Origin of the sequence: Chryseobacterium sp. BIGb0232 (assembly GCF_024810195.1) — a bacterium.
GTDB classification, from domain to species: Bacteria; Bacteroidota; Bacteroidia; order Flavobacteriales; family Weeksellaceae; genus Chryseobacterium; species Chryseobacterium pennae.
In genome coordinates, this window is sequence record NZ_JANUEH010000001.1 from 1,038,085 (window position 1) to 1,095,755 (window position 57,671).

Below are 57,671 nucleotides of genomic sequence, written 5' to 3' on the forward strand. Positions count from 1 at the left end.
AAGGTTTCCATTTCTCCATTAAACATTTCAAAAATGACATGATCTAAGGTATACCCCGGAATTTGTATTTCCGGCTTCCATGAATACTTTTCACGATAGCTATCCCATAAGCCGTACTGAATCCCTTTTTTATTCATATTCTCATAAGCTGCGGGTACGGAACTGCTGATATCAAAGAACTCATTGGGTGTAATGTCGGGATTACCCGGTACATATTCAGCCATACTGATATTCGTTTCTTTTGCCTGAAAACGTCCTATCTCAACCTGCTGATCGTCTCCATATATCCATACCACAACAACTCCTCCAGGAGCACAGCCTACTACAATGTAGGAATAGTTGTCTTTAGCTCCTGTACGCCAATTGACAACTCCTTTACTGAACAACTCCTTTATCTTATCTACCGGCAGATCCCAGCTTCCTTTATAAAACTTCTTTTCCATGAATGAAGCCCAGGTAAGTTCCAATTTTACCGGCACTGCCTTAAGATCATTCCCCTGTACATGAGTAGAACCTACATGTCCCCATATTTCATTGGAAATTCCGGAGGATGGGATATAAACACTGCTTCCGTCTTCTAAAATCAAAGTTCCCTTATGTATATTCATAGGGTACATTTTAGGAGAACTTTCCGTTGGCGTCCATGCGTATTTATTCATATTTTTTTGACATGAGATTAAGAAATATTGAAATATCAGTATATAAATCAAGAGTCTATTCATATCTCAATCACTAAGTGTTATGGTCATTTGCAATCATATTACCCATTCTACTATTATCTTTTCTTTTTCAATTGATTGGTGGATTCTGACATTTAATTTTTCTCTTGAAATAATACATTGTAATGTATCATTTACTGTTCAGAAGTTTTGGCAATAACATTTTTGAAAGGAAAATTCTGGTCTCCCTGTTTTAATGAAACATTGACAGACTGATCATCATCTACATTAATACTAAGCTTTGCAGATTCATTCGGTTTCAACAGATGAAAGTTTTTATACACTTCTTCCTGTCTGAAATCAGAGGGTCTTGCATCTTTGGCAGAAGCTTTTGTAGCTTTATAAATTGCATTGTAATAATTCATATTCTCACCAAAAACAATCCTGGAATTATAGTATTTTCCATTAAGTGACCAAAAGAATTCTATATTGTAAGGTACGGCTCTCTTTTTATCTCCTTGAGCAGAGTTGTATAACGTTTCTGTCTCAGCATTGATTGTTTTCATCGAAATATTCTCCAGCTTCCCTCCTGATGGCAGGTTTACCAGAGGTCCCCAACTGAACTGCTCTTCATAGGTTTTCCAAAGACCTAAAGGAAGTGTTTTGGTAAGGATTTCATTTTTAACTTTCGGAGTGTATACATCATTGTTTAGTCCGTATTCAACTTTTTCCTTACGGCTCGAGTCTTCAAAAACAGAACTCCATTCAGGGAAGGCTTCTTTGGCAGTGAATGTGGCAAGTACTTTCTGAGCATCTTCCCCTTTCATCCATAGAACAACCATTCCTCCTAATGTAAATCCTACTTCTATGCGGTCATATTTATGAAAAAAACCGTCTTTGCTGTTTTCATTTTTCTTATTGGCATATTCCGGATCGTCTGCTTTTTCGTTAAGGTATTCCTTGATCTTCTCAGCAGGCAGATTGAATTCTCCTTCATAAAATTTATCTTCTGCATAGGAATAATACCCTACTTTCATTGTAGCAGGAAGTTCTTTATCCTGTTTTTCATTTTTCACATAGGTTACTCCTCCATTTCCCCATGGTCCTCTCTGAAATCCAAGTCCGTCTATTTGAATCATTTTATTATCCTTAGAATAAAATACCTGGCGATAAGTATCTATAGGATAGTTTTCATCACATCCCGAACCGGTTTCATAAACATACGTATCATTCATTGCATTCCCTTTTTGACAATTATAGAGCAAACTACTCAGAATTGCAGATAATAGAAATATTTGTATTATTTTTTTCATGGATCAGCCGTTTATAATTCCTCTTCTTCCATCGCTTCTTGGACCATGCCCTGCTTTCTCTGTTGCAGACCAATGTACATAATTATTGATGAGCTTTTTTTCATTCTCAAAATCAAGATACTTTTTGATAAGAAATTTTGCCTCTTTCGAAGACTCTCAGATTTTTTGTTTCATCAATATATTTCTGCAGCCTGCTTTTTACATAACTGAGCAGGTGAGTCCCGTTTTGTCCTGCCTTTTGTGGAATCTGAAATTTGAACTCCACGGAGGAGGTATTAAATTCCAATTTTTATATAATATGCTTATTTTAATTTATTTTTTTTCAAATCCCAGATATTCTCAAAGTCTATTTTTTGTATTGGAAATTCTTTATCTCCTTGTTTTAAAAACAGCTTTCTGTTGGTAAGCCCTTCATTCATTTGAAGAACTACTTCAATCGGTTGATTAGCATCTATCTTTTTAAATAATGAAAAGATTTCTTCTTCATCAAAATATCGTACTTCAAAAACAGTCTCTTTTCCATTTTTATCTTCAAACAGGAAAGACAATAAACGTGGAACTGCTCTTTCTTTAAACGGATTTTTGTTAATAGTTTCGTTAAATAATGTTTCCATTTCTCCGTTGTACATCTCCATCGTCACATTTTTCAATGTATGGTTGGGAATTTCTATACTTGTTCTCCAATTGTACTTTTTTCGATAGGTATCCCAGATTCCAAATGGAATTCCGTTTTTCTTCATATTTTCATAAGCCTCGGGAGCTGACGCACTCATATCAAAATATTCTTTCTGACTGATTGTTGGATTTCCTGGAACATAATCTTTCATGGCCACTTGAGTTTCTTTTGCCTGATATCTTCCTATTTCTATCTGCTGATCATTACCATACATCCAGACTACAACAACTCCGCCCGGTGCCAATCCTACAACCATTGAAGAATAAGTTCCTTTCTCATTATTTCTCCAGTTAACTGTTCCCTCTTTAAATAGCTTTTTTATCTTATCTACAGGGAGTTCCCAACTTCCAGTATAAAATTTATTCTCTAAAAAAGATGCCCATGTCACTTCCAGTTTTACAGGAACAGCTTTTAGATCATCTCCCTGTGTATGGCTAGAACCACTATATCCCCAACCTGTATGGGAAATACCGGAACATGGAATATAAACACTGGTGCCATCTTCAAGATATAGATTCCCTTTATAGATATTCATAGGATATAAAAGAGGTGAGCTTTCTGTAGGAAGCCATTTGTATTTTTCCATTTTATTTTGACATGAGATTAGTGTACTTATGAAAAGTAAAAGGTAGATTATGTTGTTTTTAAAATTCATTTTAATTCTTAGATTTTAGGTAAAAAAGTCCCTGTGGGGAAGTATAAAATAAAGCAATATAAAAAATACTATCAAATCTACATTTTCTTTAAGCTTATTTTTATTCTTCATACATTTCCAAAGAAAAGTTTCTGCAAATACATAAACAAAAATAATAAAGAAGAGATATAGTGGTAGTTTATCCAATTCATACGTTTGTCCTTTGAAGTTACTTTCTGCAAACATAAAATAGAACCCTAGATAAGGAATCAATAATATAACAAGCCTAAAGAGTATATGTTTAAAAGGTATTTTCATGAATTAAATGCCATTACTCTGAATCTTTTTATCTCCAATGTTTTTTTATTAAAGGTGAAATGAGGTCTATATCCAATTTCTCCAAACATAGAGTTCCAGTGTAAATATCTGTTTCTTAAAAATATTAATAAATTATGATCCTGTACAATTCTATTAAATTTCTCGGTTGTTATTTTTTTTGTTGCTAATTGTTTTCTTAATTCTTCGATCTGCTTGTTTGTGTAATAGGTCATCTGAGGTGCTCCCTCTTTCACATATTCATCAAGTCTCTTTTTAACCTTTGTTAAATCTAAAGGGAAATACTCATCCTCAGTTCCATTAGGAATACGATAGGATTTATTTAAATTAATGAGATCAATTGCATTTGGATAGTATTCGTTTACCTGCTCACTCATAATATGCAAAGGAATAAAGCTATATCTATTGCTAATTCTTGCTCTATTAATATAAGTTTCATGCCAGGAATTTGGAGCGACTACCTCACTACGATGTACCCACCCCTGCTCAATTAGATTATTTAAATCATTATTTAAAGCAGTGTTGTACTGTTTATCACTCACTCCATCTCCCCATACGCTATCGAAATCCATTACCTGTTTATTTTCTGACATATTGTTAGTATAACATCCTCCCACATCAGAATGAACTCCTGGCAAAAAAAAGTCTTGTCCTCCCGCAAGCCTTACTCTTGTGAGCATAAAATTTTCTCTATGTTCATCAGAAGCACATAAATGAATAATCTTCTTTGCTTTTAAAGTATTTAAATTTAATTCCTCTACGTCATTATTGAAGTCTGGGTTTACCGTAATCTCGCTTGCATTAGGATCATAAGATGAAACCGTATCATAAACTCCAAGGAATCTAACCTGAATGGAATCATAATCTACATTATCATTATCTAATATAAACCCCAACAACCCATTTCTAGGCTTAGTTTGAGAGACTTCAAATACAAAGTTTCTTGCAGCAGCAGCCCCTCTACTAAAGCCAAAAACATCCAGTATAATCGTATTGATTTCAAACCTGCCCTTAAGCTCATTGATCTTCTCCGCAACTCTTTGACATCCCCTCTGTACTTTGGCTATTACTCCTGTACTTCCTGCACCATAAGCAACTCCTTTGTGATTTGTTTTTTTATCTATGTCTCCTTGCAAGTCTTCGGTACCAATTCCTTCAATATATACTTTTCCTATATATTTACCTTTATCTTCCTTGTACCAATATTCTTTCCTTGCAACATTTGATAAATCATTTGTATAGCTGTCATCCTTTTTATTTGATTGTTTTTTATAAACTTCCTTTTCATTAGCTGAAGGCTTATATCCTGGCTCATTGCCTGCAGCTCTGGTATTGCTTCTGTTGTTTTGTGTACCATCGAAAAAGACTCCAATTCTAATGTCTATTTCACCTTTTGGCGGTGCCGGCGGTGTATAATCTCCAAATTGATTATTATGCATCGTTCTTTTTTTAATTAATTAGCTGCTGTTTCCATTTTACGGGACAACCTCATCTTTGCTTTCGTAATAGAAACCTCTCCCTCATCCGTAATGAGAGATAATACAACCTGGGTGTTCTTTTCATTTACTTTAATCGTCAGATCAATCTCTTCTTCTTTTCCTATTTTTCTGAATAATTCGAAAATTTCTTTTTCGTTGAAAGAATCGATCCATACGGCATATCTGTTTTTATCTTTATCACGCCAGTAAAAACCAAAATTTCTTGGAACAGCTCTTTCTTTATAGGTGTTATCCTTCAGACTTTTTGCAAAAAGATTTTCCTCCTCACCATTATAAGTAATAAATCCAAAGTCCAGCCACACTCCTCCTTCCGGAAGAATCACTACAGGTCTCCAACTATATCTTTCCCTGTATGTTTCATAACTAACTTCAGCCGGATATCCATCTTCCTCAATTTTTTTACGAAGCTCTGGTTTGAACGCTTTATACAATGCTCCCTCCACAAAACCATCTTTGAACATATATTGAGCATCCTTAATTGCATTTTCCTTAGTGATAAGGGTATCATGAGCCTGAAAAAAACCTAATTCTTTTTGGTTTTTAGGACCTTTTGCCCATAGAACGACTTTTCCCTTAGGAGCCAGTCCGACAATAAAGGTATTATAAGTCATCCATTTGCGGGTATCCTGATCTATAAAACCTTCATCAAAAAGTTTTTTGATGTTACTCTTATTAAGATTCCATTTTCCGGTATAAAACTTTTTTTCAGTTAAAGAATACCAGGTAAACTCCAGCTGATGCGGAAGATCCATTTTTTCAGTCTTTACCTTTCTGATATTTCCTTCATTTCCCCATCCTGTGTTCTGTGTTCCCAAAGAAGCATCAAAATCATAGGTAAAATCGTTAGCAGCAATAGCTCCTCTGTAAATTTCCACAGGATATTCCTGAGGTGCGGAAACTGATCCCAGCCAGCTGTATTTTTTGTTCTGGCCATTCATCATAGAAAGACTGCATAAAACACCAAGCAAAAGGAACTTAAATTTATTTATTACCATGAGACACAATCTTCTTGTTACTCGCTAAAATAAGGTTTTCCCTCTGTGCCTCAACATTAATTTTCTTAGCCATCTTTTCCACTTTATTTCCAACATTCAGGTGATAAGAGTCTTTTACTTTTATATGAATATTGGTTGCCGTCTTGATAATTGCCATATCAGAAAAGTTTAGATTTCTCTGCACTGTTGAATTCCACTATTTTTCCGCTCTGCATAGTCATATTTTCTACCTCGCTAAACATGGAAATTTCACCTGCTATTTCGTGAGAAGTTTCGGATTCTCTTTTGAATTCCTTATCTACAAGTTCGGTTCTTGTATCTGAAGATTCTCTGATATCCCCGGATGCCGTCTGCATAATATCTTTTCCGGCTGTAGAATTGATATCTTCATTAGCTGTACTGGTAATGCTTGCCCCTGCATCAATGGAAATTTCTTTTCCTGCGGTAATATTAATATTCTCTCCTGCATTTAAAGTGAAATTTTTAGGAGCTTTCATATTGATATTCCCTTTTCCATCCATGAAATAGCTGTTTCCGCTTGGATCCAGGATGGTTACGCTCCCTTCATCATCATTCAGTAAAATTCTGATTCCGCTTCTGGTTTGTATAGATTTTAAATGATTATTGATACCACCTCCCAAAGCGACTCCACCATGAAACATTCCTCCCATCACGAAAGGTCTGTCCGGATGACTGTGAACAAAATTCACCATCACCTGATCACCTACTTCAGGAATTGCTACATATCCTCTATTTTGAGATATCTGGTCGGTTCCCCCTGCATCCGGGCTCATCATACGGATAAAATGAGTAGTATCATTGGTCTGCCAGTCGAACCTTACCTGTACCCTTCCCTGTCCTTCCGGATCAATATTGGAGATTACAGTTGCCGTCTGTGGTTCTGCCTTTGGCACCATATACTCCGGCCTTGGTAAAAATCCTGTATCGGCAGCAATTCCTACGAAGCTTCCCTGATAATGACCAATTGTGTCAATTTCATGCTCTGCTTCTGTAATCATGATTCTCGTAAAGTAGGAAGTCTCATTTGAATCCGGTTTACGCATCTGTACATCAGCGACACAACCAGGATACAGGAAAGGCACTGTTGTATTTCCTGAAATGGTAAAAACATTCACGGCCTCACTTCCGGAAGCACTTTTCTGTGAATATTCAACATCCAGATGCGTGGTTGCTTTGATCGGAGCCATTTGCAGCGCTGGTGTTTTATAAATTGAATCATTATGACTGTATGCTGTTTTAGCAAGGTCTCCAACATGTTTGATGGGAGTAGTACCTGAAATCAGTTTTTCATTTTTATTACTGTTATAACCGTAGAATTTCGGTTTGGTGTGAACCGCTTTTAATTCCACTTTTATATCGTGGGCACTGCTGCCATACGTCAGGGTAATAGCTTTATTCTGGGGCGGAAGTTTTCCGAAATGCAGTACTTCACCGTCATAATAGAACTGTTCGCCATAAGCTTCTGCCATTCTTGCCAGATAATTGTAATGGGTTTCATCATATTGGCTACTGTAGATAATCTGTGAAAAATTATTCGCATCTATCCTGATATCGAAACGGCTTTTATCCATTCCCTGTTTAATGACATCTTCTGCAATGATCCCCATATTGACAGGTTGGTTTCCGCCAAAACTCTGAATATGCGGGGCACCATCCAACAGAACCGTGGGGCTGCTACCCGTAAGTACAATATTTCCCAGACTCATTTTTTCCTGGCTGAATCCTACTCCTGTAATCACTCCTACGAATGTTCTTTCAGGACTGTTGTCTATATCTTTGTATGAAATAATAGCAGTAAGACGTTTCCCAAGGAATTTATTAGCATCTTCCAGTGAATGGGTTTGCTTTTCCCCCAGGGTATCATGGGCTAAGGTCAACGTAAACTCATGATGCCTTTTTGTACTTTGTTTAAGTTTGAAATGTTTATAGTATTTGATAATCTTTCCTTCTATAACGATGGAAAGCTTTACCAGACGATTAATTCCTGTATGATGATTTTCAGATATACCATCCGCATTCTGTGTAGGACGGAATGAGGCATTGGATATTCCAGGTGTGCTTGACATATTTTGCTGTGATTTGTTTTTAAATAGTGTTTAGTGAGACGGGAATTTAAGGTTCCTGTCAGAATATGGTTTTAATAAGGTAAAAAAGACCGTCTTATGAAGACAGTCTTTTTATTTTTTAAATAACAGAGACTTAGCTGTTTGGCCAAAGTCCTGCATATTCAGAATTACCATAAGTAATGGTTTCAGCACTTATCACAAAGCTGATCAGCATATTATTGCTGTCTATTGCATCAAAATCTACTTCGTGTTGGATTACGTATCCGTTCTCCCACTTCAGGTTGATTAATGTACCTTCTTCATGAGATTTGTTGAAATTAATTTCTCCTGTTGTAGGCTTATATTTACTGTTGAGTAAACTTTCCAAAACATCAGATTTTTCTGTTGCTTCAATAGTTACTTTAATCAGTGCATTAGACGGATCTGATGCTACACGTCCTGAAACATCTGTTGCTCTTGAAACGCTGTAATTAAGTTTTAATAACTTCTGACCTTCACCTCCATTGAATTTTAAGATTCCTCTTGAATTTCCTGCCATATTCTTAAATTTAAATCATTAACGATAGCCCTGTTTAAAGGATTTCTCATAACAAAGATAGACTTCACGTTCTAATCTCAAAAGTTTTCAGACAAGAGTTTCAAAAATTGTAGTAGTTCTACGACTTTAGACTTTTTAGAATTATATAAAACTCAAAAAACGGCTTTAATATTTAATATTTTAAAACATATAATTAAAAATGTTTATAAACATAAGAAACAACCATTATCACAAGATTGATCACAACTAGTGTCATAAGAACAGAAGAGTACTTTCTCTTTCTATCTATAAAGCTTAATCCAAGCATGAAAAAAAACAGCAATACTGTATATACGGCCGGATACATTTGAAACGCTTCTGAAAATCTGCCTTCAAAGACCAGAACAATGGCACGCTGAGCACCGCATCCCAGGCATTCCACTCCCAGAAACTTCTTACTCGGGCAGGCCAGCATGAAGTCTTCTATATTCATTTCCTTAAGAATTAAGATGTTCTGATATTATTATGATGAGATTTTGGCTCTGGTATATTGATGTGGGAAGAAACAGTCTTCTTTCATTTCAAAACTTCCCTGAACGGCAAGATATGGATTTCTTAATATTTCCCTGGCTACAAAAATCAAATCTGCTTCCCCATTCTGAAGAATTTCCTCGGCCTGTTCTGTTTTTGTAATTAAGCCTACAGCTCCAGTTTTCACACCAGCTTCACTTCTGATCTGAGAAGAAAAAGGAACCTGATAGCTATTGAAAACTGAAATTTTTGCTCCATGGATATTTCCACCACTTGAAACATCTACCAGATCAACAGAATGCTCTTTTAAAATTTTTGCCAGTGCAACACTATCCTGAATATCCCAACCATTCTCAGCATATTCTGTACCGGAAATTCTTACAAAAAGGGCTGTATTTTCGTTCAGCTCTTCATTGATAGCATCTACAATTTCAATAAGAAAACGGATTCTGTTTTCAAAGCTTCCCCCATATTCATCGGTCCTGACATTGGACAATGGTGACAGAAACTGATGGATAAGATATCCATGCGCTCCGTGAATTTCAATGACATCAAAACCAGCTTTTACAGCTCTTTGTGCAGCGTTTTTAAAATTCTGAACCTGCTCTTTTACCTCATCAGTACTCAAAGCATGCGGAATTCTCTCAGACGGATGATAAGGAATAGAACTTGGTGCTATAGTTTCCCAACCTTCTTCAATCGGGATCTGCAGATTATTCCAAGTGGAACCTTTTCGTCCTGCGTGAGCCAGTTGAATTCCGATCTTGCTGTCTGAGTTTTGATGAACAAATTCTACAATCCGTTGGAGTTTTTCAACCTGCTCATCATTCCAGATTCCCATGCAGTGATTGGTAATTCTGCCTCTCGGTTCTACTCCTGTAGCTTCCACTACAAGCAAACCGGTTCCTCCCTGTGCCCTGCTTCCGTAATGCACAAAATGGAAGTCATTGGCCATTCCGTTTTCACATGAGTACATACACATGGGAGACATTACCCAACGGTTTTTCAATTCTACATTCCTGAGTTGTATTGAAGTATATAACATTTTATGGTCTTAAAAAATTGAACTTTTCACCGGAAGAATAAAATATTGCCCACCTCATTAAAAAAAGCTAATTTTACCCCCCTTTTTTAGTCTACAATATATGAAAAAAGACATACAGATCAGTTACGAATATTTTAAAAATAGCAGCGAACTGAGCGATATAGAAAAACAATTATTTGAAAGAGCCAAGGAGGCCCGCGCAAAAGCTTATGCACCCTATTCACAATTTTTTGTAGGATGTGCTGTGTTGCTTGAAAACGGAGAAATATACTCCGGAAATAACCAGGAAAATGCAGCATTCCCATCAGGACTTTGTGCAGAGAGAACTACTCTTTTCTGGGTAGCGGCCAACTTTCCTGATGTGAAGGTAAAAAAGATCTTCGTTGTGGGTGGTCCTAAAGAGTTTCATGAGAAAAACCCACCAATCCCACCTTGTGGAGCTTGCCGTCAGAGTTTGATAGAATACGAAACCAAGCAAAATGAGAACATTGATCTTTACTTTTCAAGCATGAATGAGGAGGTTGTGAAAGTTCATGCAGTGAAGGATTTGTTGCCTTTCTATTTTGATGCGACGTTTCTATAAAACGAACTTGTAGAATTGCAATACATGATTTTAAATTAGATATTCAGCTTTTGCTGTAATATTAAAAATAATATGGACTTACATTTTATGGTAAGTCTTATATGATTAGACCAACAGAACTTCTGTTGGTTTTTTATTTGGATAGTCAAGTTGGAAATTTTCCTGATTAAGCAGATCTTTAAAAATTATTAGAAAATAAAAAGGTTGTCTTATTTCTAAAACAACCTTTATTTTTTACATTACCAATTAGTCTTCTGTTTCCTCTTCGTCTTCATCATCTTCATATTGCTCCAGGTAGTAGCTGAAAGTGAAATCTTCCACTTCTTCTTCCGCATCTTCTAATGTTGTTAAAAGATCTTCAAAGATTTCAAGCTGATCTACCGTCATATTCACGAATTCAAAGTGAAGCGGCATTTCAAGGCTGCCGGTAATGGTATCGAAAAGCGCATCAAGGTTATCTCCGAAATGCTCAGGAAGCTGAATTTTCTCTTTCAGCTGAGCATAAAAATCCTCGTAATCGCCTATGTCTGTAAAATCTATATATACTGTCTTCATATTGAACTAAATTTCCAATTTTTACTGATTAAAAAAGTTTTGCATTTTTTACAAAAATCTGTTTCTTCATTGGTAGGGTTTTTACCTTCCGCATCTCTCATAAAACACATTTTTTCCGGGCAATGCGGCAATCCCTGTGTATGTCCAAGTTCATGAATGGCAATCTTATAAAACTGTTCATCCGAATTGATCTTGTTCAACCTAAAGTTTGAAGCTACACAAGCTTTTCCAGGTCTATATCCCAAACCCATTACACCAAAATCCTTTACATTCCCTTTCGTTACACTGATGTCTTTTGAAGTAAGCCCAATGGTAACAAAACCTTCCTTTGTCTCAGCGCTTAAAAACTTAATGATTGAATCTGCTCTATAACGGTTTCGCTCCTTATAATAAGCATTTCCAGGAAAGTCTATAGCATCAAGAACTTTAATATTAGGATACACTTTTCTAATTCCCTCAGTTACTTTTCCTACTTTTTCAGAAGGTATATCTCTGAATGGCTGAATCAGTATGGTTATTGCAGCCTTTTGTTCCTGTTGTTTTACAGTCTTTTGTTTTTCTGAGCATGAGAATATCAGAAATAAAAACAGTAAATAAGCAAAACTATTATTTTTCAAAATTACTACTTATCCTGGTTTAAATACAAATTATAATTTTTACTTTAGATCTTGTCATTGCTTCGTCGCTACGCTCCTCGCGATGACAATTACTGCTTTTCAAAACTCTTATAATGGTTTTTGGTAAGATAAACGTCTCCATTTTTAGTATAAATAATCCGGTCTGCATTTCTTCCGCCACAATCGTAATTGACATCAGCTTCAAAATATTTATCTCCATCCGGTAACCTTCTTTCTCTGTTTCCAAATTTATCTCCACCAATAGCTTTTCCAGGAAGTACTTCACATAGATTTCCTTTTGAAGGATTCCAACCCTGTTTTCTGGCTTCGTTTTTTGTGATGTAGTAATCCGGAAGCTTATGGTTTTCTTTTACGTAACTGATCACCGTTTTTTCTTCAGTCAGTTTTTCAATAGAAACCTGTGTTGATGAATTTCCGGTAGTATACTGATCTTCTGTGGAAGCACTTCCATAGCTTACATTCTCAGTTTTAACCGAAGATGAATCATCTTTACTTTTAATGAAATTATTATAGATATACATCACCGACATTCCGAAAAGAAGGCCCAGACATATAAAAAATACGGCTCTTATTCTACTATTCATAATAACAAGGTTTAATGTAACAATATATAAGTCTAGCAATGTAACAATGATTGGCAATCTATTACATTACTAGACTGGGTATATCGTATTTATGATTCTCTCCAGTCTTCAGGAATATCACAAACCGGGATAGGGTCCATCTTATGTTTTGCAGCCTTATGCATTCTGTCAAAGATCAGGAATACTTCTTTGTCTCTGCCTTCATAATCTTCAGCTGTTTTGGTTCCATATTCTTTCTGGATTTTTTCCAACTCAGGATAAGTGGCACCAATCTGCTGCTCATCAGTACGGTCCACATCCCAAAGTCCATCTGTAGGGATGGCTTCCTGAATACTTTTAATAAGGTTTAAACCTTTTGCTAAAGCGTAAACTTCTGTTTTATAAAGGTCCCCGATCGGAGATACATCTACTCCACCATCACCATATTTGGTATAAAACCCAATTCCAAAATCTTCCACTTTATTTCCGGTTCCGCACACTAAAAGCCCGTTAAGCTGGCCATAATAATAGAGTGTAAGCATTCTCAAACGAGATCTTGTATTGGCAAATGCCAGTTTTTCATTTGGGTACAAATCATCATGTACATCAAAAGTTTTATAAAGCTCTTCAAAAGCTGGTGTTAGATCTACAGACATAATTTCCACATTGGGAAATCTGGATTTCAGGTCATTCATATGATCCTTAGCTCTGTCTACCTGATCAGCTTTCTGGCGGATCGGCATTTCGATCAGTAAGGTTTTCAGCCCGGTCATAGCTGCCAGTGTAGAAACCACTCCTGAATCTACTCCTCCGGAAACTCCTATTACATATCCGTTTACTCTGGCTTTTGTGGCATAATCTTTTAACCAGCCCACAATATGATCTATTGCTTTCTGTGTCTGCATCGTTTATATTTTTTTAGTCTATTCCAAATTCTTTGGGATATTTTACCCTCCCTTTTTTATTTTTTAATCCGTCTTCTACCAGCTCAATGGCCATTCCGTTTTCTTCAGGAATGTCAAACGGAAATGAAATCCCAAAATTACTTGTTTTTTCGTAACCAAACCTTGGATAATACTCTTCATGTCCAATTAAAATCACCGATTGGTATCCTAACTTTTGAGCTCTAAGATGACCTTCACGAATTAATTGTCCGCCAATTCCTTGGTTTTGAAAATCAGGTTTTACAGAAACAGGGGCCAGAGCCAATGATTCAAACGTTTCCGATCCATTTTCAATCATAAGCTTTGTAAACAAAATATGTCCGGCAACAATACCATGTTCATCCTCAGCCACCAAAGATAACTCAGGAATAAATGCCTCAGATTTTCTTAATTTTTCAACGAGAAAATGTTCCTGATGGTCACTATGTTCCATATCCCTGAAGGCTTCTTCTGTAAGTTTAAAAACCGCCTCATAATCTTTTACCTCTTCCTTTCTTATTGTTATCATTGTATATTAAAGATATTTTTCACGTTTCAGTTCATACCAGGAGTATTTAACTCCTGAGTCTTCAAATTCGCCTGTATTTTCAAATCCCATTTTGTTCAGGATATATTTAGAGCCTGTATTTCCAGAATCTGCAAAAGCATATATGGAATCTGCTTTCAATTCATTAAAACCATAATCAAGGGTAGCTTTTGCCGCTTCCCATGCATATCCTTTACCCCAGAATTCCGGAATAAAGCGATATCCAAGGTCCAGAGTTTCTACATATCCGTTTATAGGTTCTTTTAATAACTTTAAACCACACCATCCTATGAGTAAACCACTTGCTTTTTCAATAACAGCAAGCCGCCCGACTCCGTTTTCTTCGTATTGTTTTTGGATCATTTTGATGACTTCCTTCGATTCTTCTTTATTTTGCACTGGAGGTCCCAGGTATTTCATTACCTCAGGATCAGAATCCATAAGGAACATCCTTTCAAAATCAGTATCTTCAAGCTTTCTTAAAATCAGTCTTTGAGTTTCTATTTTCATACTATTAGTTTTATTCATTGGCTCCAAAAATTGTAACATCTGTCTTTACACCTTTCTTTATATCCGCATCCTTCATTTTATTTCCTTCTACATTAAGTGTTTGCAGAGCAGGATTTCCGGAGATATCAATTTTAGAGATCTTATTGTGTTCTACATTCAGTCTTCTTATACTTTTAAGCTGTGACAGATCTATTGCTTTTAATTGATTTAAAGATAATGTTAATTGGTCAATTTTTGGTGTTTCTTTCAATGAAATAGCCTCCAAAAGGTTATTATCTATATATAAAGAAGTCAGGTTTTTCAGGTTTTCGGCTTTAAATGACGTTACTTTACATCCTGTACATGAAAATAGGTTCAGCTTATCCATATCTTTCAGTATAATGGACGAAATAGTATTATCGTCCAGCATAATCATTTTAGCATTTTTAAAAAACTTCAGATCATCCGTGGAAGTAATTCCTTTCTGCACCAGAAACAGATTATTGACTGCTTCAGCTTCGGGCTGACTGATCGTTCCGTCTTTATTTAAGTCGAAATTTTCAACAACTGCCTTTTCCAGGTTTTTATCTTTAAAATCAAGCTTTTGAGACCTACATAAAATAAATACTGAAATAAACAGTAGGGTTGTAAATATTTTAATTTTCATCATGAATTTTCCATTTAATCCTTACTTTTGTAAACTTTAAATCCATGTAAAAATAATGAAGATTTTCAGATATATTGCCCTTTCGTCTATTTTAGTTGTAGGATTCAATTCATGTAAAAAAGAACCTGAAAACCAATGGAAAATAGAGGTAAAAGATACTACCGAAAAAATTGAAATGACGGATATTTCTAAAGAACTTTATAACCCCAATATTCCGTTGGATCAGTTTAAAGCTCGGTTTCCGTGGTTCCAGGGAACTGTTTCTGATGCTGATTTCTCCAAAAGAAGAGCTGATGCTGAAGAAATTAAAATCTATAAAGAAGCCATTGGAAAAATAGACCAGGCTAAATTGCAGAAAGAACTTCAGGATTTATTTTCACATATCAAACATTACTTTCCACAGTTTAAAAGCCCAAAAGTATATCTGTTTTCATCAGCCTTACAAATGGTTCAGGATCCTATCTTTTATGATGAAGCGAAAAATCTTTTATTTATAGATATCACTGGCTTTATGGGAGATGGAAATGTACATTACAAAGGATTGGAGCTTTATTTTCAAAAATCGATGAATCCACAGAATATTGTTCCTAAAGTTTCTCTGCTTTTTGCTGAAAATATTGTAACGGAATCTCCGGATCATCAAAAATTCATCGACCAGGTGATTCTTAACGGAAAAGTGATGATTCTACAGGATGCATTCCTTCCGGATTTTCCGGATTATCTGAAAATGAATTATACTAAAAAACAGTATGAATGGGCCACTTACAATGAAGCCAACATCTGGAATTATTTTGTAGAAAGCAATCTGTTATTTGGAGATGATCCAAGACTGGGAGAACGTTTTATTGCTCCGGGACCATTCTCAAAGTTTTATACTGAAATAGACAATGAATCTTCTCCACAAATCGGAATTTTCACAGGATGGCAGATCTGTAAAGCTTATCTTAAAGAAAAGCCTGAAACGAAACTAACTGACTTCCTGAAAAAGGATGCCACACAAATTTTTAACGAATCCGGTTATAAGCCGCGTGTAACAAAGTAACCTTTACTTCATACCTATATAAGACTTTTTGTAACTACAGAAAGTCTTTTTTATAACCAAAACTCACACAGATATCTATGGAAAATTTAATCAATATCCAGCATCTGAACTATGGATTTACTCAAAATAAGCTTATCCTTAAAAATGTAAGCCTTTCTGTTCCCAAGGGAAGTATTTTCGGCTTTTTAGGAGCCAACGGAGCCGGAAAATCTACAACAATGAAGGTGATGTTGGGTAACCTTCCGGATGAAAACAATTCCATCGAAATCTTTAATAAAAGTCTTACTTCACTGTATCCTGATGGTTTTCAGAAAATAGGCAGTTTGATAGACAGTCCTGCTTTTTATGATCATTTATCGGGCTGGGATAACCTTATTGTTCTGTCCAAATTAAGAGGTCTTCCCGATTCGGAATGTGAGCGGGTTTTACATCTCGTGGATCTTTGGGAAAACAGAAATGTAAAAATGAAGAAATATTCATTAGGAATGAAACAAAGGCTGGCTATTGCAATGACACTTCTCGGGTCACCGGAACTTTTAATTCTTGATGAACCAGTAAACGGCCTTGACCCGAACGGAATGCTGGAAATCCGTGAATTATTGTTAAAACTAAATAGACAACAGGGAATCACCATATTTATTTCAAGCCATTTATTACAGGAAGTAGAAAAAATGGTGACGCATCTTGCCATCATCTCCAACGGCTCTATTAAATTTTCAGGTAGTGTTGAAGAGCTCAACTCCTATTACCGTCATAACCGTGTAAGAATAGGATTAAATGATCCCTCCATTTTTATACAATATATTCCGGAGAATTATTCTCCACAGATCATCGATCATCAAACCATAGAGATCACTGTTCAGTCCCGAGAGGATATTATCAATCTTACCAAAATCCTGGTTCTTAAAGGTGCTGAAATCTTTGAGATCAGAAACAGTGCAGGACTGGAAGACTGGTTCATGGAAATCACCAAAAACTAAAATCAGCCCCAATGAAAAAATTAATAACATTAGTTCATACCGAATGGCTTAAAATAAAAGGATTAGGATTAGTTTACCTGGCATTGATCATGGGACTTTTAATTCCTTTTACAGGTTTTTTGTTCCAAGTTTATGATCCACGTTTCCTCACCTCTGAGGATTTACCTTATTCTGTTTTCGAAGAGGCTATTACCGGAAATTTTAAAGCATTTTGTATGTTTCTGCTACTGCTTTATATTGTGATTGCTGCTAACAGAGTTGCACAGGTTGACCACAAAAATAATGGCTGGCAGCTTATGGAAACACAGCCAATCAGTAAATTCCAGCTTTATTTTTCAAAATATCTGATTGTACTGATTTTAACCTTTATTTGTATTATTTCTTATCTGGGGTTTACTATTCTGTTTTCCTTTCTCGATTACTATATAAACCCTCATGAGGTAAAACTGCTCACTTTTGATATAATATGGGTTTTAAAAACATTTTTAAGATTATGTGTTGCCGTAATGGGAATTGCAGCTCTTCAATTGTGCGTATCTGTAGTTTTTCCAGGTTTTATCTGGGCTTTTCTTATAGGAATCCTCGGACTCATAGTTAACACATTTTCTTTGGTTCAGAGAATTACGCTTCCTTACTGCCCTTACAATTCCCTGTATATCTTATGCAAAACACCCAATATAAAAAGTCTGAATCATTTTATTACCTACAGCGAATATTTAAGCTTATTCTGGGCCATTGTATTTCTTATTATCGGGTATTTCTGGTATAGAGGAAAAGGTTTTAAAACTGCTTTTTTAAATAATAAAAAACAAATCGCTTTTTCATCGGCCTTCATCATCATAACTGCCGGGATATTTTTTATTTTGCAAAAGCCTAAACCCTATGTAAGCAAAGGTTCCGAAGTAGTAATTCAGGGAACAATAGAAACAGATCTGAAAATAGATTCGGTGAAGATTTTCTCCAAAGATTTTCATAAAAAAATAGGGAGTGCAGCCATCAAAAACGGTACTTTTTTATGGGAAACCAAACAACAGATTCCATTTAACCAATACAGCCTTGAATTTGGAACTAAAAAAATTGATTTCATGATGGGAAGCGGTGATCATTTTAAGATTGAGATCCACTGCAATGCTTCCAATATTGATTATTTCCTTACTTCCAACCGATCCGCAGAGCAGGAATATAAAAATAAAGAAGACGGATTTGGATATGAGTTCTCCTACGCTATTAAACAACAAAAACATAATGATGATCCGAAAAAATTTTATGAACTGGCCCAGGCTGACTGGAAAAAAAATATTGACAAGCTCAGTCATTACACGGATACGGAAAACAATGCATTATCCGATGAATATTTAGCCTATAGAAAACAACTATTGGCGATCCAATATTTAAATGAAATCAGCAATTACAGAAAAATGACATCATGGGACGACTCAAAATTCGCAGCTCCAAAAGCATTTTTAGATGAATTGAATTCCAGAGTTACCAACCCAACCGCTCTGTTGAACAAAAATGATGACTACCTTCAGTATAAACTGGATCAGATGCTTACAGATAAAGAAAGATTATCCAATCCGGACAGTATTCTTTTTGTGAAACTCAATGCCCTACCCAACAATATTAATAAAGACCGTTTATTAACTAAACATCTTGTAAAAAGCATGGAACTGGAATCTGACAGTACATCCCGAAATCAGCTTTTTGCAAGAGAATTTAAATTGCTGAATAATACCGATTATAAAAAATTAGCAGCTTTCAAACTTGAACAGCTCAACATATCTCAAAAAGGAGCTCTGTTTCCGGATTTAAAATTCCTTGACGCTCAGGGAAAGGCTCATCTTCTGTCAGAATACAGAGGGAAATATGTAATCATTGATCTATGGGCAACCTGGTGTGGGCCATGTAAGCAGATCCGTCCCGTATTTGATACCAGAAGCCATCAGTACCGTTATTATGATAACATTCAGTTTATTTCCATCAGTCTGGATGAAAGTCAATCCAAATGGCAGAACTATTTAAAAACAAAACCATCAAAAATTCCGCAATTCTGGTTATCTGATGCCAATGAATTTATGAATAGATATAAGATACAGTCAATCCCTAGATTTATTATTATTGATCCTGTAGGTAAAATTTTCAACCTAAACAGTCCGTTTCCAGATGAAGATAATTTCATAGAAATTTTGGATAAGCTTAAGAAGTATTAACTTTGCAAAAAATTTTAGATTGATATGAGAAAAACTCAGATTACAATAGATGTAGAGCTTGATGAAAACCACGTTCCGGAAAACATTACTTGGAATGCACAGGATGGAGGAGTTGAAAAAGAGGAAACAAAGGCAACTATGATCTCTGTATGGGATGATAAAACAAAGGAGGCTTTAAGAATCGATCTTTGGACAAAGGAAATGCCTGTAGACCAGATGAAGATGTTTATTCATCAGATTTTAGTCTCTTTAGGAAGCACTTACCAAAGAGCAACCGGAGAGGAAGATGTTGCACAATGGATGGAAGAAGTAGCGGAAGAATTTGCTGTAAAATCAGCTATAAAAATGTAAATCAAAATTATTTAATACATAAATAATATTCACATAAGAAAGTTTTTTCATAATAAAATATTAATAAAATTATATATTTGAATAATTTTATTTTTAATATACCCTTATGAAAAAACTTTCTTTTTTTATGGTTTCATTATTTGTTTCCATTTCTTCGGTAGCATTTGCTCAGTTTTCATGTTCTGGCTCTGTTCCTATTACCAATGGTTATACAGCTTCTGGAATCACAACCCCGGGTACCGGTGCCGGCAGTCCGGAGGCATGGGTTACGCTGGCCCCAACTTGTAGTGGAGGATACAGTACATCTCAACCTACTTCTACCCAAAGCCATCATCAGGTCTTTACTACTGCTGGTGACGACTATGTTTTCTCTTATACTACAGGACCCGTTGCTGGTGAATCTGTTTCATTTGAGATCTTAACACACCAACCTTACATGGGTCTTATGGCATTCACAGAATGTAATGGCACAGAGCTTTCCGGTTGCCAGACTGGAGCTTATTCTCCATCTACCAATGCAACTTTACGGGTTACTGCCAATAACTTACCAGCCAACCAAACCGTATATTTTGGAGTAGGAATCTGGAGTACTCCGAACAATTTAAATTTTGATGTCACCAATTTCACGGTTACCCCTTCTTCTCTAAGTGTAAATGAAACAGAAATGAAGAAAAACAGTCTTGAAGTTTACCCTAACCCTGTACAGGACATTCTTAATTTTTCTAACCTTAAAGGAAACGCTGATGTAACTGTATTTAATATGCAGGGACAACAGGTTATGGAAAAACATATTAAAGCTGATGAAACGATCAATGTATCAGAGCTGATTTCTGGAACTTATATGGTAAACGTTATTAATAACAATAATAAAAAGACATTTAAAGTCTTAAAAAAGTAATTACAAATAACGATAATACATACGAGGATAATTGATCATTTCAATTATCCTCATTTTATTAAATCAACTTTATTTTAGTACTTTTACAATTCAGAATAGATTAGTAAAATCTTATTTCTTAAAGTAAAAATTTACAATAAATTATGAATTTTAATACCAAAGTAATTCACGGAGGGCAGCATCATGAGTCTGCAACAGGATCTGTAAACGTTCCTGTATTTTTAACCTCTACGTTTGCACAGAAAAGCCCTGGAGTACACTCCGGTTATGAATATTCAAGAGCTGCCAATCCTACAAGACAGGCGTTGGAAGATTCTCTAGCGAGCATTGAAAACGGAGCCAGAGGTCTGGCTTTCGGTTCCGGTCTTGCTGCTATCGACTGTGTTTTGAAATTATTAAATCCTGGTGATGAAGTGATTGCTGTAGATGACCTTTATGGTGGTACTTACAGAATGTTCACCAGACTTTTTGAAAAATATCAGCTGAAGTTCACTTTTGTGAATTTTGATGATGTTTCTAAAATTGCTGATGTAATCACTGATAAAACTAAACTAATCTGGGTAGAAACTCCAACAAATCCATTGATGAAATTGGTAGATATCAAGGCTGTCGTGGAAATTGCCAAAGGAAAAGATATCTTAGTGGCGGTAGACAATACTTTTGCAACCCCTTATATTCAAAGACCCATTGATCTGGGAGCAGATATCGTAATGCACTCTGCAACCAAATATTTAGGAGGACACTCTGATGTCATTGCAGGTGCTCTTATTGCTAAGGATGCTGAATTAGGTGAAAAACTTCACTTTATCCAATTTGCCAGTGGTGGTATTTTAGGGCCTCACGATTCTTATCTTGTATTAAGAGGGATCAAAACGTTGGCATTAAGAATGCAGAGACACTCTGACAATGGTCTTGCCGTAGCTAAATATCTTGAAACTCACCCAGCAGTTGATAAAGTAATCTATCCGGGATTAGAATCTCACCCTCAATATGAGCTTGCAAAATCTCAGATGAAAGAATCAGGAGGAATGGTTTCATTCACTTTCAAATCCGGAAAAAAAGAAGACGCTATCAAATTCCTTGAAAAGGTAAGAGTATTCACACTTGCAGAATCTTTAGGAGGTGTAGAATCTTTAGCGAATCACCCTGCTTTAATGACCCACGCTTCTATCCCTGCAGAAAAACGTGCGGAACTGGGAATCACTGATGATCTTGTCCGTTTAAGTGTTGGAATTGAAGATGCTGAGGATCTTATCGCAGATCTGGAAAAAGCTTTTTCTTAAAATATCACAATAAAAAATGAGAAGGATTTAATATCTTTCTCATTTTTATTATCACCATCACATATCTATGAAAAATACGAGAAAAGCAGTCATTGCAGATTTATCTCAGTTGGCTGAGCTGTTCGATCAATACAGAATATTCTATCATAAGGCATCTGATATCCCTGCTGCTAAAGATTTTCTTCAGGAAAGACTTCAAAACAAAGATTCTGAAATTTTTGTTGCAGAAGAAAATGGATTACTTACAGGCTTTGTTCAGTTATATCCAATATTTTCATCCACAAGAATGCAGCGCTATTGGCTTCTGAATGATTTGTATATCAATGCTAACCATAGAGGAAAAGGGTATTCAAAAGAACTTATCGAAAAATCAAAAGAACTATGTAAAGCTTCAAATGCCTGCGGTATCCTGCTTGAAACAGGAAAAAGCAATGATGTGGGTAATCAGCTATATCCTTCCTGTGGTTTTGAGCTCTATGACTCTGTGAATTTCTATGAATGGAGCAATTCATAAGAAATGGAAAATAAGTAATGAATAATAGAACACTATTAATCAATTCATTTACATCCGAAAAACCGAATTTTAAACCTAACTTATAATTCTCAAAAACCATGACCGATTTTCAAAAATACATCCAAAGATATTTAGACCTGATTCCTCAAGGTGACTGGCTAGCCGAATTAAAAAAAACAGAAGAAAAAACTGTGGGAATTTATTCCAATCTTACCGAAGAGCAGGCAAAGTTTGCCTACGCTGAAGGTAAATGGACTTTAAAAGGATTGCTTCTTCACTTATCAGATACTGAAAGAGTTTTTCAATACAGAATATTAGCTTTTGCAAGAGGTGATAAAAACAACCTTCCCGGATTTGATGAAAATGAATACGCCGAACAATCTTTCGCCAGTGAAAGATCTCTGGAATCTTTACTGGAAGAATACAAACTGGTAAGAAAATCTTCTCAGATTCTATTGGAAACCATGAATCCTGCTGCTTTACAGTACACAGGTATTGCCAATGGCAATGAAATTTCAGTGGAAACCATAGGAAAATTGATTATTGGACATAATTATCATCACCTGAATATTATTGAGGAAAGATATTTGCCAAAAATAGGATGGATGTAATGAAATAGTAAGTTTTGGCTAAAGCCAATTGAATGTATTATTTATTGTTGATAAAGAATAAATAACACATTTACAATTTTCACATACATAAAACATCAATAAGGACGGACTTTAGCCGTCTTCCAAATTCATAAACCATCCATTGGCGTTAGCCGAAACTTAATAAAACCAGATTATTTGTATTATCCCACTTTTATTTTTAATTATTACTATTCTATTTAATAATAATTATTAAATTTATTAGAATTTAAAACTACAATCTGGTTCCAAACTCATCTATTTTCAACATGAGATCATTAAAAAAACTAGACATTACAAAAAGCATTCAATCTAAAAAGTTAATCTTTGAAGAAGAGTGGTTGAATAAATTTGATAATTTGATATTATATGTTCTTTTTTTAATGTTATCAGGAATTTCTATATGGGGATTTAGAAAAACCATACTATCACTTAATAATAGTCTGGAATATACTATTCTAGTTTGCTTATTTTTCTCTAGTTTATATCTACTATATTGTAAGTTCACCGAAAAACATTTAAAGGAAATTAAATTTAATATTTCAAAAAATGAAGCAGAAGATAGAATTATCAGATATGCTCAAAAGCGCTACAGAATATCCAGACCTGCCAATAATCTAATATATCTTAACGAACCAATAGACTTATACAGTCCAGGAATTTATGAGCAAACAACAATTATCTTTGTCAAAGACCATTCTATCCTTTATACTTTAATCAAAGAAGGTTCTAAATCTAATTTTCCAGTATTATTATCTCAGCATTTGATGAGAATGGATCTTAAAAAAATTCTCCAACAGAAAAAGATTGAAACGAAAGCTAAAAATAAAGGTTATTTCAGTTCTCTATTTCATGGATAGATCTCCTGATCTATTAGTTTGATCTTTATAGCCCCTCCATTCATTTTATCCAAAATTAAGAACCTTCAATACACTGTCCTTTTTATCCTCATTTTTTTGTTCAAAATTCACAGATTCTCTACCTTTATCCATTGTTTTGAATACATAAAAAATATGGAACCTATTATTGAAATATTAAAATCTGGCGGAACGATTCTTTACCCTACTGATACCATTTGGGGAATTGGTTGTGATGCGACCAATATAGAAGCTGTCAACAAAATTTTTGATATCAAAAAACGCGAGAAAAATAAATCTATGATTATTCTGGTAGAATCTGAAAAGAGACTTCAGGATCTGGTAGATGTTCCCGAAATGGCATGGGAAATTATTGATTTAAGTGAAAAACCGGTAACTATTGTTTACGAAAACCCAAGAGGTTTGCCTAAAGAATTATTAGCAGAAGATGGCAGTATCGGAATCAGATTGGTAAAAAATGACTTTTGTAAAAAACTAATCACTAAACTGAACAAGCCACTGGTTTCTACATCTGCTAATTTCAGTGGTGATAAAAGCCCGTTGAAGTTTTCGGATATTTCTTCAGAAATTATTGAACTTGTGGATTATGCTGTGGAAGAAGACAGAGATAAGGTTTCAAAATATTCAGGATCTTCAGTGATCAAAATCTGGAGCGATAACAGGATCAAAGTTCTTAGAGAATAAAAAGAACACCAGAGGATGGAATCAGGAAGTTACTGAATTCTAATGTGAACTCCCAGCCCCTATCTTCCAACTTCCTTACTTTAAAATTCAGGGTAATAGATTTAATTTTTAGAGTCTTGTCTGTTCATATCAGCAGGATTTCTTTTTTTTAATTCTATCTTTGCAAAATCCAACTTGTAAAATACATGCTATGAATCATCAGGAATTCGCTCAAACATGGATAAATGTCTGGAACTCTCATGATTTGGAGGATATCCTCTCCCACTATTCCGATGATATTGAGATTACCACTCCCATGATTGCCATGGCTACCGGAGGAAGAGAAAGTTCTTTGAAAGGAAAAGACGCCGTTCGTGAATATTGGAGAAAGGCATTGAATAAATTTCCTGATCTGTATTTTGATCTGATCCATTCCACTGCAGGAGTAAATTCTGTAGCATTATTTTATAAATCCATTATGGATAAACGCGCTGTAGAAGTGATGTTTTTTGATGAAGAAGGAAAAATAAACAGAATGTACGCTCATTATGACTAATGAACGGAATTGGTAGAAATTGACGCTATTATAAACGATGAAAATTAATCTTACTCAAAATAAGAATTTAAAACTTTTTAAAATAATTTCTGAAGCTGCAGAAAAGAACAACCAGTCGGTATATATTGTCGGTGGATATGTCCGTGATCTTCTGATGAAGAGAAAGGCATCTACGGATATAGATTTTGTAACTGAACAGAGCGGTATTGAACTGGCTCAGAATGTAGCTCAGGATATTGATCCTAAATTAAAGGTTTCTGTATTCAAAACCTATGGAACCGCTATGATTAAATATAAAGATCTTGAGCTGGAATTTGTAGGTGCAAGAAAAGAAAGCTACACAGAAAACAGCCGAAAGCCTGAAGTAGAGGGCGGAACTTTGGAAGATGATCAGAAAAGAAGAGATTTTACCATCAATGCGATGGCCATTTCTCTGAACAAAGATAATTTCGGAGAGCTTATTGATCCGTTCAGCGGAGTTGAAGATCTTGAAAAAGAAATTTTAAGAACTCCTTTAGAACCTGCTCAAACCTATTCTGATGATCCATTGAGAATGATGAGAGCAGTGCGATTTGCCTCCACCTTAAACTTTACGATTGAAGAGCATTCTTTAGAAGCCATCAGGCAGGAAGCAGAAAGGATCAAGATTGTTTCTATGGAAAGGATTATGGTGGAATTTAACAAGATTATGTTATCTGAAAAACCTTCTGTAGGATTAAAATTAATGGAACAAACAGGGCTTTTAAAGCTTGTTATTCCTGAATTGATCGAGCTTAAAGGTGTAGAAGAAGTTGAAGGACAAACTCACAAAGATAATTTCTATCATACTCTTGAAGTAGTAGATAATATTTCTGTGAATACCGATAACCTTTGGCTGCGTTGGGCTGCTCTGCTTCACGATATAGGAAAGGCCCCTACTAAAAAATTTGTGGAAGGTACAGGATGGACGTTCCATGGACATGAATTCTTGGGTTCCAAGATGGTAAAAACTCTTTTCCAAAGATTAAAATTGCCATTGGGAAGTGATATGAAATACGTTCAGAAGATGGTAAAACTTTCTTCCAGACCTATTGCCCTGATTACAGATGATACTTCAGACTCTGCATTAAGAAGGCTTTTATTTGATGCCGGGGAAAACCTTGAAGATCTGTTTACACTTTGTAAAGCAGATATCACGACTAAAAACTCTAAAAAGCAGGAAAAGTTCAAGAAAAATTTTGAATATGTAGCTGTTAAGATCAAAGAGGTAGAGGAAAAGGACCAGGTAAGAAACTTCCAACCTCCTATTACCGGAGAAGAGATTATGCAAATGTTCAACCTTCAGCCAGGCCGCGAAATTGGTATTTTAAAGGAAAAAGTAAAAGAAGCTATCCTTGAAGGAGAAATACCTAATGAAAAGGAAGAAGCTACAAAATTTGTCATTGCTGAAGCTGAAAAGCTGGGATTAACAATGAGCTAAATTTCCACTCAATAATAAAGTAAAGCTGGATGACCTTTTATCATCCAGCTTTTTTATGCCTCAATGAAGTATATACCAAAGCCGGGCGGGTTCTTTAGAACCCGCCCGGAAAAAAACACAAATGATGAAAAAATAAAAAATTATATTATATACGCCGAAGCGCAATTTTTAGTTTTTATAGAAACCGTTTGTTCCAACACCTGCAGTAAAGGTTTTTACTAAAGTACCACTTAATGCATCATAAACATTCACTTTACCATCTTCAGTAAAGTTTGTTTCAGCAGCAAATATCTTTCCATCAATAACATCAAACCCATACACATTCCCTACAGCTGTTGCAACAGGCATTATTGGAGCTCCCTCAACAATAGGCTTTTCATATATTTTTCTGGTATCGGTAATAAAAAAGAATTCATTATTATAAGCTCTCAATTTCTGCACATTAGGAATGCTGGTAAGCGTAGTGGTAGTATAGTTTCCTGCTGCTGAATTGATTTTGTAAATATATGAATCTGTTGTATCAGAGACTAAAACATAAGCAATCCCTTTGTAAGCAATAAGGTCTTTTATAATTCCTTTTGCAGGTAATGTAATCGTGGTAGGATTCACCATCGTAGAAGGATTTACGACAGTAATAGTGTACCCAGTTGGAATCTCATTAAAAACAGCATCATACCCAACACCATCTGTCTGCACTATGATATTACCTTCTGCTTCTACTACCTTTTCAGCTAAACGTGGAAATTCAATGCTCCCAACATAAGCGTTATCTGAAATATTATAAGCATTTACTTTCTTTTTACCGGAAAAGTTATTATTTGTTACAAAAAATTTATTCCCTGAGAATGCAATATATCTTGGATTGTCAAGATTCTCCGTTACTGTAGTTTGTACTTTAAATGTTTTTCGGTTTACAATATCAATTTTGTTAGGAATATTGGCAACAAGATATGCTTTATCTCCACTGAAACCTATACTCTGAAGTACTTTTCCGAAAGCTTCCCCTTTATTATTGTTAGCATAAATATTACTATAAACTGTTCCCAGATTATTACTAATAAAAGTAACATCAGAAGTAGGTTTTGTAAAACCACCTTCATTAGAAACAAGTATTCCGTTTGTATAATCCACTTGCGTTTCAATTGTTTCAGCATCATTATCGCTGCTACATGAAACGTTAAAAAGTAGCATTGAAGCAAATGCAAGAGGTAAAATTCTTTTGATATTCATATATATTAAATTTTATTTTTAAAAATTGATATTTAAATTCACACTGTAATTTCTTCCGGGTAACGGATAAGCAAACATAGTATAATAAGTCTGATTGAATATATTATTGATTTTAAAACCCAGTGTATAATTTTTTAAAAATGTAGCTCCAACGCCAGCATTCATTATAAAATATTCTTTCAGAGCCTCACTTTTCTTCTCATTGGAGTCTGTATAAGTAAGCCCGGTAAACAATCCCTGAGCATATACTTTTATGAATTCATACTGATAATCAACATTTCCGGTAAATTTATGGAAGGGAACGTACATCAGCTGTTTCTTTTTTTCCAAATCCTGAGAATTTGTGTAGCTATATCCTAAACCTACATTCAGAAAATGCTTACCAAAACGTTTAGCAAATTCCGCTTGGGTTTCCACTCCGTAAGATCTTACATGCTCAGTATTTACAGGGCTATAAATCCCTGAAGAATTAGGAAGCCATCTTATCATATCTCTGATATCCATATAATAAGGAACCACGGAAAGTTTGAAATCACCGACTTTAAACTGATTTCTCAATTCAAACTGGTAAGAGGTTTCCGGTTTTAGATCTTCATTTCCTCCAGGTCTCCAATATAGATCATTGAAAGAAGGGGCTCTGAAATTCCTTGAAACACTTAATCCAAGATTATACCAGCGTAAAGCATTCCATTTTCCTGAAAAAGAAAATAAAAGAGGAGACTTAGTCACTCCAACAAAATCCTGTCTTATTCCAGCTTCAATACGTAAATCAGTGGTAGGAAAATATCTTATCAAACCGGCAACAGACCCCATATTCCGGCTTACCTGATCTATTCCGGAGCCATAGCCTTCGCCTTTATTCAGCTGGTATTCTCCAATGATATTGAAGTTCCATTTTGAGGTAAGAAAATAATTGAAATCATTCTTCAGAATATAGTTCCTTCCGGTCCCACTACTGAATTTAGGTCTTTCTATATCATTAAAATACTTAAAATTTTCTTCTGTATAAGCTACTTTAAAAGAGTTATTAAAGCTTGTTTTATTCCAGTCCCAGGAAATCAGACTTCTTACATTTTGAGTCTCATATTTCGTTTTCGTTTCCTTATCAAAGATAATTGGAAAATGTTGTTGTCCGTTAAACCATTCTGAAATCCATGAAATCTGATGATGAGGAGCTAATTTATAAGCGGCAGCAATATTAAAGTTCGTATTATAATACTCCCCGTTAAGATTTATATAATTCCTAGGTTCTTTGTTTACTTCGTAAGCATTCTCACTAACAGAATAATTTCCGGAAGCTTTAAAACTGAATTTCTCATTGCTGTAAGAGCTTTTAACAAAATTATTATAGGTATTGAAAGAACCTGCCTCAGAGAACAATGTTCCATGAAAGCCTTTATTAAAATTAAGGCTATTATCCAGATGAATGCTACCTCCAATAGCTCCGGAACCATAAGTAACACTTCCGCCACCTGCCTTTATTCCAATCTGATCATACCCGAACAGAGAAAGATTGTTTACATCTCCCTGGCCCAGAAAATTGGAATTAACATTAATTCCGTTCCAGACAAAGGATGTCTGTTGAGCAGTAGTTCCTCTAAAAGATGGTGAAGCAGATCCACCACGTGCATTTTCTTTAATATAAATTGAAGACTGAAATCTTAAGAGTTCTGAAAGATTGCTGGAGTTTTTTTCAACCTCTTCAGCATTGATTGTTTTCACAGGATGAAATTGTTTCACCTTGTTCATCTGGCTATCGAAGATATAAATTGTATCAACAGCTTTCTCCTGTCCGAAAAGAAAGCAGCCATATGATGACAAAAACAGTATTAGAGATCTTTTTATATCCATATTATTCTACTTTTCCTCCGAAAGCAATATGTTTTTTGATTATTATTCTGGCAGGTCTCCTGACTTTCGCTTTCTGCGCCTTCCCGTTTTATACAGTGGCTGTGTACAGAAATTTTTATTGCGATCTACAGTTGCGGGGACAGTTTGGGAGTTTCACCCAATTCCCTTTTCATTCCAATATACTGGAAACCAAAATTTTTGCAAAGATAGTTTTTTAAATGTATTAGACAAGAACGGACTTATTTGGATATAACCTGAAGTCAGGAAACTGAAAGTCATTTTTAATTTTACTATTCCTGAAAGTCGTCATAAAACTACTTTAAAAAGGGGGAAAAGATGGTATTATTACTCTTTATCATCTTTCATCATTTCCTTTTTCTGATATTTATCAATTTACAAAAATAGCTACCTCCAATATTGAAAGCAGCTATTCATGGTATAACTATTATTAAAATTTGCTGATTTTTACTTCTTGATAAATTTATGGTTCTGTTGCTTACCTCCTTTCTCTGAAAGCTGAAGTACATAGTTTCCTTTCGGTAAAGATGATACATCAATCTGGTCCTCTATGGATGGGAATGATTTCACTATTTGTCCTACCATATTATAAACTTCTGCCTTTTCAATTTTTCCGGATCCTTTAAAGTATAAAATATCATTTACCGGATTAGGATAAATACTGATTGAGCTTTTATTTTTATCATTTTCTACATCTCTCACAGATAAATATCCTGTAAGGTCCAGATAAAATGCGACCATCTGATTAGAGGCATTCATTCCCATTCCTGCTATTTTTTTACCATCCTGAGAAATGGCCAATGGAAGCCCCATTATCACACCATTAGTATCAATTCCTAAACTTGTTGCATAGTCATTGAGGTTAATACGTCCACTCTCTTCTGTCCAGATAAAACCTTCTCCAGACATTGGTGGCGCTCCAAATGCCCTGTAAAAGCCGATAACCCTTGTGCCATCTCCAGAAACCCCCGTTGCCCCTCCTTTAAAAGAAAATGAAGCATTGGGGTGCGTTATATACGTCACTCCGGTTGCTGCCTTCCAAACATAAGGATTCGGATTTGCGGAACCAATAATCGTATTCCCGTCCACGGAAACAGCTCCTGCTTCTCCTACATTGCTCCCGTTGGCATCCGTAATGAAGCTTTCCACCCCATCTATCCATTTTGCACCACTTCTGGTTCCTGTAGGTTCATCCTGCCATCCTACAACAACAGATCCGTCTGCATTTATTGCATTTGCTCTCGAGCTTCGCCCGCTTACCATACTCCCCAGATCTACCACCCCGTTTGTTCCATCCCATTTTACAGCATGGGCATTTGCTGCAGTAAGCCATCCAAGTCCTACAATTGCATTTCCATCCGGAGACATTCCCCATGTAGAACTTACACTACCATCCCAACCGGTGGGAACGAGCCCGCCTCTATTCGTCCAGGTAGCAGAACTTACTTCATAGGTTGAAATTTCATTAAAACCTGTCGCTGTATTGGTCACTGAAGATGCGATCTTCATTCCATCGTTAGAAACAACTGTTTTTCCGGCAGCCGGATATCCGTTTGATACTGTACCTATCTGTACGATCCCCGTATTTGCTGTCCACATAAATATTCCACCGCCAGTAGTGTGCATGCTTACTACTCCTTTATCAGAAACCGCACCCACATTATAATTTCCAAGTCCCATTACAGTAAACTGAGCTTCCACTACACCAAAATTAAAAAAGAAACAAGCAGCTAACACCTTTATTGACATTTTATAAAAATTTACCATATATGATTATATTTAATATTTTAAATTACCGAAAACAATATTAATATTATATTTACTCAAACAAAAGAAATAGGCTTTCACAATTCGTGAATTTCAAAAGAATCATAATTTTAAAAACCTAGTAACCAAACACTTAAACAAATGTCGTTTTGAAGACTTATTTCAGGAGGATTATTGAAAGAAACATGAAAAACAAATTGTTATTCAGAAAAATGTTTGAAAATAGCAGATGGATTTTTCTGCTGATCTTCGCATTCTCTTCCTTTATTGCCAAAGGGCAGACCGGTCCTGATTTTAATATTATAACAGATAAGGCATTCCAGAAACTATATCAGAATCCTGACGACTGTATAAGTTATACCCAAGGAATTCTGGTAAGCGATCAGGATATAGAGCATAAGATTATTCTTCAAAATATCATTTCACAGGCATTTGCTATGAAGGGAGACTATATGCAGTCTGTCAATAGTTTTTCTCAAAAAGAAGATCAGGATCAAAATCTTTCTTATTTCATGCAGGTTTTTGGTAACTATAATCTTGCAGACCAGTATCAGAATCTGGGTTTATATAATCAATCAAAAAAAATCATTGCCAGCCTCTTATCAGATCAGAAACTTCTGAAAAGCAATCATCCAAAATTCAGGATCACCACAGCCAAACTCTATCAGCTACAGGCTTTAAATCTGGGCATTAACAGGGATTATCCGAATGCGTTAAAAAATCTTGACAAAAGTGATCAGTACATCAGTAATACTGATGATGAGAATAAAATCATACAAACAGAAAATAGGATTTTCCGCTCTTCTTATTTGATGAAAGAAAATAACCTGATTGAGTATAAAAACCTGATAGAAAGTATCATTTCTGACCTTGAGCAACAGCAAAACCAACCATTTTTACTCAGCTTAGCTTATGAAAACTTATCGCGGTACTATTTTTTGATACAGGATTATAAAATGTCTGCCCAAAAACTGGAACAAGGACTGTCGTTGATTGAAGACCTTCCTTTTAACAATTTAAAAATCAAAATCTACGAATCGTTGTCCCGAACCTATTTTGCTCTTCATGATGATATGAAATACCATCAATATAACAAATACTATAATGATTTAAGAATAAAAACAGACTCCAATACAAGAGAAGGAATACGGTATATTGTAAAACTGGTAGAAACGAATCAGAATAAAACACTTGAATTTCAGAAGCAAACTTATTTAACATCTTTCTGGTCTTCCACTCTGGTCATATTATTCATCGTCATTGGTTTGTTCATCTATTTTTTAATCATTAAAAGCAAAAATAGAGACCTAAAAAAGCAATTTGATTTCTTTGAAAAACAGAGTACCCGAAAGGAACAAACAATATCACCATCTACTTCCATAATAAAAAATACAGCGGATGCTGAAAAGAACTCTCATAAAATTTCAAAGGAAAAAGAGGAAGAAATCCTTCAAAAACTCAAAGAATTTGAACAATCTGACCGATATCTGAATAAAAACATGTCACTTTCTTTGCTTTCTTCCCAATTGGAAGTCAATACCAAATACCTTTCGGAGGTCATCAATACCAATAAGGAAAAAAACTTCAATGGTTACATTAACAAATTAAGAATCAATCATATTGCTCAACTATTAAGAACAGAACCTACCTTTCTCAATTATAAAGTCAGTTATCTGGCTGAATATTCAGGTTTTTCTTCACATAGTGCCTTCACAACCGTTTTCAAATCCGTTACCGGAATGTCTCCTAACGCTTACATTCAGGAAATCAGTAAAAATAAAGTATCATGAAACTAAGATTGAAAATTTTCTCGTTGATCCTTTTTTCCTATATTTTTATAAACGGTCAAAACACTTCGGATAGTTCTCTGTTAAAAAAAGCCAAGCTGGAAATCTATGACAATCCTGATAAAGCGATTCAAATTGGAAAGCAGCTACTGAAAAAAGACAGTGATCTCAAAACGTCTATTGAAATTTATATGCTCCTTTCCACCGCCAATGTAGCCAAAAGGAATTTTGATGAATCTTTAAAATACATTTTAAAAGCCAAAGAACTTTCTCAGAAAACGAATGACACCAAAAGCCAGGTAGGTGTCCTCGTAGCCGTTGCTATCCAGTATCAGCAAATGGAACTTTTCAGCAAAAGCCTTGAAACATTGAACGAGGCAGATCAATATCTGGCGAAAATTACTGAGAAAACACCTGAAAAATATATTGAAACAGCTACCATCTATGCCATAAGAGGAATGATTTATAAAAGTCAGTCCAATTCTGAAATTGCTCTGGAAAAGTTTCTGATCTCCATAGAAAACTTTGAGAAAGTGCCTGTAAAGAAAACAACGTATTCCAATATGAGTGTGGTCTATTACAATATTGGCTACTGCTATCTAAATCTTAACCAGATTGACAAGGCAGAACATTCATTTTTACAGGCAATAAACTACGCCGGAAGAAATCATGCAAAGAGCCTGGAAGCATTTGCATTAAAAGGAATATCTGAAGTACATAAACAGAAACATGAAAACCAAACGGCATTGGACCTTTTGATAAAAGCTGAAAACCTCAGCAAAAATACGGGGGATATTATTCTGAATGAAGGTATTTACAAAGAAATGGCAGATAATTATCTGGCAATGGGACAACAGAATTTATACCAGCTGTATAATAAGAAATATTTTGAAATGCGCTTCAAAAGGAAACAAAATGAGCTGTCATCCATTAATCAGGTTATTGATAATCATAATAAAGAAACAATCATCAAAAGTCAAAAAATGGAATCCCGGTATCATTATATGAAGATTCTATCCTTTGCTATTGCAGGAATCCTTATCCCTATTCTACTCTATTTTATTCTAAAAATAAGAAAACAGAACAAAAGGTTTCAAAAGGAAATCCAACAGATTATCAGGAATTCTTGAGTTTTATGAAAACAAAAGAACATTCCAAAAATGGAATGTTCTTTTGTTTATGTTATTCAGTTTACTGACCTATAACTTCTGTAATTGGATTTCCAACATTTCCACTTGGGAACTGAATTCTCAGTAATGAAGAAACTGTAGGTGCAATATCTGTCATGTGATAAGCTTTATTACTTTCTCCCTGTTTCACTCCCCATCCCATAAAGATCAATGGAATGTGTGAATCATAAGAGTTCCATACGCTGTGGGTAGTTCCTGTTTTAGAATATGGCGGAAGCATAGAATCGTGAGAGATCAATTGGATATCACCACTTCTCTGTCTGTTGATTCCGTTGATAATTCTTTGTTTGATTGGTTCCGGAATACTTGCTTCAGCAACTTTGTCTACAGAAACAGCATATAAAACAGTAGGATCTTTTTCCAGCTCTTTTACAGCAAAGTTTCTTACATCATCCAGTTCAAGCTTGCTGTCTGCCAATACTTTTCTGTCAAAATAGATCTGGTAATTATCAATTGCGTTAATCAATTTATCAGCTCCGAATTTATCTTTCAGCTTTTGGTTAAGGTTCTTTTCAGCACCTTCTCCAAAGAAACCTGTCGGAATTTTATGCTCTTTTAAGAATCCTACAGAATGGGCTCCACCGTGGTCAGCAGAAAGGAAAACCGTATACTCTCCTTTTCCTACTTTTGAATCCAGATAATTGAAGAATTGTGCTAAATCCTGATCTAATCTTATATAAACATCTTCCACTTCAATAGAGTTTGGTCCAAATTTATGTCCGGCATAATCTGTAGAAGCCAAATTGATAGCTAAAAAGTCTGTAATATTATCACCACCCAATTTCTCTCCGTCTACAGAAGCTTCAGCCAATTTTAATGTCAGCGTATTTCCGAACGGTGTATAACGGATATTGTCTTTTTTGGTCTGATAATCTTTTGCAAGATCACTATAAGGGAATGTAGGTGTTTTTGCGCTGCCTAATAATCCTTCCCAAGGAGAATTGTCCGGTGCACTTTCTGTATATTGATTGATCGGAAGTAAAGTATTCCAACCGTTGGCTACCAATTTTTCCGGTAAATTCTGAGAGTTGAATGATTTTACCCATTGAGGAAGATCATTCATATACCATGTACTGGTGATAAAGTTCCCGGTACTGTCGTCAAACCAGAAAGCTCCGTTTGGCGTGTGTCCTGCAGGAAGAATGGAAGCTCTGTCTTTTAGAGAAACCCCGATTACTTTCCCCTGGAAATTTGTTGCCAATCTCAATTCATCTGTTACCGTTGTAGACCAAAGGTTTTTCGGAGAATGGCTTCCGGTTTTTGTATTGGTTGTTCCTACCGGCTGAACGCTGTCATCTGCAGTACAGTATACTCCTTTCCCTGTTTCTTTATCTGTCCAGTCATTTCCGGCAATTCCGTGAATGGCTGGTACCGATCCCGTATAGATACAAGTATGTCCCAAAGCAGTAATGGTAGGAACATAAGGAATGTGTACATTATTTAAAGAATATCCTGTATTCAAAAGTCTTTTGAAACCGTCATTTCCATATTTGTTATAAAAACGGTATAAATAATCCCAACGCATCTGGTCTACTACCAGACCCACTACTAATTTGGGCCTTTCCAGTTGAGAATTTCTGTTCTTCTGCGCATTGATTGTAACTACGGACAAAAAAGTAGCTGCCGCAATTGAAATGTTCCTAAGCATCCAAGTAAAATTTTATTGATCACAAATTTAGGGGTTTTGAATGTTTTAGAACGTGAATTTTTATTTAAATTTGATCTTTATTCAATTCCTCAACCCATTCACTATGATTTTAGGAGTATACTGGTACTTTAAATTCCCTGAAGATCTATATCATTTCAAGTTTTTTAAGTTTTTCGAGGGATGTGGCGGTCATGCAGATAATGCCGCAGAATTGGTAGTAAGAGTACAGGTTGATCACCCAGATGATTTCATTGGAAAACTGGAAGAACTGAAATCCCGGTTTAAAAAAGCTTTTTTACATCTTAACATCAATGAAAATCAGCTCATCATCAGTATTGGAGATTATCAGCTTTTTGATTTTTATTTTCAGTTTGCGCTTGAAATAGAAGTTCTTTTGGTTCGTGAAAATGCTATAATATTGGATTCCATTATTCCATTTAAATCACTTTTTACTAAAACCTATCATGTAGAAAGAGAAAACTTTGAAAATAATGAGCACCGTTTTATACAGATTGTAGGTTCAGATTTAAAAAAAAATAATGCTGAAACTCTTTCTATAAGAATTGATTGTAACCTGCCTTTAAATAATAAAGAATTCTTCATTAATGATTTGGGTTCTATCTGCCGTGAAGAAAACCTCAATGTATTCTATTATAAGGATCATCATTTTAATAATCACTGCAACTTAATGCTTTTCTTTACCAATGGCCGCCAGAAAACAGTTGCTCTTCAAACAGTTAATCTCAATTCATTTGGAAATAAGGTAAGGCAGCTTACTCAAAAATATCAGGTTTATTTCGGTCACCTTGAGGGTCTAAAATATTATCCTCAAAATGGACCTCATGTTGAATTGATGATAGATGAGGAATATATTCTAAGTAAAAAATAAAACAATTTTAATTCAAAAAATCCCTAAATCTAATAATATGATTAAGTTTAAATATGTCATTTTGTATGTAGAAGATGTAGAATCAGCTATGAATTTCTACCAAAACACTTTTGATGCTGAGATCAAATTCATCACTCCGGAAAAAGACTATGGAGAACTGATTACAGGAGAAACCACTCTGTCTTTTGCTTCAGTTGTATTAGCTGCATCCAATATCAAAAAAGGATTTCTACTTTCAAAAACAGAAGCTAAACCCTTTGGAATTGAACTTGGGTTTGTAACTGACAATGTGGAAGCCCTGGTTGAAAAAGCAATAAAAAACGGAGCCGTTTTGTATGAGGATATTACCGTAAAACCTTGGGGACAAAAGACGGCTTACATTAAAGATCCTAATAATTATCTCGTAGAAATCTGTACTGAAATTCAATAAAATTATCATCCGTGGAAATAAAAAAACTACAAAGGCTAACTTCTAACCCCAGTTTGAATTGGGGAAACAATGGATATTCTACAGACATCATCTATTCTGTTTCTTCAATAGAATTCAATAGTTCTTTTGAGTTTAACTTAAGAGAAAAAAAAAATTCCTACACTAAAGTCTGGGAAATCGATTCCGATGATATTAATGAACTCAATACCCTCATTGAAAAAGACTCTTCTTTCGGAGCTTTTGCTGATGAAGAACTTCAAGGCTGGATCATCTGCGAACACAGAACCTGGAACAATAGCTTTTACATTGAAAACATCCTGATCAATGAACAATACAGAAGACAGGGAATCGGTATCATGTTGATTAAAAGTGCCATCAAAGAAGCCAGAAAGCTGAACTGTCGGGTGGTTGAGCTGGAAACCCAGAACACCAACTATCCTGCCATACAGTTTTACAGAAGAATGGGATTCAACATCACCGGAGTGAATACCAGATTATATGATAATTCTGAAGAAATTGCTTTTTTTATGACCTTGGATATAGAATAACAGATAAATACGTTAGGTTTTGGCTAAAGCCAATAGATAGTTGATTAATGATGAAAGCGGGCCAAGCCCGCTTCTGTTAATATTTTATTTTATTTTTGGTAAAACAATCAGACTCTCATTCCCGGTTGCATTGACTGCCTGTACCGCAAAGAAATAATTATCTTTAGAATAAGACAACTTGATTGAGTTCTCTCTGGTAAAGATTTTTTTCTGCCACATAGAGGCGTCGGTCTCACGTATTAACACATAGTATCCTGCTATTTCCCCTGATTGAGGTCTTTCCCAGGAAAGATCTGTAAAGTTGGTAAGCTTACTGACTTCTATTTTTACATTTTCAGGCTGTGAAGGGGCTTTTGCAAGATTGGCCAAAACTGCAATATTTACGCCTACATTCTTTTTAAAATATTCAAAATCCATAAACTCCGGCAGGTCTCCATACTGTAATCCATTTTCTTTTCTGATGTCCTGATGTTGATGATCGAAATTTTCGTTAAACTCAGTCAGCCGTACAGCAGAAAAACCTTTTTCAACAAACGGTGTATGATCTCCACCTCTCAGAAATCGGTCATTTCTATAGATGAGTTTGACCTGAAGATGATCAACATAACGCTCTCCTATTTCTTTAATATATCTTGCCAACTGTCTTGATTTACCATCATTTTCCAATCCGAACTTTCTGATATCCAACGCTTTTTCATCCAATTCGTAATAAGGTAAACCTTCAGAAAAAATTCTTAATTGATGGGTATTTATTAAATGAGTATCACTACTGAAATTATTGGAGATCATATCATTATTCAATAAGGCTTCCAGTTGCCAACCTTCACTAACCGCTTTCTCAGCCAGCATTTTTGAACCTAATAATCCTTGTTCTTCCCCGGAAAAAGCAACCAGTACAATACTTGCCGGAAACTTAGATCTACTCAATATTCTTGCGCTTTCTATAAGTGCTGCCACTCCACTTCCGTCATCATTGGCTCCCGGAGCATTGTCTTTTATATTCATGACATCACTCACCCGCGAATCCAAATGTCCACTCATCATAAATAGTCTTTTATCATTAGGATTTGTGCCACGGATAATGGCAATAACATTTCCTAAATCGGTAGGACGGTCAATTCTTTTTCCATCCGGCTGAAGCGTTTGGTTTTGCATAAATACTTCCATTCTTCCACCCGTATTTTTCGCATAATCATTAAACTTTTTCAACACCCATTTTCTTGCAGCTCCTATTCCTCTTTTCGGATCCGTTGCAGAACTCATAGTATGCCTAGTTCCAAAACCCACCAAGTAATTGATATGACTTTTGAGAGAGTCTGTACTTACCTGCGAAACCTGGTTGATAATTTCAGGATCCTGACGAATCGTTTCTTGGGCATACAATACAACAGGAGTAAAAAACAAAGTGAAAAGTATCTTTTTCATAATGCAGCGATTAATTAATCTTTTGCAATTTATTTTTAATTAATAGAATGACAAACAAAGTTGGCAAATTTCATCAACAAAATCGTTAAATCAGAATTAAACCCTTGCTGGTGTATTATTTTTTTTAGATATTAGTAATCAACAAATTAAACATCAGTTACTATGAAAAATTTAAAAAAACTAAAAAGAAGTCAATTGGTATTGATCAGTGGTGGTGACACTGCTTATGCAGTTTGTTTAGACGGCTATTGCCCACCAACTTTTGGATCTTATTACTGCAGTGGTGACACTTGTTACAGATCTACTGGAGGTGGAGGCAATCCTGGAGGTGGAGGCCCTGGAGGCGGTGGTTTTCCTTGCCATGAACCTATGCGTTTCTGTCAGGAAGGAGAAACTGGATGCGGATGCGTTTATTAAAAGTCAGATTTTAAATAATTCAGAGCGGTTTTCACCGCTCTTTTTTTGTATAGCCTGCAAAAAAATGCATCTTTGTTATTAATAAACTAATACCAGAATTCTATGCTACGTGCATTCTTTATTTTAGCGATTTTGTCAGCTCCCCAATTGCTTAATGCACAGAAAACATTTAAATGTAAAGAAATTCATGATGCAATAAAGTTAATTGATGAGGAAAAATATGATGAAGGGTTAAAAAAATTTCCAAACTCCAGAAAACTACATCTTGAAAAGGGCGTAATATTTGAATTTGAAAATAAATTAGCTGCTGCACTGGAAATTTATGAAGCTGGAATGAAAGGAATTTCTAAAGGAATTCTATACCAAAGATTATAAAACTTATCCTAATGTACTGATTGGTTACCATAAAACAATGGAAGACAACCATCTATTCAATGCATACAACCATTATATATTCCAAATGGGAGATGTGGAGGCTTTTCAAAATTGGAAAACAAAGAATAAAGCAGAATATGATAAATACAACAGCAATGCAAAACCTTCTGAAATACATCCGCTCTCTTACTTCATTTTCTGATGAAAGCTGGACTTTACTTCAAACTGCTCTTTCAGAAAAAGTATATAGAAAAAATGAACTGCTTCTTCAGGAGGGAGAAATTTGTAAATCATTATTTTATATTAATACGGGGTTTTGCAAAAGCTATTACGAAATAAATGCTGTTATAAAAAACACCGAATTCTTCTTTGAGAATGAAATCGCAACCAATATCAGCAGTTTCGGAAGCGGAAAACCTTCAGAATTCAATATGGTTGCCAGTGAGGAATTACACGTTGTTGTTTTTAATAAAGAAATACTCTTTAAAATTGCAGCACAATACATTGAAATAGAGTCATTGGGCCGTCACTGTATCCGGAAAATTGCTTACAAACAGGAAGAGTTCGCCAATCTTTTTAAACTGTATTCTGCTCAGGAAAGACTGGAATATCTCGAAAAGAAACATCCTGAAATGTTGCAACGGATCCCTCTTACCCAATTAGCATCGTTCCTTGGGGTAACGAGGGAAACTTTAAGCAGAATCAGGAAAAGAAGAATCTCCAAATAACAGGAATTTTTTACCAAAGAATCTAAAATCAACACTACATCCAATCCAAAATAAAATGAAAACATTGATCTGGCAAGGAATCGCTTTCCAATCTCTGGAGTATTTCAACCTTACAGAAGATGATAAGAACTTTATTGTAGAATCAAGAATTATTGGTTCCTATGAAGGTAAGATGTATACAGTAGATTACCAACTAATCATCGACCTTAACTGGAATATCCTGGAATTTATCATCGAATCTGAAGTCAACACCGTTAAAAATAAATTGACAGGTCGAAAACTGCAGGATGAATGGGAGATCAACAATGTAATCAATCCTGATTTCAAAGGGTTTCCCTTCATTGATATTTCTTTGACTCCTTTTACAAATACCTTACCGATCAACAATCTTCAATTGGCTGAAAATGATTCTCAGGAAATCAAAGTCATTTATATTGACATTCTGAATAACCTGATAAAGCCTGTCACTCAACAATACACAAAAATTGACAAACACACTTATCATTATGACAACCTGCAGACTGATTTCAAATCAGATATTGTAGTTGATGAAAATGGTTTGGTGGGCAACTATCCCAGATTATTTGTTAAAATTGCTGAGATTTAAAGTTCAGCCCCATTATTCATTAATTTCTTTATCATTATTCAATTTTCTATCTTTGAATAAACATCAATCACAATGACTATTGCCGAAATAAAAGAAGCTGCCCTTTCTTGTGGAGTTCTAAACCAACAGGAGCTGAGTAAGAAAATAAGAGAATTAAAAGACGGTGGAATTTCATATCTAGGATGTTTTGCTTTTGCCCAGCATAATCAACGAATTTTCACTTTAGAAGCCAAAAATCTGACACTGGAACTCGATGCATTTACAGAGGAAGAAAAAGCTGAATACAATGAGTATCACAATTTGATGATGGATGATTTTAAAGAAAACCAAGACTAAAGCTTATGGAAAAAACAGATAATAGAATTCAGGAAATTAAAGATAAAATAGAAAGGCCTGCCACAGAATTTTTCACCGGTGGTTTCAGACCTATGAATGTTTTGGAAGAATCATGGATCGGACGGGTATTTGCCTATGCTGAAGATGAAGAAATTCCTTTGGATAAAAATGGTGACCCAATGATGCCGCTTATCCAGTTTTATCTTCCCAACCAGCCTTTTATCCCGGAACTGATAAAAGACAAAAAGTTAATTACCGTATTTATCTCCCAGGATTTTCCGGAAACTTTTGAAAAAATGGGCGATAATTGGGCCATCCGGGAATATGACAATCTGGAAAATATTGTCATCAAAGATTTACGAAGTCCGGTCTCTTATTTAAAACCATTTCCATTACGTTCCGAATTATATCCTAAAGATGCTCCTTTATGGGATGGTGGCGGAATTGAGGATATAGATTACAACTTAATCTCTGAAATTGTTAAACTTGAAAGAGAAGGACATTTCAACAGCTATTTTGACATCATTAAGCACTGTTACAGTACTAAATTGGGTGGTTATCCTTCATTCTGCCAGCCGGGCATTGGCTTTAAAGAGGGTTTTGGAGAAGGCTTTGAATTTGTTTTTCAGATTTCCTCAGATAACAAAGCTCAACTGAATGTGATTGACAGTGGAAGTTTTATGTTTGCTAAGAATAAACAAACTGGAGAGTGGAGCTTGTATTATGATTTTTATTGATAAAGCAGCAGGGAACTGGAAGTTAGTATGGGTTGTAAAATCTTTAAAAATCAATTTTAACAGAAAAAGATAGCCGTGTTCTGTATGAATATACAATTGTAAAGATCAATCTATTTATTTCTATACACATATTGTATTTCCAATTCTGGATTATCTTAAAAAAATAATCAGCAGGGAAAATATGGTGAAAGGAAAATAATTTTTGTACTTAGTAATAAACACTCCTTCACGATTGTTATAATAATATGAAAACAGTTGCTCTCCTACTCTTTTTTTCCGTTTCTCTGACTGTCTTTTCAGCTCAGAATCATCAGTCTGATGGTTTTTATGAAACTTCGGATCATGTAAAGATCAAATATAAAATCTCCGGAAAAGGAGAAGCCTGCATCTATGTTCCGGGAGGACCTGGCCAGGGATATCCGTCTTTTGAACTGATGGGCGGAAACAATCTGGAAAAAAACATGCAGATGATTTATATGGACCAGCGCGGATCCGGCGAATCCGGGACTTCTGAAAATTATCATCTTGATAAAATGATTCAGGATATTGAAGAACTTAGGCAATATCTCAAATTGAAAAAAATCTTTCTGCTGGCTCATTCTTTTGGAGGAATCATTGCAACAGGTTATGCAAAAAAATATCCGCAGTATACCAAAGGGCTTATCCTTACCAATGTCACGCTCCATTTCCTGAATGATGAATCTGTAAAAGAACAGATTGAATATGGGAATGAACTACTCCATACCCCTGTCAAAGACATTCCTAAAGACAGCCTTCAGTCAGAAATTTCAAAAGTCAGTAGTTTATTGAGAAAAAAACGTATTGGCTATAAATTTCTTACAGATGATATAGAAACCATTAAACAAATGGACATAGTAGATTCTCTTCATCCCAGGATCATTGATTTTGGAATGGCGGTTATTTCAAAACCTAAAGAATTTCCGGAATATTATAAAAACTATATTCCTCTTACGAAAGAGATCAAATTACCTGTATTAATTATCACAGGAAAAAAAGATAAAGCTGTAGGAACAAGGCATTATCAAACATTTCAATTTCCAAAACAGGAAGTGGTTTCTATTAATGGTGGACATCTTTTATATTATGAAAAAAACAGCGAGTTTATTAATAGTGTATGGGAGTTTGTAAATAAAAATAAATAAGATCCTTCAATCATTCCAATTGCTGCACGATCAACATGCTCGCACCAGAAAATATGAAACCTTCACAATAAACAGAAAGCCGCGCCCTTCGGGCGCGGCTTTCCTATATAAAATTCAGTAAATTAGAATTTAAGATCTCCATTCACTTCTCTTACTGCATTAGCAGCTTCAGCGAATTTTAATTGCTCTTCAGCAGTCAACGTTACGTTTACGATTGATTCTACTCCGTTTGCTCCGATGATAGCCGGAACTCCTAGGCAGATATCATTTTGACCGTATTCTCCATCAAGCATTAATGAACAAGGGATCATTTTCTTTTGGTCACAAGCAATAGCCTGAACCATTACAGAAACAGCTGCACCTGGCGCATACCAGGCAGAAGTACCTAATAATTTAGTAAGGGTAGCACCTCCTACTTTAGTTTCTTCGATTACATATTTTTGTTGGTCTTCGCTTAAGAACTCAGTTACTGGAACCCCGTTTCTTGTAGCTTTGCTCAATAATGGAAGCATTCCTGTATCACTGTGAGCAGCGATTACCATACCGTCAACATCAGAAATTGGAGCTTCTAATGCTTCAGCCAATCTGTATTTGAATCTTGCAGAGTCTAATGCACCACCCATTCCGATGATTTTGTGCTTAGGAAGACCTGAAGTTTTGTGTACTAAATAAGCCATAGTATCCATTGGGTTAGAAACCACAATGATGATTACTTCCGGAGAATGTTTTACTAAGTTTTCAGTAACTTCTTTCACGATACCAGCATTGATACCGATTAATTCTTCTCTTGTCATTCCAGGTTTTCTTGGAATCCCTGAAGTGATTACTGCTACATGAGAACCTGCAGTTTTGCTGTAATCTCCTGTTGTTCCGGTAATTTTTGTATCGAACCCGTTAAGCGATGCCGTTTGCATCAAATCCATTGCCTTACCTTCAGCAAATCCTTCTTTAATGTCTACCAAAACTACTTCTGAACAGAAGTTCTTCATCGCGATGTATTCCGCACAGCTTGCTCCTACAGCGCCTGCACCTACTACAGTTACTTTCATATTGTTACTTTTTAAATTATTTATTGTTTAGTTACTATTTAAATTTGAAACTTCCCAAATTTAATAAATCCTGAAAAAATGCGCAATTTTTCAGGAAATTTATTATAATTAAAAGAAATTAGTTGACGTTCAGCAAAAATGAGTATAGTTTTTTCGCGCCAGACAGCACTTCTCCATACTTTTCCTCTGAAACTTCAGTATCCAGAACCTCCTTAAAGTTCTTCCACATCGGTCCCGTATTCTCCTGATAGCATCCAAAGAAGTTAAAAGTCACCGCATCAAAACCATCTGTTTTAGAAAGCTGTTTCGCAATTACATTTCCCCCCAATGTAGACCCTTCAATCACATACATCGCTCCCAAAGCTTCATGCTCTGTATCAAATTCAAGATCGTGGGATGCTGTCTGATTGTCCAGAGAAAGGCTTTCAAGATCCTTTTCTATTAGAGGAAGTTTTTTTCTTTCAGCAAGCTGAAGCTTATCAGCATACTTGCCGGAAAGGCTGTTGAATATTTTATCTTCACTGTGAAGAAGCATCAGATAATTGGTATGGATGATCTTTCTATAATCTTCTAAAGTGAAGGTTTTATTAAAAATTTTTTCAGAATTAAAAAGCTTTTCGGCTGCATCGTGATAGTCTGCTGTATTTTGTTTAAGATATTCTGATACCATAATTACATTTTAAAGTTTCTCAAATGTAAGGTTTTTTGAACGTTAAAATGAATGAAGTACCTTCTTTATTGCTCTCATAATCTATATTTCCGCCTATCCTTTTCATAATACGGTGAACAATGGACAACCCTACTCCATTTCCTTTAAACTTCTTCGCATTATCCATCCGGTTGAAGATCTTAAACATCTTATGTTTTTCTCCCTCAGGAATACCGATTCCATTGTCTGAAATTCTGTAAACAATGGTTTGCCCGTCTTCTGTTCCCTCTATTTCTACCTTAGGCTGATCTTTATGGGATGAATATTTTACAGCATTATTGATAATATTCAGAAATACCTGATGAAGCAATGTTTTATCTGCCAGAACATCCGGACATTCCTTAATAAGTATTTCACTTTCAGGACTTCCATAAGTGATCTTTGCATTATCAGAGATCTTTTGAATGGTATTACCCGTTTTCAGAGTTTCAAGTTGTATCTCGCTATGTTTTGCACGACTCAGCTGCAGGACATCATGCATCATTTCAGCCATACTGTCTATTTCCTCAATGATTGTATTGATCTTAGTTTTACTCTTTTCAGAACTATCAGTAAGATTTCCCAAAAGCATTTGTGCATTCAGTTTCATTACCGTTAAAGGAGTTCCCAGATCGTGAGAGATGGTGTAGGAAAAACTGTCGAGTTCTTCATTCACCTTTTTCAGCTCATCATTAAGCCTTTTGATCGCATTGTAATTCTTATGAGAAGTTTCCAGAATCAAATCTCTTACAGCCTGTACAGCCCTCACATTTCTGGAATTCCATCTTTTTGAATGTCCTTTAATGTTTTCTGTAAAAATATGGAATGAAGTTCTCGGAGAAATCATTTGCCGGACTTCTCCATTTTGGGAAAACACCTCAATTTTCTTTTCCGGATTTCCTGCCCAGTTAATATGCTCATCAAATTCTTTACGGAACCAGATCAGCATCTCATTTTTATCCCTTTCAATAAAGTAAATAATAATTCCGGCCGCATTTTCAGACAGCTCCAGGTCCTCACCATGATTCTTAAGGAAACTGCGGTTAACATAAATTCTGTCACTTGTATTTTCTAAAGCCCAATGTACAATTCTGCTGATACAATTCATTTCCGGAGTTGCTCCTTCTGTGATAATATTTTCATCAGACACAATTGCCAGACCGTCTGCTTCCGGCAAATTCATCATCTCTGTTTTATTTTCCCACAGAGAATCAAATAAATTATTATGTTTTAAAAATTCTGTTTTAAGACCAGAAATTCTTTCATTCAGCTCAAGACGGTAATTCAGTTCATTTTTTGATTTAAAAGAAGAATAAGCATTAGCAGCCAACGCTGTGAAGATCCCAGCCTGCACCCTGTCTTCAAGGTCAATATGCTTAGGTTCCACATTCTGGCAGGTTACCAGGCCCCAAAGGTGATTATCAATAATAATCGATATACTGAAACTGGAAGAAACTCCTGAATTCTTAAGGTATTGCCCATGAACAGGAGACATAGCTCGTGATGCAGATAGACTCAGATCAATATCCTTAATGGTTTTGCTTACTACAGGAACCGTATCTGCATAGACATTGCTGAAGATTCTTTTTCTTTTTTTCAGATAAAGTTCCCGAGCCTGTTTTGGGATATCGGACTCAGGATAATGCAGCCCTAGAAAACTTTCCATCTCTTCATTTTTCTTCTCGGCAATTACTTTTCCGGAACCATCCATCATAAATTTATAAACCATTGTCCGGTCATAATTCACCACTTTAGAAAGCGTTTCCAGCAGGTGATTCCAAAGTTCATGTTCATCATCAATCACATAAAAGTTATCGTATTTGTTAGAAATTCTTTTATCCGGATTCATCAGAACTTCCTCAAATTCGAGGAAAATAGATCCATTGCTTCTGAAAACAGAAAAATGATATTGCGTTTTATCAATAAAGATTTTGTCAAAATAGGTTTCATTTTCCCGTCTGGTAAAACGATCCAGGGAAGTATAAATATCTGATTCAATAATGTGCTGAAAACTTTCCGGGAAATCCGTAAGCTTTCTGCCGAATAACTCATCCTGGTTTCCGATTTTAAAAATATCCGATATGTTCCGGCTTAAAAAAGTAATGGAATGAGATTCTGCATCAATGCCAATCAGATAACCAAAACTTTGTATAGAACCCGGAATATGGATAGGTTCTTCATGACATTCTACAAAATTCATAACTCTTTTCAGTCTATCTATCAAAGATAGCGCTTTTTTTTAACTGGTTTTGGAGATGTGGTATGTAATTTTCACTCTGGTATTGTGGTAGCATACAGTAAAAAACAAGCATTTATTCCCATTGAAAAATCATCGATTTTCGCCCCATTTCAGTATGATCTTTCTAAAATATACGAAAAATTTCCCAATAATAGTACTTTCAACCACTAAAGCATGATTCATAACATGAAATGCAGCTTATCAGCTAAAATAATTATGTTATTTAATCAAATTTAACTAAATTTATATCACCAAATAATGAATATGAATGGAAAACCATTGAATTATTCACAATAATTTCAATATAAATTTTAAATTCAAATAATACTATTATGAAAAAGTTCCCATTAATTTTATTTTCTCTTGTCCTTTCAGTAGGATTATGGAATCCGTCAGAAGCGTGCACCCGTGTTGTTTACAAAGGTCCACAAAATACTATTCTTACAGCCCGCTCTATGGACTGGCGTGACGAAATTCCGGCCAATCTCTGGATTTTTCCAAAAGGAATAGACCGCAATGGCCAGACTGGTCCTAAATCTGTAAAATGGACTTCAAAATACGGAAGTGTAATAAGTTCCAGCTGGGATATAGCTTCTGCAGACGGAATGAACGAAAAAGGATTGGTAGCCAATATGCTATGGTTAGGAGAATCTCAATATCCGAAATTTGATCCTAAAGGAGGAAAAAAGGGACTTGCCATCTCTTTGTGGGCACAATATTATCTTGACAACTTCTCAACAGTGAAAGAAGCTGTAGAGTTTTCAAGAAAAGAACCATTCGTTGTAGTAAGTGATTATATTCCGGGAACAGAAAAATTTACCACCATTCACCTTTCTCTTTCTGATGCTTCAGGAGATAATGCAGTATTAGAATATATCAATGGAAAACTGGTGATACACCACGATCCTTCTTACACGGTAATGACCAACTCACCTATTTTTGATGAGCAGCTTGCGCTTAACAATTACTGGAAAGGGATTCCGGGAACGGTGATGCTTCCGGGAACCAACCGTGCTGCTGATCGTTTTGTAAGAGCTTCTTATTACATTGATGCAATTCCTAAAACAGCTGATACCCGCACTGCTGTAGCCAGCATATTCAGTGTTATCAGAAACTGTTCTGTACCATACGGCATTTCTTCCCCTACCGAACCTAATATTTCTTCAACAAGATGGCGTTCTGTTTCGGATCAGAAGAATCTGGTATATTATTTTGAAACCGTTTTCACTCCCAATACTTTCTGGGTAGATCTTAAAGATTTTGACCTGAGTGCAAAAGGAAAAGTGATGAAACTGGATCTGAGCAACTATCAGACCTATAGTGGGAAATCAAATACCAATTTCAAAGAAACTGCATCTTTCAAATTTTTAGGTCTGGAATAAAAATTCAGGAAGAGAGCTAAGCAACAAAAGTTTTTATCATTTATGGCACGTCAGTGCTTAACCTCAACTTTTCAAGGATAGAGACAGAAACTTTTATGCTTGCATACAATTCAAAAAAAGCAAAAATTAAACAAATAGATATGGCCTTTTTTTCATTAAAAAAGAGAAGTCTGATCCTGTGCATACTCTTGGGCTGGTTTTCAGCAAATGCACAGATACAGGATTCTCTACAGACCACACCACAACCACAGGAAGAAGATAATGTAAAATATCCTCAGCTTCAGATCAAAGGGCTTTTTCAGGCACGTTATCTGGTAGGAATGAGTAAAGATGTTGATGTCAACGGACTTCATCATTCTGACGGATCGGGAACCAGCAATAATTTCATGCTGAAATACATGAGGGTTCAGGTAAGAGCACAGATCAGTAAACGTACGGAAGTTGTTGCATTGGCTAACCTTGCAGATTTTAAAAATGACCCTAAAGGCAGAGTGCTTGAAAATGCTTACCTGAAGTACACTTTCAGTCCAAAGTTGGCATTCACCGTAGGACAGTTCAGACCCTGGTTTGGTATTGAGGAAACTTATCCTATCGATATTATCAAATCCCTGGACTGGTCTAATCAGTACTCTGAATTCGGGAAACTGGGCTGGACAAGCTTCCAGATCGGACTTTCTGCCACAGGACAGGTAAAATTAGGGGAAATTCCTCTTCAATATGCTGTATCTGTAGTAAATGGAAATGGGAAAAACCAGGTCAATGATAATGATAACGGAAAGCAGTATTCTACCCGTTTACTTTTCGGACTATCTAAGAAATACAATTTCAATGTGGGTCTGAATGGAGGTATTGGTGAGGTTTTCAGCAAAAAAGTATATGCCGTAGGGATTGACCTGAGCTCAATGGTTCAGTTTGATCCGAAATGGAGTCTTGATATGCAGCTGGAAGCTAAACAGGCAACCAACCACGTTCTGTACAATTCTATTGCTCCGGAAATAAGACCTGATAATCCGGATCAGTACCTCATTCGGGGGGCTTATTTCCTTCCGAATCTGAGATATGAAATCAATCACAAAAACCTTAGTGCTTTTGAATTGTCTTGCCGATATGAATATCTGGACACCAACTTCAGATTGGCTTCTAATCCAAGACAAACTATCACTCCGATGGTAGGACTTGAATTTTTGAAAAACTATGGAGCAAGAATTCAGCTGGGGGTACAGTTTGACCGCTACAAATATCAGGTAGAAAATACCAACCAATACAATAACAATCTATTCATAGTGCAAGTACAAAGTAGATTTTAACAGATTAAATTGTGAGTATCATGAAAGAAATTAATATTAAAAACGTTGCGATCACATTTGTCGTTGCGTTAATCATCTGGTTCATTCCTGCCCCTGAAGGTGTTGCTGAGAATGCCTGGCATCTGTTTGCCATCTTTGCGGCAACTATTTTAGGAATTATTTTAAAAGCAGCTCCTATGGGAACAATGTGTATGATGGCCATTGGATTTACAGCCCTTACACAGGTAGTAGCTCCCGGAGATGCCGGAAAATCTATTACTAAAGCACTTTCCGGATTTGGAGATAAAGTGATCTGGCTGATCGGGATTTCATTCTTTATTGCCAGAGGATTTATCAAAACAGGGTTAGGAAACCGTATTGCCTTTTTATTCATCAGAGTTTTCGGGAAAAGCTCATTGGGACTGGCCTACGGATTAGGACTTGCAGACGTTTGTCTGGCTCCGGCTATCCCGAGTAATACTGCAAGAGGTGGTGGAATTATCTACCCGATCATGAAATCTATGGCGATAAGCTTTGATTCCGTTCCTGAAAAACCGGAAACACACAGAAAACTAGGATCATTTTTAACATTAAACAGTTACTACATGAACCTCATCGCTTCTTCTATGTTCTTAACCGGAACCGCAAGTAACCCGATGTGTCAGAAATTTGCCGCCAACCTTGGAATCGACATTACATGGATGTCATGGGCAGCAGCTGGTTTTGTACCTGGTTTAGTAGCGTTCTTCGTCGTTCCTTTAGTTTTATATAAATTATACCCGCCTGAACTTAAAAAAACAGGTGATGCGCCAAAAATGGCTGCTCAAAAATTAAAAGAAATGGGACCTATTTCCAGAAATGAATGGCTGATGCTGTTGGCTTTCTTCATTCTTTTATTCCTGTGGATCTTTGGTGGAGCGTTGTCTATTGATGCCACAACTACTGCATTTATCGGATTAACTTTATTGCTGTTAACTTCAGTATTAACCTGGGAAGATGTTAAAAGTGAAAAAGGAGCATGGGATACCATCGTTTGGTTTGCCGTTCTGGTCATGATGGCAAGCTCTTTGAATGAATTGGGCTTCATTGGCTGGTTCAGTAACCTTATCAAAATTCAAATCGGAGGTTTGAGCTGGCAGGTAGCCTTCCCGGTTATTATTGTCGTTTATTTCTTCAGTCACTATATTTTCGCAAGTGCTACTGCTCACGTAGCAGCTATGTATGCAGCCCTGCTGGGTGTAGGTGTTTCTTTAGGAATTCCGCCTATGTTACTGGCAATGATGCTAGGATTCATGGGTTCAATTTATGGAGTACTTACTCATTACGGACATGGCCCGGCTCCGGTATTCTTCGGTAGCGGATACGTAGATCTGAAGATCTGGTGGCTTCGAGGTCTTGAAATAGGAATCGTGCTCTTAATCATCTACATGGTTGTAGGAGGTTTATGGATGAAAGTTTTAGGATATTATTAATTATTAAATCAAATATATGTTATCAACATTGTCAAGAAAAATGCTGATGTGCCTTACAGGACTCTTTTTGGGATTCTTCCTGTTGATTCATTTCCTCGGAAATCTTCAGCTTTTTCTCCCTCAGGAACAGGCTCATCTGCAATTCAATGCCTATTCACATTTTTTATCAGGAAATATCATTATCAAAATAGTTTCTTATGTTTTGTATGCAAGTATTATTCTTCATGCTGTAGATGGACTGATGATTACACTGAAAAATAAAAAATCCGGTGGTGATTATCAGAACGACAGACGTGGAAGAGCCAGTAAATGGGCTTCCAGAAATATGGGTATCCTCGGAACCTTAATCCTGATCTTTCTGGTGATTCATTTTCAAAACTTCTGGTATGTCTATAAATTCGGAAATCCACCATTGGATGAGAATGGAAATAAGGACTTATATATTTTGGTAGTAACCGTATTTAAAGAATGGTGGTACGTGGTGATTTATGTACTTTCTATGATTGCTTTATGCTATCACCTGATTCACGGATTGTACAGCTCCGTAAGAACTCTTGGGTTATACCATCCTAAGTTCGTGAAATGGGTTAAAGTTATTGGAACCGCCTACTCTATTATAATCAGTTTAGGTTTTGCCCTGATGCCTGTTTATGTATTCTTTACTTATCATTAAAAAGACCTCATCATGATTTTAGATTCAAAAATACCACAAGGCCCATTGGAAGATAAATGGGCATATTATAAAAAGAAAGCCAAGCTTGTGAACCCGGCCAACCGTAAAAAGCTTGATGTGATTGTTGTAGGAACGGGTCTTGCAGGAAGTTCTATTGCTGCTTCTTTAGGAGAAATGGGATATAATGTGAAGGCATTCTGTTTTCAGGACAGTCCAAGAAGAGCACACTCTGTAGCCGCACAGGGTGGGGTGAATGCTGCTAAAAATTATAAAAATGATGGTGACAGTGTGTACAGGATGTTCGTAGACACCTTGAAAGGAGGAGATTTCAGAGCCCGCGAAGCCAACGTCTACCGAATGGCGGAATGTTCTTTAAACCTCATCGATCAGGCCGTAGCACAGGGGGTTCCTTTTGGACGTGAATATGGTGGTTACCTTAATAACCGTTCTTTTGGAGGGGTTCAGGTAAGCCGTACTTTTTATGCCAGAGGACAAACCGGACAACAATTGCTTCTTGGGGCTTACCAGGCTTTGATGAGACAGGTTGGAAAAGGTTCTGTACAATTATTTTCAAGACATGAAATGCTTGATCTGGTTACGATTGACGGAAAAGCAAGAGGAATTATCGTAAGAAACCTAGATACCGGGGAAATTGAAAGACATGCAGCCCATGCTGTAATATTGGCAACCGGAGGCTATGGAAAGATTTATTATCTATCAACATTAGCCATGGGCTGTAATGGTTCAGCGATCTGGAGAGCGCATAAAAAAGGAGCTTTAATGGCTTCTCCAAGCTGGATTCAGGTACACCCGACTTCCCTTCCGCAATCCGGAGATTATCAATCCAAATTAACGCTTATGTCTGAATCATTGCGTAATGACGGACGAATCTGGGTTCCATTAAAAGAAAATGAAAACAGACCTCCGAATGACATTCCTGAAAATGAAAGAGACTATTATCTGGAAAGAAGATATCCGGCATTCGGAAACTTAGCTCCAAGAGATATTTCTTCCCGTGCTGCTAAAGAAAGAATTGATGCCGGGTTCGGAATTGGACCTTTGAAAAATGCGGTTTATCTTGATTTTTCAAAAGCCATTAAAGAACAAGGGAAAGATAAAATCAAAGAGAAATATGGAAACTTATTCGATATGTATCTTAAAATCACCGGATATGACGCTTATAAAGAACCTATGATGATCTCTCCTTCTGCTCACTTTTCCATGGGTGGACTTTGGGTAGATTATGAATTGATGACTACCGTTCCGGGACTATTTGCCTTAGGTGAAGCTAATTTTGCCGATCATGGAGCGAACAGATTGGGGGCCAACTCTCTTTTACAGGCTTCTGTAGACGGATATTTTATTGCGCCTTATACCATTGCCAATTATCTGGCTGATGAAATTCACACCGGGAAAATATCGCCGGATGCTCCTGAGTTTGAGCAGGCTGAAAATGCCGTTAAAAACCAGATTCAGGATTTAATGAATATCAAAGGAACCAAGACCGTTGACCATTTCCATAAAACATTAGGAAAGTTACTGTACGACTATTGCGGACTGGCAAGAAATGAGGAAGGGCTTAAATATGCCATTCAGGAAATCAGAAAGCTGAAACAGGAATTCTACAAAGATGTAAGAGTTTCAGGGCAAGGGGACAAGATGAATGCCGAACTGGAAAAGGCTGGCCGTGTTGCTGATTATTTTGAAATCGGAGAGCTGATGTGTTATGATGCTTTAACCCGTAATGAATCCTGTGGAGCTCACTTCCGTGAAGAGTATCAGACTCCGGATGGGGAAGCTATGAGAAATGATGCGGAATATCAATTCATTTCAGCATGGGCATGGACAGGTGAAAATGGTGACCCTGAACTGATTAAGGAACCTTTAACCTTTGAAGAAATACAGCCAACGGTAAGAAGTTATAAATAAAAAACAAAAATTATGGATTTACACCTTAAGATATGGAGACAGAAAGACAGAAAAAGTGAGGGAAAACTGGTCAGCTATGACCTTAAAGGATTGAATTCCCATATGTCTTTCCTGGAAATGCTGGATACGTTAAATGAAAAACTGATTACCGAAGGAGATGAACCAGTAGAGTTCGATCACGACTGTCGTGAAGGTATCTGCGGGCAATGTGGGATGATGATTAACGGTATTGCTCATGGTCCTTTAAAAAATACTACTACCTGCCAGCTTCACCTTCGTTCTTTTAGAGACGGTGAAACAATCTTGATAGAACCCTTCAGAGCAGAAGCATTTCCTGTAAAGAAAGATTTAAAAGTAGACCGTTCTGCTTTTGACAGGATTATTTCTTCCGGAGGTTTTGTTTCTGTGAATACCGGTCAGGCTCCTGATGCCACAGCTATTCCGGTAACACATCAGGTTGCTGAAGAAGCTTTTGATTCTGCTGCATGTATCGGATGTGGTGCCTGTGTGGCAACCTGTAAAAATGGAAGTGCTGCATTGTTTACTTCTGCAAAAATTGCTCACATGGCCTTGTTGCCTCAGGGTAAAGAAGAAAGAAATAAACGTGTTCTGGATATGGTTTACCAAATGGATACTGAATTATTTGGGCACTGCTCCAATACAGAAGCCTGTGAAGTGGAATGCCCACAGGGAATTTCTGTCCTGAATATTGCCAGAATGAATTTTGAATACAACAGAGCCTTGTTTTTTAAGAAGAAGGGCTAAATAAACGAAGAACGCTAAAAATGATACTATGTGAAAGGGTGAATCTGCGAATGCAGGTTTGCTCTTTCTATTTTTAAAATAAGTTTTATGGATCAGCTCAAAAGCGAAATGATAATATTGTTTGTATTTAAGGTAGCGCAAAGCTTTTAGCACATTATTTCCTATTTTTAAGGGAGCAAAGGATGGAATCAATTTCATTGATTCTTTCTAAACAAATGCATATCCACTACACCTCCTAAAATATCACTAAGTTTTACATTTGATCGATTTTTGTTAATCCATCATAGCCACTACTCTTGCCGGAGCAGCAGAACCGCCAACGATCTTTAACGGAAATACACAGACTTTGAAACCTGATGGTGGCAATGCCTGAAGATTGGTAAGCTGCTCTATATGCAAATATTCTTTTTCTATTCCCACACGGTGTCCTTCCCAAAAGTATTCCGGATCATTGAGTTCTTTTGCTTTTTTAGCCATAAATTTTAAAGGAAGATCCCATCCCCATTGATCTATTCCCATTACTTTTACGCCCTGATCAATCAGCCATTCCGTAGCTTCACGGCTCATTCCGGTTCCTTTTTCTACAAAATCGGGAGTTCCCATCAGCTTATCCCTATCGGTTCTTATTAAAACAATATTTCCCTCCTGAATGGTGATTCCATTTTTATCAAGATCTCTTTTCAGATCCTCTACAGTGATCGCCACAAAATCTTCCTTATGACTGCAATTGATGACAATACCATCTCCGTAGCACCATTCTAAAGGAATCTGATCAATTGTTTTAGCGGGTTTCCCTTCCACTTCAGGACCATAATGCCATGGAGCATCAATATGAGTGGTGGCGTGGAGTCCCATATTTTTAATCGTATCATCTGCCCAGCCTGTCCAGTTTTTGGGAAAAAGCCTGAACGGAAGATTTAATGCCAGACGAATTAGCCAATGGGATTTTCTATGAGGTTTGTGTTTGATTTTCACTCTCATAAACCAGGGATCTCCTGCATTGTACTGAATAGGTTTGGATAAATCGATGATGGTTGTTTTCATAGGATCAGCTTAGGAAGTAAAGATAATAAATACCGTTAGTTCGGAATAAAGATTTTGGATTTAGTTATATTGGAAGATAGAGGATGGAAGTCATAAATATTATAAGAACAGCTATTCGTCTGTTTTACTTTTTTTAAAACAAAATTAATGATGTGGTTGACGATAAGTCATTAAAAGTAAAAGTAACTTCCAGCCTCCCTCTTCGAGCTTCCAGCTCTTTAAAATATCTTTGGAATCATAATCTTCTTCGGATCATTTTCATCATACATGATCTCTATAGTTCCTGTTTTGGGTACAGAGGAAAGATTCAGGAGACTTACAATTGTTTTATAGGTAGCAATATGTTCATTTCCTCTGAAATCTTTAAAGCTAACCTGGAACATGATCTGCGGCTGGTCATTAATGGTAACCCCCGTTTCACTTACACTTAGAATATGGGCGCCTGCATTCTTTCCGGCAAACAGGATACGTTCTTCTTTATTATTCTTAAAAAACTTCCCTATAATCAGCTGAAAGACCAAAACATAAATGAGCGCCATGATTCCACTGAAAATAATCGGATGCATGAAAGTGAGAAATCTCCATCCAAAATCAAAAGATTCCCGCATATAGAAATAATAGTACAGCCCAATCACATAAGCAATGAACAATATTATAAAGGTAATTCTTAACACCATTCCTGTTGTATTGAAGCCCACCTTCTGATCCTTCAAAATAAAATAGGGTTCCTGAGATATATTAGGATTCAGCAACACTTCTACACGGTTTCCCACATCGAATCTTTTTTCCTGTGGTTTGGAATCATGAAACATCATCTCATGCTCAATCACTGTATTCCTAAGATTCGGAAATGAAAGCACAATCTGGATGGCATTCATATTGGTTTTCGGAAAATATTTAAGAAGCTGATAACGGATGATTTTTGCGTCTCTCGGAATTCCGTTTCTCAAAATGGAATGAATGGTATTCTTCTGTTTGAAGGTTTTAACGAAAAGATTATTAATGAAAAACATCAGAATATAAAGCCATATTAACAAAGAAAAACCGAGATATCCATAGCTCACAGCTAATGAATTTCTCGGTTCTATTGTAACTTCCTCCGTCATCATATAAATGAAAATCGGAAAGGGTACGCAGAAAAAAATGAGGAAAGCTCCCCAGAAAATGAGCATAAATTTCATAACTGTTATTTTGCGGTGCGTGATAAAGTTATGATATTATTTTTAACCTAAGTCGATTTAAGAAATATAAAGGCTGGAAGATGGAAGAAAGAAGATG

Annotated in this window: 58 protein-coding genes and 1 riboswitch (1 of these 59 running past the window's edge); of the genes, 31 read left to right on the forward strand and 27 right to left on the reverse strand. The window is 35.9% G+C overall.

What is annotated here, in order from left to right; translation table 11 throughout:
* The 10 genes from M2372_RS04410 to namA form a co-directional block, all read right to left on the reverse strand.
* A protein-coding gene (locus M2372_RS04410; RefSeq protein WP_228455631.1) for a DUF2931 family protein crosses the window boundary here: on the reverse strand, positions 1-659 show its 5' portion. 289 nt of this gene lie to the left of the window's left edge; only the first 659 of its 948 coding nucleotides appear in the window; the start codon lies at positions 657-659; its stop codon lies beyond the left edge, outside the window.
* 194 nt (positions 660-853) lie between these two features.
* Positions 854-1,972 carry a DUF2931 family protein gene (locus tag M2372_RS04415; protein ID WP_123318197.1) on the reverse strand — a complete coding sequence of 373 codons (1,119 nt, stop codon included), beginning with the start codon at positions 1,970-1,972 and terminating at the stop codon, positions 854-856.
* A gap of 302 nt (positions 1,973-2,274) precedes the next feature.
* The gene (locus tag M2372_RS04420) at positions 2,275-3,234 is read right to left on the reverse strand and encodes a DUF2931 family protein (protein ID WP_228438544.1); all 960 of its coding nucleotides are present in this window, start codon (positions 3,232-3,234) and stop codon (positions 2,275-2,277) included.
* Between the two features lie 362 nt (positions 3,235-3,596).
* Positions 3,597-5,057 carry a phospholipase effector Tle1 domain-containing protein gene (locus M2372_RS04425; protein WP_115969465.1) on the reverse strand — a complete coding sequence of 487 codons (1,461 nt, stop codon included), beginning with the start codon at positions 5,055-5,057 and terminating at the stop codon, positions 3,597-3,599.
* 14 nt (positions 5,058-5,071) lie between these two features.
* Positions 5,072-6,112: a DUF2931 family protein gene (locus M2372_RS04430; protein ID WP_123318196.1), complete on the reverse strand. Its 1,041-nt coding sequence runs from the start codon at positions 6,110-6,112 to the stop codon at positions 5,072-5,074.
* Complete coding sequence (locus M2372_RS04435; RefSeq protein WP_165852175.1) at positions 6,099-6,269, reverse strand: hypothetical protein; 171 nt, start codon at positions 6,267-6,269, stop codon at positions 6,099-6,101. The genes M2372_RS04430 and M2372_RS04435 overlap by 14 nt, the downstream gene beginning before the upstream one ends.
* 1 nt (position 6,270) lies before the next feature.
* The gene (locus tag M2372_RS04440) at positions 6,271-8,199 is read right to left on the reverse strand and encodes a type VI secretion system Vgr family protein (protein WP_123318195.1); all 1,929 of its coding nucleotides are present in this window, start codon (positions 8,197-8,199) and stop codon (positions 6,271-6,273) included.
* A 133-nt stretch (positions 8,200-8,332) separates the two neighbouring features.
* Complete coding sequence (gene tssD, locus M2372_RS04445; RefSeq protein ID WP_115969457.1) at positions 8,333-8,737, reverse strand: type VI secretion system tube protein TssD; 405 nt, start codon at positions 8,735-8,737, stop codon at positions 8,333-8,335.
* 193 nt (positions 8,738-8,930) lie between these two features.
* On the reverse strand, positions 8,931-9,209 hold the full coding sequence (locus M2372_RS04450; RefSeq protein ID WP_123318194.1) for a DUF2752 domain-containing protein: 279 nt from the start codon (positions 9,207-9,209) through the stop codon (positions 8,931-8,933).
* Positions 9,210-9,239: 30 nt separating this feature from the next.
* Positions 9,240-10,292, reverse strand: a complete 1,053-nt coding sequence (gene namA / locus M2372_RS04455) for an NADPH dehydrogenase NamA (protein ID WP_123318193.1) — start codon at positions 10,290-10,292, stop codon at positions 9,240-9,242.
* A gap of 100 nt (positions 10,293-10,392) precedes the next feature.
* Between namA and M2372_RS04460 the strand changes: the two genes are divergently transcribed.
* Complete coding sequence (locus tag M2372_RS04460; protein ID WP_115969451.1) at positions 10,393-10,875, forward strand: cytidine deaminase; 483 nt, start codon at positions 10,393-10,395, stop codon at positions 10,873-10,875.
* A gap of 246 nt (positions 10,876-11,121) precedes the next feature.
* On the opposite strand, the gene M2372_RS04465 is transcribed toward M2372_RS04460, so the two are convergent.
* The 7 genes from M2372_RS04465 to M2372_RS04495 form a co-directional block, all read right to left on the reverse strand.
* The gene (locus tag M2372_RS04465; protein WP_115969449.1) at positions 11,122-11,430 is read right to left on the reverse strand and encodes a barstar family protein; all 309 of its coding nucleotides are present in this window, start codon (positions 11,428-11,430) and stop codon (positions 11,122-11,124) included.
* Entirely contained in the window at positions 11,427-12,047 is a 621-nt protein-coding gene (locus M2372_RS04470) for a Zn-dependent protease (RefSeq protein WP_123318192.1), read from the reverse strand. The genes M2372_RS04465 and M2372_RS04470 overlap by 4 nt, the downstream gene beginning before the upstream one ends.
* An 89-nt stretch (positions 12,048-12,136) precedes the next feature.
* The gene (locus M2372_RS04475) at positions 12,137-12,652 is read right to left on the reverse strand and encodes a ribonuclease domain-containing protein (RefSeq protein ID WP_228455630.1); all 516 of its coding nucleotides are present in this window, start codon (positions 12,650-12,652) and stop codon (positions 12,137-12,139) included.
* Positions 12,653-12,741: 89 nt separating this feature from the next.
* Positions 12,742-13,536: an NAD(+) synthase gene (gene nadE, locus M2372_RS04480; protein WP_115969445.1), complete on the reverse strand. Its 795-nt coding sequence runs from the start codon at positions 13,534-13,536 to the stop codon at positions 12,742-12,744.
* Positions 13,537-13,549: 13 nt separating this feature from the next.
* Positions 13,550-14,083, reverse strand: a complete 534-nt coding sequence (locus M2372_RS04485) for a GNAT family N-acetyltransferase (RefSeq protein WP_185018690.1) — start codon at positions 14,081-14,083, stop codon at positions 13,550-13,552.
* A 6-nt stretch (positions 14,084-14,089) separates the two neighbouring features.
* Positions 14,090-14,611, reverse strand: a complete 522-nt coding sequence (locus M2372_RS04490; RefSeq protein ID WP_123319068.1) for a GNAT family N-acetyltransferase — start codon at positions 14,609-14,611, stop codon at positions 14,090-14,092.
* Between the two features lie 10 nt (positions 14,612-14,621).
* Entirely contained in the window at positions 14,622-15,260 is a 639-nt protein-coding gene (locus tag M2372_RS04495; RefSeq protein ID WP_123318190.1) for a leucine-rich repeat domain-containing protein, read from the reverse strand.
* Between the two features lie 52 nt (positions 15,261-15,312).
* On the opposite strand from M2372_RS04495, the gene M2372_RS04500 reads away from it, so the two are divergent.
* The 12 genes from M2372_RS04500 (at position 15,313) to M2372_RS04555 (ending at position 26,720) form a co-directional block, all read left to right on the forward strand.
* Entirely contained in the window at positions 15,313-16,299 is a 987-nt protein-coding gene (locus M2372_RS04500) for a gliding motility protein GldB (protein ID WP_123318189.1), read from the forward strand.
* 77 nt (positions 16,300-16,376) lie between these two features.
* Positions 16,377-17,279 carry an ABC transporter ATP-binding protein gene (locus M2372_RS04505; RefSeq protein WP_123318188.1) on the forward strand — a complete coding sequence of 301 codons (903 nt, stop codon included), beginning with the start codon at positions 16,377-16,379 and terminating at the stop codon, positions 17,277-17,279.
* Between the two features lie 11 nt (positions 17,280-17,290).
* A complete protein-coding gene (locus M2372_RS04510) occupies positions 17,291-19,489 on the forward strand; it encodes a thioredoxin-like domain-containing protein (RefSeq protein WP_123318187.1) in 2,199 nt (732 codons plus the stop codon).
* Positions 19,490-19,513: 24 nt separating this feature from the next.
* The gene (gene gldC / locus M2372_RS04515) at positions 19,514-19,840 is read left to right on the forward strand and encodes a gliding motility protein GldC (RefSeq protein ID WP_123318186.1); all 327 of its coding nucleotides are present in this window, start codon (positions 19,514-19,516) and stop codon (positions 19,838-19,840) included.
* A gap of 106 nt (positions 19,841-19,946) precedes the next feature.
* Entirely contained in the window at positions 19,947-20,738 is a 792-nt protein-coding gene (locus tag M2372_RS04520) for a T9SS type A sorting domain-containing protein (protein ID WP_123318185.1), read from the forward strand.
* Positions 20,739-20,881: 143 nt separating this feature from the next.
* Complete coding sequence (locus M2372_RS04525; protein WP_047492187.1) at positions 20,882-22,021, forward strand: cystathionine gamma-synthase; 1,140 nt, start codon at positions 20,882-20,884, stop codon at positions 22,019-22,021.
* 67 nt (positions 22,022-22,088) lie between these two features.
* On the forward strand, positions 22,089-22,535 hold the full coding sequence (locus tag M2372_RS04530) for a GNAT family N-acetyltransferase (protein ID WP_123318184.1): 447 nt from the start codon (positions 22,089-22,091) through the stop codon (positions 22,533-22,535).
* A 98-nt stretch (positions 22,536-22,633) separates the two neighbouring features.
* Positions 22,634-23,146, forward strand: coding sequence for a DinB family protein (locus tag M2372_RS04535; RefSeq protein ID WP_123318183.1), 513 nt, complete (start codon positions 22,634-22,636; stop codon positions 23,144-23,146).
* A gap of 287 nt (positions 23,147-23,433) precedes the next feature.
* Entirely contained in the window at positions 23,434-24,024 is a 591-nt protein-coding gene (locus M2372_RS04540; RefSeq protein ID WP_123318182.1) for a hypothetical protein, read from the forward strand.
* Positions 24,025-24,177: 153 nt separating this feature from the next.
* Positions 24,178-24,726 (forward strand): L-threonylcarbamoyladenylate synthase, encoded by a 549-nt coding sequence (locus M2372_RS04545; RefSeq protein WP_115969425.1) that lies wholly within the window; start codon positions 24,178-24,180, stop codon positions 24,724-24,726.
* Between the two features lie 190 nt (positions 24,727-24,916).
* Positions 24,917-25,261: a nuclear transport factor 2 family protein gene (locus M2372_RS04550; protein ID WP_123318181.1), complete on the forward strand. Its 345-nt coding sequence runs from the start codon at positions 24,917-24,919 to the stop codon at positions 25,259-25,261.
* 37 nt (positions 25,262-25,298) lie between these two features.
* Positions 25,299-26,720, forward strand: a complete 1,422-nt coding sequence (locus tag M2372_RS04555) for a CCA tRNA nucleotidyltransferase (RefSeq protein WP_123318180.1) — start codon at positions 25,299-25,301, stop codon at positions 26,718-26,720.
* A gap of 168 nt (positions 26,721-26,888) precedes the next feature.
* Here M2372_RS04555 and M2372_RS04560 read toward each other — a convergent pair whose 3' ends face one another.
* The 3 genes from M2372_RS04560 to M2372_RS04570 form a co-directional block, all read right to left on the reverse strand.
* On the reverse strand, positions 26,889-27,950 hold the full coding sequence (locus M2372_RS04560; RefSeq protein ID WP_123318179.1) for a hypothetical protein: 1,062 nt from the start codon (positions 27,948-27,950) through the stop codon (positions 26,889-26,891).
* A gap of 18 nt (positions 27,951-27,968) precedes the next feature.
* The gene (locus tag M2372_RS04565) at positions 27,969-29,801 is read right to left on the reverse strand and encodes a TonB-dependent siderophore receptor (protein ID WP_123318178.1); all 1,833 of its coding nucleotides are present in this window, start codon (positions 29,799-29,801) and stop codon (positions 27,969-27,971) included.
* Positions 29,802-29,832: 31 nt separating this feature from the next.
* Positions 29,833-30,010: riboswitch (cobalamin riboswitch) on the reverse strand.
* A 256-nt stretch (positions 30,011-30,266) separates the two neighbouring features.
* Positions 30,267-31,568: a T9SS type A sorting domain-containing protein gene (locus M2372_RS04570; protein ID WP_228455629.1), complete on the reverse strand. Its 1,302-nt coding sequence runs from the start codon at positions 31,566-31,568 to the stop codon at positions 30,267-30,269.
* 203 nt (positions 31,569-31,771) lie between these two features.
* On the opposite strand from M2372_RS04570, the gene M2372_RS04575 reads away from it, so the two are divergent.
* Together M2372_RS04575 and M2372_RS04580 are read left to right on the forward strand one after the other, a co-directional pair.
* On the forward strand, positions 31,772-33,376 hold the full coding sequence (locus M2372_RS04575; RefSeq protein WP_123318176.1) for a helix-turn-helix domain-containing protein: 1,605 nt from the start codon (positions 31,772-31,774) through the stop codon (positions 33,374-33,376).
* Entirely contained in the window at positions 33,373-34,503 is a 1,131-nt protein-coding gene (locus M2372_RS04580; protein ID WP_123318175.1) for a lipopolysaccharide assembly protein LapB, read from the forward strand. The genes M2372_RS04575 and M2372_RS04580 overlap by 4 nt, the downstream gene beginning before the upstream one ends.
* A gap of 61 nt (positions 34,504-34,564) precedes the next feature.
* Here M2372_RS04580 and pafA read toward each other — a convergent pair whose 3' ends face one another.
* Entirely contained in the window at positions 34,565-36,211 is a 1,647-nt protein-coding gene (gene pafA / locus M2372_RS04585; protein ID WP_123318174.1) for an alkaline phosphatase PafA, read from the reverse strand.
* Positions 36,212-36,314: 103 nt separating this feature from the next.
* Between pafA and M2372_RS04590 the strand changes: the two genes are divergently transcribed.
* Genes M2372_RS04590 through M2372_RS04600 form a run of 3 tightly spaced genes read left to right on the forward strand, consistent with a single transcriptional unit; the run spans position 36,315 to position 38,078 of the window.
* Entirely contained in the window at positions 36,315-37,100 is a 786-nt protein-coding gene (locus tag M2372_RS04590) for a hypothetical protein (RefSeq protein ID WP_123318173.1), read from the forward strand.
* 37 nt (positions 37,101-37,137) lie between these two features.
* Complete coding sequence (locus M2372_RS04595) at positions 37,138-37,530, forward strand: VOC family protein (protein WP_115969401.1); 393 nt, start codon at positions 37,138-37,140, stop codon at positions 37,528-37,530.
* A gap of 11 nt (positions 37,531-37,541) precedes the next feature.
* The gene (locus tag M2372_RS04600) at positions 37,542-38,078 is read left to right on the forward strand and encodes an N-acetyltransferase (protein WP_123318172.1); all 537 of its coding nucleotides are present in this window, start codon (positions 37,542-37,544) and stop codon (positions 38,076-38,078) included.
* 84 nt (positions 38,079-38,162) lie between these two features.
* On the opposite strand, the gene M2372_RS04605 is transcribed toward M2372_RS04600, so the two are convergent.
* Complete coding sequence (locus tag M2372_RS04605; protein ID WP_123318171.1) at positions 38,163-39,503, reverse strand: M28 family metallopeptidase; 1,341 nt, start codon at positions 39,501-39,503, stop codon at positions 38,163-38,165.
* Between the two features lie 162 nt (positions 39,504-39,665).
* On the opposite strand from M2372_RS04605, the gene M2372_RS04610 reads away from it, so the two are divergent.
* From M2372_RS04610 to M2372_RS04640, 7 genes are all read left to right on the forward strand, one after another.
* The gene (locus M2372_RS04610) at positions 39,666-39,920 is read left to right on the forward strand and encodes a hypothetical protein (protein ID WP_123318170.1); all 255 of its coding nucleotides are present in this window, start codon (positions 39,666-39,668) and stop codon (positions 39,918-39,920) included.
* Between the two features lie 102 nt (positions 39,921-40,022).
* The gene (locus M2372_RS04615; protein WP_123318169.1) at positions 40,023-40,295 is read left to right on the forward strand and encodes a hypothetical protein; all 273 of its coding nucleotides are present in this window, start codon (positions 40,023-40,025) and stop codon (positions 40,293-40,295) included.
* A gap of 137 nt (positions 40,296-40,432) precedes the next feature.
* On the forward strand, positions 40,433-41,023 hold the full coding sequence (locus M2372_RS04620; RefSeq protein ID WP_228455628.1) for a Crp/Fnr family transcriptional regulator: 591 nt from the start codon (positions 40,433-40,435) through the stop codon (positions 41,021-41,023).
* Between the two features lie 55 nt (positions 41,024-41,078).
* Positions 41,079-41,630, forward strand: coding sequence for a putative glycolipid-binding domain-containing protein (locus tag M2372_RS04625; protein ID WP_123318168.1), 552 nt, complete (start codon positions 41,079-41,081; stop codon positions 41,628-41,630).
* Between the two features lie 72 nt (positions 41,631-41,702).
* On the forward strand, positions 41,703-41,966 hold the full coding sequence (locus tag M2372_RS04630) for a hypothetical protein (RefSeq protein WP_123318167.1): 264 nt from the start codon (positions 41,703-41,705) through the stop codon (positions 41,964-41,966).
* 5 nt (positions 41,967-41,971) lie between these two features.
* On the forward strand, positions 41,972-42,703 hold the full coding sequence (locus M2372_RS04635) for a DUF1963 domain-containing protein (protein ID WP_123318166.1): 732 nt from the start codon (positions 41,972-41,974) through the stop codon (positions 42,701-42,703).
* Between the two features lie 245 nt (positions 42,704-42,948).
* On the forward strand, positions 42,949-43,866 hold the full coding sequence (locus M2372_RS04640; protein WP_123318165.1) for an alpha/beta fold hydrolase: 918 nt from the start codon (positions 42,949-42,951) through the stop codon (positions 43,864-43,866).
* Between the two features lie 122 nt (positions 43,867-43,988).
* On the opposite strand, the gene M2372_RS04645 is transcribed toward M2372_RS04640, so the two are convergent.
* The 3 genes from M2372_RS04645 to M2372_RS04655 form a co-directional block, all read right to left on the reverse strand.
* A complete protein-coding gene (locus M2372_RS04645) occupies positions 43,989-44,915 on the reverse strand; it encodes a malate dehydrogenase (RefSeq protein ID WP_115969387.1) in 927 nt (308 codons plus the stop codon).
* A 118-nt stretch (positions 44,916-45,033) separates the two neighbouring features.
* Positions 45,034-45,585 (reverse strand): biliverdin-producing heme oxygenase, encoded by a 552-nt coding sequence (locus tag M2372_RS04650; protein WP_123318164.1) that lies wholly within the window; start codon positions 45,583-45,585, stop codon positions 45,034-45,036.
* A gap of 19 nt (positions 45,586-45,604) precedes the next feature.
* Complete coding sequence (locus M2372_RS04655) at positions 45,605-47,803, reverse strand: ATP-binding protein (protein ID WP_123318163.1); 2,199 nt, start codon at positions 47,801-47,803, stop codon at positions 45,605-45,607.
* A gap of 371 nt (positions 47,804-48,174) precedes the next feature.
* Between M2372_RS04655 and M2372_RS04660 the strand changes: the two genes are divergently transcribed.
* The 6 genes from M2372_RS04660 to M2372_RS04685 all read left to right on the forward strand — a co-directional run bounded on the left by M2372_RS04660 (position 48,175) and on the right by M2372_RS04685 (position 55,349).
* Positions 48,175-49,224 (forward strand): linear amide C-N hydrolase, encoded by a 1,050-nt coding sequence (locus tag M2372_RS04660; RefSeq protein WP_123318162.1) that lies wholly within the window; start codon positions 48,175-48,177, stop codon positions 49,222-49,224.
* Between the two features lie 140 nt (positions 49,225-49,364).
* Positions 49,365-50,531 (forward strand): porin, encoded by a 1,167-nt coding sequence (locus M2372_RS04665; RefSeq protein WP_123319066.1) that lies wholly within the window; start codon positions 49,365-49,367, stop codon positions 50,529-50,531.
* Between the two features lie 20 nt (positions 50,532-50,551).
* A complete protein-coding gene (locus M2372_RS04670; RefSeq protein ID WP_123318161.1) occupies positions 50,552-51,982 on the forward strand; it encodes an anion permease in 1,431 nt (476 codons plus the stop codon).
* Between the two features lie 16 nt (positions 51,983-51,998).
* Positions 51,999-52,655 carry a succinate dehydrogenase cytochrome b subunit gene (locus M2372_RS04675; RefSeq protein WP_123318160.1) on the forward strand — a complete coding sequence of 219 codons (657 nt, stop codon included), beginning with the start codon at positions 51,999-52,001 and terminating at the stop codon, positions 52,653-52,655.
* Between the two features lie 12 nt (positions 52,656-52,667).
* Entirely contained in the window at positions 52,668-54,584 is a 1,917-nt protein-coding gene (locus M2372_RS04680; RefSeq protein ID WP_123318159.1) for a fumarate reductase/succinate dehydrogenase flavoprotein subunit, read from the forward strand.
* Positions 54,585-54,596: 12 nt separating this feature from the next.
* Complete coding sequence (locus tag M2372_RS04685; RefSeq protein ID WP_123318158.1) at positions 54,597-55,349, forward strand: succinate dehydrogenase/fumarate reductase iron-sulfur subunit; 753 nt, start codon at positions 54,597-54,599, stop codon at positions 55,347-55,349.
* Positions 55,350-55,622: 273 nt separating this feature from the next.
* On the opposite strand, the gene M2372_RS04690 is transcribed toward M2372_RS04685, so the two are convergent.
* On the reverse strand, positions 55,623-56,393 hold the full coding sequence (locus M2372_RS04690; RefSeq protein WP_123318157.1) for a cyclase family protein: 771 nt from the start codon (positions 56,391-56,393) through the stop codon (positions 55,623-55,625).
* A 218-nt stretch (positions 56,394-56,611) separates the two neighbouring features.
* On the reverse strand, positions 56,612-57,574 hold the full coding sequence (locus M2372_RS04695; RefSeq protein WP_123318156.1) for a hypothetical protein: 963 nt from the start codon (positions 57,572-57,574) through the stop codon (positions 56,612-56,614).
* Between the last annotated feature and the right edge of the window lie 97 nt (positions 57,575-57,671).

Coding starts and splice junctions, on each gene's coding strand:
- M2372_RS04415 (WP_123318197.1), bottom strand. CDS start 1,972: ATGAAAAAAATAATACAAATATTTCTATTATCTGCAATTCTGAGTAGT.
- M2372_RS04420 (WP_228438544.1), bottom strand. CDS start 3,234: ATGGAAAAATACAAATGGCTTCCTACAGAAAGCTCACCTCTTTTATAT.
- M2372_RS04425 (WP_115969465.1), bottom strand. CDS start 5,057: ATGCATAATAATCAATTTGGAGATTATACACCGCCGGCACCGCCAAAA.
- M2372_RS04430 (WP_123318196.1), bottom strand. CDS start 6,112: ATGGTAATAAATAAATTTAAGTTCCTTTTGCTTGGTGTTTTATGCAGT.
- M2372_RS04435 (WP_165852175.1), bottom strand. CDS start 6,269: ATGGCAATTATCAAGACGGCAACCAATATTCATATAAAAGTAAAAGAC.
- M2372_RS04440 (WP_123318195.1), bottom strand. CDS start 8,199: ATGTCAAGCACACCTGGAATATCCAATGCCTCATTCCGTCCTACACAG.
- tssD (WP_115969457.1), bottom strand. CDS start 8,737: ATGGCAGGAAATTCAAGAGGAATCTTAAAATTCAATGGAGGTGAAGGT.
- M2372_RS04450 (WP_123318194.1), bottom strand. CDS start 9,209: ATGAATATAGAAGACTTCATGCTGGCCTGCCCGAGTAAGAAGTTTCTG.
- namA (WP_123318193.1), bottom strand. CDS start 10,292: ATGTTATATACTTCAATACAACTCAGGAATGTAGAATTGAAAAACCGT.
- M2372_RS04460 (WP_115969451.1), top strand. CDS start 10,393: ATGAAAAAAGACATACAGATCAGTTACGAATATTTTAAAAATAGCAGC.
- M2372_RS04465 (WP_115969449.1), bottom strand. CDS start 11,430: ATGAAGACAGTATATATAGATTTTACAGACATAGGCGATTACGAGGAT.
- M2372_RS04475 (WP_228455630.1), bottom strand. CDS start 12,652: ATGAATAGTAGAATAAGAGCCGTATTTTTTATATGTCTGGGCCTTCTT.
- nadE (WP_115969445.1), bottom strand. CDS start 13,536: ATGCAGACACAGAAAGCAATAGATCATATTGTGGGCTGGTTAAAAGAT.
- M2372_RS04485 (WP_185018690.1), bottom strand. CDS start 14,083: ATGATAACAATAAGAAAGGAAGAGGTAAAAGATTATGAGGCGGTTTTT.
- M2372_RS04490 (WP_123319068.1), bottom strand. CDS start 14,611: ATGAAAATAGAAACTCAAAGACTGATTTTAAGAAAGCTTGAAGATACT.
- M2372_RS04495 (WP_123318190.1), bottom strand. CDS start 15,260: ATGATGAAAATTAAAATATTTACAACCCTACTGTTTATTTCAGTATTT.
- M2372_RS04500 (WP_123318189.1), top strand. CDS start 15,313: ATGAAGATTTTCAGATATATTGCCCTTTCGTCTATTTTAGTTGTAGGA.
- M2372_RS04505 (WP_123318188.1), top strand. CDS start 16,377: ATGGAAAATTTAATCAATATCCAGCATCTGAACTATGGATTTACTCAA.
- M2372_RS04510 (WP_123318187.1), top strand. CDS start 17,291: ATGAAAAAATTAATAACATTAGTTCATACCGAATGGCTTAAAATAAAA.
- gldC (WP_123318186.1), top strand. CDS start 19,514: ATGAGAAAAACTCAGATTACAATAGATGTAGAGCTTGATGAAAACCAC.
- M2372_RS04520 (WP_123318185.1), top strand. CDS start 19,947: ATGAAAAAACTTTCTTTTTTTATGGTTTCATTATTTGTTTCCATTTCT.
- M2372_RS04525 (WP_047492187.1), top strand. CDS start 20,882: ATGAATTTTAATACCAAAGTAATTCACGGAGGGCAGCATCATGAGTCT.
- M2372_RS04530 (WP_123318184.1), top strand. CDS start 22,089: ATGAAAAATACGAGAAAAGCAGTCATTGCAGATTTATCTCAGTTGGCT.
- M2372_RS04535 (WP_123318183.1), top strand. CDS start 22,634: ATGACCGATTTTCAAAAATACATCCAAAGATATTTAGACCTGATTCCT.
- M2372_RS04540 (WP_123318182.1), top strand. CDS start 23,434: ATGAGATCATTAAAAAAACTAGACATTACAAAAAGCATTCAATCTAAA.
- M2372_RS04545 (WP_115969425.1), top strand. CDS start 24,178: ATGGAACCTATTATTGAAATATTAAAATCTGGCGGAACGATTCTTTAC.
- M2372_RS04550 (WP_123318181.1), top strand. CDS start 24,917: ATGAATCATCAGGAATTCGCTCAAACATGGATAAATGTCTGGAACTCT.
- M2372_RS04555 (WP_123318180.1), top strand. CDS start 25,299: ATGAAAATTAATCTTACTCAAAATAAGAATTTAAAACTTTTTAAAATA.
- M2372_RS04560 (WP_123318179.1), bottom strand. CDS start 27,950: ATGAATATCAAAAGAATTTTACCTCTTGCATTTGCTTCAATGCTACTT.
- M2372_RS04565 (WP_123318178.1), bottom strand. CDS start 29,801: ATGGATATAAAAAGATCTCTAATACTGTTTTTGTCATCATATGGCTGC.
- M2372_RS04570 (WP_228455629.1), bottom strand. CDS start 31,568: ATGTCAATAAAGGTGTTAGCTGCTTGTTTCTTTTTTAATTTTGGTGTA.
- M2372_RS04575 (WP_123318176.1), top strand. CDS start 31,772: ATGAAAAACAAATTGTTATTCAGAAAAATGTTTGAAAATAGCAGATGG.
- M2372_RS04580 (WP_123318175.1), top strand. CDS start 33,373: ATGAAACTAAGATTGAAAATTTTCTCGTTGATCCTTTTTTCCTATATT.
- pafA (WP_123318174.1), bottom strand. CDS start 36,211: ATGCTTAGGAACATTTCAATTGCGGCAGCTACTTTTTTGTCCGTAGTT.
- M2372_RS04590 (WP_123318173.1), top strand. CDS start 36,315: ATGATTTTAGGAGTATACTGGTACTTTAAATTCCCTGAAGATCTATAT.
- M2372_RS04595 (WP_115969401.1), top strand. CDS start 37,138: ATGATTAAGTTTAAATATGTCATTTTGTATGTAGAAGATGTAGAATCA.
- M2372_RS04605 (WP_123318171.1), bottom strand. CDS start 39,503: ATGAAAAAGATACTTTTCACTTTGTTTTTTACTCCTGTTGTATTGTAT.
- M2372_RS04610 (WP_123318170.1), top strand. CDS start 39,666: ATGAAAAATTTAAAAAAACTAAAAAGAAGTCAATTGGTATTGATCAGT.
- M2372_RS04615 (WP_123318169.1), top strand. CDS start 40,023: ATGCTACGTGCATTCTTTATTTTAGCGATTTTGTCAGCTCCCCAATTG.
- M2372_RS04620 (WP_228455628.1), top strand. CDS start 40,433: ATGATAAATACAACAGCAATGCAAAACCTTCTGAAATACATCCGCTCT.
- M2372_RS04625 (WP_123318168.1), top strand. CDS start 41,079: ATGAAAACATTGATCTGGCAAGGAATCGCTTTCCAATCTCTGGAGTAT.
- M2372_RS04630 (WP_123318167.1), top strand. CDS start 41,703: ATGACTATTGCCGAAATAAAAGAAGCTGCCCTTTCTTGTGGAGTTCTA.
- M2372_RS04635 (WP_123318166.1), top strand. CDS start 41,972: ATGGAAAAAACAGATAATAGAATTCAGGAAATTAAAGATAAAATAGAA.
- M2372_RS04640 (WP_123318165.1), top strand. CDS start 42,949: ATGAAAACAGTTGCTCTCCTACTCTTTTTTTCCGTTTCTCTGACTGTC.
- M2372_RS04645 (WP_115969387.1), bottom strand. CDS start 44,915: ATGAAAGTAACTGTAGTAGGTGCAGGCGCTGTAGGAGCAAGCTGTGCG.
- M2372_RS04650 (WP_123318164.1), bottom strand. CDS start 45,585: ATGGTATCAGAATATCTTAAACAAAATACAGCAGACTATCACGATGCA.
- M2372_RS04655 (WP_123318163.1), bottom strand. CDS start 47,803: ATGAATTTTGTAGAATGTCATGAAGAACCTATCCATATTCCGGGTTCT.
- M2372_RS04660 (WP_123318162.1), top strand. CDS start 48,175: ATGAAAAAGTTCCCATTAATTTTATTTTCTCTTGTCCTTTCAGTAGGA.
- M2372_RS04665 (WP_123319066.1), top strand. CDS start 49,365: ATGGCCTTTTTTTCATTAAAAAAGAGAAGTCTGATCCTGTGCATACTC.
- M2372_RS04670 (WP_123318161.1), top strand. CDS start 50,552: ATGAAAGAAATTAATATTAAAAACGTTGCGATCACATTTGTCGTTGCG.
- M2372_RS04675 (WP_123318160.1), top strand. CDS start 51,999: ATGTTATCAACATTGTCAAGAAAAATGCTGATGTGCCTTACAGGACTC.
- M2372_RS04680 (WP_123318159.1), top strand. CDS start 52,668: ATGATTTTAGATTCAAAAATACCACAAGGCCCATTGGAAGATAAATGG.
- M2372_RS04685 (WP_123318158.1), top strand. CDS start 54,597: ATGGATTTACACCTTAAGATATGGAGACAGAAAGACAGAAAAAGTGAG.
- M2372_RS04690 (WP_123318157.1), bottom strand. CDS start 56,393: ATGAAAACAACCATCATCGATTTATCCAAACCTATTCAGTACAATGCA.
- M2372_RS04695 (WP_123318156.1), bottom strand. CDS start 57,574: ATGAAATTTATGCTCATTTTCTGGGGAGCTTTCCTCATTTTTTTCTGC.